This is a genomic window from Acidaminococcus sp. AM33-14BH (assembly GCF_003603525.1).
Classification (GTDB): Bacteria; Bacillota; Negativicutes; order Acidaminococcales; family Acidaminococcaceae; genus Acidaminococcus; species Acidaminococcus intestini.
In genome coordinates this window covers 173,015-230,685 of sequence record NZ_QTNG01000003.1, presented here as the reverse complement: position 1 = coordinate 230,685, position 57,671 = coordinate 173,015, and the positions used below count along the sequence as shown (strand labels likewise).

Below are 57,671 nucleotides of genomic sequence, written 5' to 3'. Positions count from 1 at the left end.
AGGTGATTGCGGCGGTGCTATCAATGGCAGCCGGATTGACCTGTACATGGAAAACTACTCTGACGCAATCAGTTGGGGCAGGCGCGACGTAACCGTGTATTTCCTTGAGTAGAAAAGGGGCTGTTGCCAATTGGCAATGGCCTCTTTCCTTATTTGTGGGGAGAACTTTCTTTTGACATTCTTCCTGCAATCTGTTAGAGTAAAAATCCGGAACGAGAGGTCCAAGAATAGGGAGCGTGACAAGATTGCTTAAGGAAGTCCTTGTCGTAGAAGGAAAAATGGATACAGTGGCGATCAAGAAGGCCCTTGATGCCGATACAATCGAAACAGGCGGCTTTACCTTGTCGCCGTATACCCTTAAAAAGATTGAAGCAGCCTATAAGAAGCGGGGCATCATCATCCTCACCGATCCTGATGGGGCAGGGGAGCGGATCCGCCGTTATTTGACGGAGCGCTTTCCTGAGGCAGGACAGGCCTTTGTGCCAAAGTGTGAAGCCCTGGCCCACCATGATGTGGGCATTGAGCAGGCTCAGCCGGAGGCAATCCTCAAGGCACTTTCCAAGGTGCGCCACACCTCGATGACGCCGCAGGAAGAATTTACGGCCATGGACCTTTACCATAACGGTATGAGCGGGTCCCAGTCTGCGGCGGAAAAACGGGACGCCCTTGGAGCCGAACTGGGTATTGGCTACGGCAATGTGAAGAAAATGGTGGAGCGTCTCAATCATTATGGCGTGACCCGCGACGAATTCAATAAAGCACTTCAGATCATCGGAACACGTCATGCGTGAGAAAGGACTTCAGTATGCTTCATCCTGTGATTGCAAGCCGTGAAGTAACGCGGTATATTCTTGATACCTTTGGCCTTCATACAAAAAAACGCTTTGGACAGAACTTCCTCATCAATGAGTCTGTTGTAAGGGGCATTGCAGAAAAAGCAAAGATTGGTCCTGGGGACCTGGTCCTTGAAGTCGGGCCCGGGATCGGCACATTGACCCAGGCCCTTGCGGAAACCGGAGCCGATGTCAAGAGTGTTGAAATCGATGAGTCGCTTCTTCCGATCCTTCGCAAGACGCTTGAAGGGTATGACAATGTAGAAATCATCCATGGGGATATCCTTAAGGTTGACCTCAAAGACATTACGGGGGGAAAGCCTTTTACAGTGGCGGCGAACCTGCCTTATTACATTACGACGCCCATCATCTTTTCCCTGCTTGAAGCAAACCTTCCCTTAAAGCGTATTGTCGTTATGGTGCAAAAAGAAGTGGCTGAGCGGATGGCCGCTCATCCTGGAACAAAGGCTTATGGGCCCCTTTCCTTGGCGCTGCAGTATTATTCGGAGCCCCAGCTGGCAATTCCCGTTCCGGCTCACGATTTCATGCCGGCCCCAAAGGTTGATTCCATGGTCGTCGTATGTGAAAAAAGGGAGAGCCCCATTGTCAATGTGGATGCGTCTTTATATGTTAAGGTCGTGCGGGCGGCTTTTTCCCAGCGCCGGAAGATGCTCCGCACCTGTCTAAAGTCAATGGTGCGTCCCGGTGATACAGCGGAGGCCTGGATGGCCCGTGCTGGGATTGAGCCGACGCGCAGGGGGGAGTCCCTTACCATAGAAGAGTTTGGCAAACTGGCGGAAAGCTGGGAAGAAAAATGACGAATCACTATAAGTACTTTTCCCATAAGGAATGTGAGTTCTTCCCTTGTCATAAGGAAAGTGACGGAGAGAATTTCAACTGTCTCTTCTGCTTTTGTCCCCTGTATCTGGTGAAAGATTGTGGCGGCGTCTTTGCCTACACGAATCGGGGCATCAAGGATTGCTCCCATTGCCTTTTTCCCCATAAAAAGGAAAACTATGGCAAGATCATGGCGCGGCTCAAAGAAGAAATGGAAATGAAATGAGGAAAGAAAAGCCAGAGTGCATGGATGAAACCATGCACTCTGGCTTTTGCTGTGATGCTGCAGCACTATGATGCTGCTGTCAAAGGCGGCAGGCTGATAAATCAGCTATAAAAGTGTTGCTATGATGATACTCAGCAACGGTTACTTTATATTTGGTAGGACCTGCTATCGTGTTACGCGTTAGAACTCGATTTCTCCGAAATCGATCCGCCTTGCCAAGGCGGGGGAGCGACAAAGGAAAATTTCCACAAGTTCATGATGATAAGGATTAACCGGTTTTGGTGGTGGACGAGGACGCGAAGCTGACGTTTCCTTACAAGCGGCTTGCGAGGCGGATTTGTCTGGGTCCTGAGGCTGCTATGGAGCGGAGCGAAAAGCAGAAGAACATGTTTGAGGGCGAATGCAATTCGGCCCCCACGACTGACAGGGAGATGATTTGGCGCCGCTCGTTATCATCTTTCCCTTCAACGCACTACAGCCTCAAAGCATCAAAGCTCCATAGCATTCCTATATGTCTTTTCAACCTAAAAGACAAAAAGTTTGACTTTTTTAGTAAAACCCCTTGCATTTTTTTTGAAAGATGCTATTATTATAGCTGTGGTTAGCACTCCAATGTAATGAGTGCTAATAAATCAAAAAGTTAAAATTTATCCATAGTGAAAGGGGATTACAAACATGTTAAGACCTTTGGAAGATCATGTCGTCGTAGAACCGGTTGTGCAGGAAGAAAAAACGGAAAGCGGGATCTATCTGCCCGATACGGCTCATAAGGACAAACCCCAGACTGGCAAAGTCGTAGCTGTAGGTACGGGCCGTCTCCTTGATAATGGCACCCGCATTGCTTCTGAAGTCAAGGTTGGCGAAACTGTTGTCTTTGCTAAATACTCCGGCAGCGAAGTCGAACTGGACGGCAAGGATTATATCATCCTCCGTGACAGTGATATCTTGGCTGTCGTTGAGGATAAGTGAATCGCTCCCTTTTTTGTGGAGAACCAATCACCTTATATCATTTGGAACTAAGGAGTAGATAAAAATGGCTAAACTCATTCAATTTGATGAAGAAGCACGTCGTGGTCTGGAACGCGGCGTCAATAAACTGGCTGATGCTGTAAAAGTTACCTTGGGGCCCAAGGGCCGCAACGTTGTCCTTGAAAAGAAATTCGGTTCCCCGACCATCACCAATGATGGTGTAACCATTGCTAAGGACATTGAACTGGAAGATCCGTTTGAAAACATGGGGGCTGCCCTTGTTCGTGAAGTGGCAACCAAGACCAACGATATTGCTGGTGACGGGACCACGACGGCTACCCTTCTTGCTCAGTCCATCGTTCATGAAGGCATGAAGAACGTGGTTGCCGGTGCTAACCCCATGGTCCTCAAGAGAGGCATCAAGAAAGCAACGGATTGCCTCGTCAAGAAGCTCCAGGAAAATGCCAAGACGGTCAGCACCAAGGAAGAAAAAGCACAGGTTGCTTCCATTTCTGCTGGTGACGCGGAAATCGGTGGCCTGATTGCTGATGCGATGGAAAAAGTCGGCAACGATGGCGTCATCACCGTTGAAGAATCCAAGACCATGGAAACCTCCCTTGAAACCGTTGAAGGGATGCAGTTCGACCGCGGCTACATTTCCCCGTATATGGTTACGGATCCGGACAAGATGGAAGCCGTTCTTTCCAATCCGTACGTCTTCATTACGGACCGGAAGATCACTATGATCCAAGACATCATGCCTGTTCTTGAAAAAGTGGTACAACAGGGCCGTGAACTCTTGATCATTGCTGAAGACATCGAAGGTGAAGCCCTGGCTACACTCGTTGTGAACAGACTCCGTGGCACCTTTAAGGCTGTTGCCGTCAAGGCTCCTGGCTTTGGTGACCGTCGCAAGGCTATGCTTCAGGATATTGCAACCCTGACGGGTGCAACGGTTATCAGTGAAGAAGTTGGCCGTAAGCTCGACAGCGCTACAGTTGCTGATCTTGGTTCCTGCAGCCAGGTCCGTGTAACCAAGGACCTTACTACCATTGTTGATGGTGCTGGTGACAAACAGGCCATTGCTGACCGTGTTGCTTCCATCCGTGCCCAGATTCCTGAAACGACTTCCCAGTTCGACAAGGAAAAACTTCAGGAACGTTTGGCTAAACTCTCTGGCGGCGTTGCCGTTATCAAAGTTGGTGCTGCTACGGAAACGGAACTGAAAGATAAGAAACTCCGTATCGAAGACGCCCTGAACGCTACTCGCGCTGCTGTGGCCGAAGGAATCGTTGCCGGTGGCGGTACGGCTCTTCTGCAAGTACAGCCGGCCCTCGATGAACTGGAAAAGGAAACCGAAGGGGATGAGAAGACAGGTATTGATATCGTTAGACGCGCTATCGAAGCTCCTGTCCGTCAAATCGCCAACAACGCCGGTCTTGAAGGTGCCGTTATCGTTGAAGCTGTCAAGAAGGCTAAGAAGGGAATTGGCTTCAATGCCCAGACGGAAGAATATGTCGATATGATCAAGAGCGGTATTGTAGATCCTTGCAAGGTTACGCGCAGTGCCCTGCAGAATGCAGCTTCCATTGCTGCCATGATTCTTACCACGGAAGCCGTTGTTGCGGATAAACCGGCTGAAAATCCGGCTCCGGCAGCTCCTGCCATGGGTGGCATGCCCGGCATGATGTAAGATGAATCGGGAGTTGTGCCGCAGGTAGGCTCCTTTTATCCTTAAAAAATCGCATACGCACCGTGAGGTGCCTGAAACGTCCCTATGGAGTGTTCCATAGGGACGTTTATCTTGCTGTAATTTTTCTGTAAATAGTTAAAATAACTATTTACTAATTATTATTAAAGTGCTATAGTATACGTGTCGTATGAATGAATCATATGGATCATCCATTTTACTATGATATAGGAGGAATGAATTATGGAAAAACGTTCTGGTGCAGTTACTTTTGCTGGAGGCCCTGTAACCCTTGTTGGTCCGGAAGTGAAAGTGGGAGAAAAAGCGCCTGATTTCAAGTTGCTTGATAATAGCCTTGCTGAAAAGACCTTGAAGGACTATGAAGGCAAAATTAAGGTTATTTCCGTTGTACCGTCCCTTGATACGGGTGTCTGTGATGCCCAGACCCGTTGGTTCAATAAGGACGTAACTGGTCTTTCTTCCGATGTCGTGGTCCTCACGGTTTCCATGGATCTGCCTTTTGCTCAGGCTCGTTGGTGCGGGGCTGCCGGGGTCAAGAATGTAGTTACCCTTTCTGATCACCGTGATGCCTCCTTTGGGACGAACTATGGCTTCCTCATGGAAGGACTGCGTCTTGAAGCCCGTGGTGTTGTTGTCATTGATAAAAATGATAAGGTCACCTATGTGGAATACGTTCCGGAAGTCACCCATGCCATTAATTTTGATGGTGTCCTTGCTGCAGTAAAGGCTCTGATTTAATTGTAGGGCTTCCTGCTCGACCTATTCACCTGCACCTGTGAGGGAGACTTTTTGATGACGTATCGAGACCAGGACTTTCAAAAAGAAAACATCATCTATCGGAATGTGGATGGCTTTGCCCATTGGCTTGCCTCTGTCCTTAAGACGTTTGATGGCTCAGCCCAATCTTTGACTGTTTACTTGGGGGACCTTACGGAAGCTTATGCTGTTTCCAATGAGGAATATTTTGAGATCCGCGGATTTTATACAAAAAGCGGAAATTCTGAAGGCTATTCATTCAAGGTCCAGTATCAGCAGGATGAGGACGGCGAAATCATTCAAAATATGATCTTATAACTAGATAAAAAGAAAAATTCCCGGCTGGAAATGATACCAGTCGGGAATTTTTCACGCTTTTTTCTTTATCATGGAAGGCGGGACGGGAACGAGGAAGGCGAAGAGGCAGCCAATGGCGGCGACGATCCAGAGAATCTGCAGGCTAGGACCGACACCCCAGCGGTCGGCAGCCCATCCAACTAGGGGAGAAATCAGGCCGCCTACACTGGCACTGAGACCCAAGGTCACGCCGGAAGCAAAACCAATGTTGCGGGCAAGGTAAGTCTGTCCCAAGATGACCATGGGACTGTAAGGCGCAAAAAGGGAAAGAGCCGTCGGCACCAAGAGCAGGGTTGCTGTCATTTGGCTCGTACTGTTTGTGAGAAAGTAGAGGGCGGGGACCATGACGAGGAAGGATATCCGCATGACCTTGATGTGTCCCACTTTGTCTGCCAGGATACCGCCCAAAAAAGTCATGACAACCCCCATGGAAAAAAGCAGGGAAAGGGCAAGACTGCCGCTGCTTGCTGATGTGCCAAGAACGCTGATCCAGTAAATCGGCATAAAGGAGTTAAGGATGGTAAAGCCAATTGATCGTGCAAAAATAACAAAACTAAGTTTCCCGAAGGCGTTCCAATCATTTTTCGGCTGAGGTTCGTTTGCAGGGCATTCCCTTTTTTCTGTCCCTTGGAGTCTTTTTTTGATTGCAGGAAGTTTCTTCATCAGGAAGAGAGCCGTAAGGAAATTGACCACGGCGTAAATGATGAGACCCTTGATGCCAAACTGATAGGCACTGAACCCTGCTGCCATGGGACCGACGGCAAAGCCCGCATTGCCACCGACAGAAAAAGTCCCCATCGCCTTGCCTTTTTGGGCGCCTGAAATGCCGTTTACAAGACGAGCTGCTTCGGGATGGAAAAGGCTGCTGCCCAATCCGCTCAGCATGGCTAAAAAGAGGATGAACCAATAATTCTGGGTAAAGGCCATGGCTGAAAGACTGAACCCACAGAGAAAGACACCAAGGGGGACCAAATAAGGAAGGGATGCACGGTCCGAATAGTAGCCGATGAGAGGCTGCGTTACAGAGGCGAGGACAATATTTGCAAAGATGATGCCCGCTGCTTCCTGATAGGAAAGATGGCAGGCCGCGATAAAATAGGGGAGAAGGGCTGGAATGCCGCCTTGGGCCCAGTCTGTACCAAAATGGCCCAAGGTAAAGAGCAGCACGTTATTCTGGGAATATTCCATGAAAGCCTTCCTTTCTGCATGGGGAGAAACGTTTTTCTTTCATTGTATTCGACAGCGCTTCATCCTGCAAGGAAAAAGAGGAGGAACCTCGAATAAGACCTTTTGGCGTGGATAAGTTAACTGGCAGTTTGAATCAATGGGCCATTACAAGCCAAATATCGAATCATATTGCTTAGAAATGTAATGAATCCATAAAGACGATATCGAATTTGACCATATCACATGGATGAATCACCATTATTTTTGCAAAATTTTATATTTTCAGAAAATAACTAGCATTCTATCCTGACTTTGGGTATAATAAAGATGCAATCATTTTTCTCAAAGCGCCGTTTTTTCTATCGAAGGGGACAGCAACGGTCAAACCAGCCGCGGCTCGGATAGACGGCTTAAAAATCCGGCAGGCGCTTTTAGCAGGAACGGAACCCAATTAAACAAAAGGAGGCAATAAATCGCATGCAACCATCTGTCAGAAAGAAATCGTGGATGAATCGATTCATCGACACCATTGAGTATTGGGGAAATAAATTGCCCCATCCTTTTATCCTTTTTGGGATGCTCGTCGTCATTACCCTTATTGGGTCCTGGATCTTATCCCAGGCTGGCTGCAGCATAACCTATATGGCAGCTTCACGAACCCCAGGGGAACCGGAAAAGGAAGTGACCATTGCCGTTACCAATCTGCTATCCGGAGAAAACCTGCGTTACCTGATTACGAAATATCCTGATATTTTTATTGGATATCCACCTATGAAACTTGTTCTTGTGATGATGGCGGCAACGGCCTTTATCGAAAAGACCGGTTTCTTTGGGACTTTTATGAAAAAGTATCTGCTCCGCGCGCCTCGGAGCCTCGTGACTTTTGCTGTTGTCTTTGTCGGCGTCAACTCCAATTTGATGAGTGATGCCGGGACCCTTTTTGCCTTGACCATGGGGGGAATTATTTTTGCTGCTTTGGGCCGAAATCCCCTGATTGGTGTTATTCTTGGTTGGGCAAGTTCGAGCGGCGGTTTTACGGCAAATCTCTTCCTTGCTGGGACGGATGCTCTGCTTGCAGGCATAACGGAAGGTGTCGTCAAGGAGATGGGCGTTGCAGTCGATATCAATCCAGCCATGAACTACTTCTTTATGGCTTCAGCGACCTTCTTCCTTTCTGTGACGCTTACCCTTTTTACGGAAAAGGTTGTCTGCCGTATGGTCGGTGATGGGGATGGAAAGGTCAATATGGCTTTACTTGAGGAACATAAACTGACGGCGGATCAGGAAAAAGGACTGCGTTGGGCTTTTTATGGATTTCTCTTCTTCCTTGCTGTTATGGCAGCCCTTACCGTTCCTTCCTGGGCCATCCTGCGCAATGCAAAGGGTGGTTTCCTGCCGAAATCACCGTTCTTTGCTGGCATCATCACACTTATTGCTTTCTTCTTTGTTTCCACGGGCCTGCCTTATGGTGTGGCAACAGGGGAAATCAAGAAGTGGAAGGATATTCCCCGCCTTGTTTCCGCCGGTCTGCGGGAAGCGATTCCCCTTTTGACGACGACCATGATGGCAGCGGTCTTCATCGATATGATGAATAAATCCAATATCTTTAAAATGGTTGCTGTAGCTGGTGCAGAAGCTCTGCGTGGAGCCAATATCGGTCTTTTGCCGCTTTGTTTGATGATCATTGTCGTGACCACCATCATCAACCCGTTCATGACAAGCGGTTCCTCCAAGTGGCTCATCATCGCACCCATGATTGTTCCTATGTTCACCATGCTGAATGTGCATCCTGCTTATGCCCAGCTTGCGTATCGCATTGGTGACTCAGCTACGAATATCTGTTCCCCTCTGCAGGAACTTCTGCCCGTAATCATTGGCATGCTGACACAATACCAGGAAGAAGGGAAAATCCCTCTGCGTCCAGGTGAAACGGAACATCGCAAGATTGGGATTGGTACGATTTTTTCCTTGACTATTCCCTATGCCATGGTCATCCTTCTGACCATGACGGCTATGCTCATTGTTTGGCTCACCTTTGGTCTTCCCATTGGACCTGGCATTCCTATGCATATTCAGTAACGTTCCGGCTTCCTTGATTTTGTCCCCCTAAAGAAGGCATCAGACTAAGATGGAAAATCCCCTGGCAGCTAATCAGCTGCTGGGGGATTTGTAGAATCAGTAGAAATTCATCGCGATGAATATCCTTCTGGAGAGGCTTCTGGTTGAGGCTTCCTTTTTCTAAACGGAGAATAATCCTCATGAAAACAAAGAAAACCTTCCTCAATCGATTTATTGATACCATCGAGTATTGGGGCAACAAATTACCCCATCCTTTTATGCTCTTTGGCGGTATGCTCCTTGTTACTTTATTCATTTCCTGGCTTCTTGCCCGTATGGGTGTCAGTATCTCCTATATGAGTGCATCAAAGATTCCCGGTGAACCGGAAAAGCTTGTGACAGTTGCTGTTGTTAATCTTCTTTCTGGAGATAACCTGCGTTACATCATCATAAAATTCCCGGAAATCTTTGTTTCTTATCCACCGCTTAAATTGGTCCTTGTCATGATGGCTGCCAGTGCCTTCATTGAAAAAACGGGCTTTTTTGAGACCTTCATGAAAAAATATCTGCTCAAGGCACCACGCAGTCTCATTACTTTTGCTGTCGTCTTTGTGGGAATCAATGCCAATCTGATGAGTGACGCGGGGACGATTTTTTCCTTTACCATGGGCGGTGTCATCTTTGCCGCCTTGGGACGCAATCCTCTTATTGGGGTCATCCTTGGCTATGCGAGCGCCAGCGGCGGTTTTACAGCCAACCTCTTTCTTGCCGGGACGGATGCACTGCTCGCGGGGATAACAGAAAGCATTGTCAAGGAAATGGGACTTTCTGTACCCATTAATCCCGCGGTCAACTATTTTTTCATGGCGGCAGCCACTTTTGTTCTTTCCGTGACCATGACCATTTTTACCGAAAAAGTCGTTTGCCGTATGGTGGGCGATGGGGATGGGAACCTTGATGAGAGCCTCATCGCAAAACATCGCCTTACGGAAGATCAGGAAAAAGGACTGCGCTGGGCTTTTTATGGCTTCCTTTTCTTCCTTTTCATTATGGGACTTCTCACGATTCCAGAGGGAGCACTCCTGCGTAATGCCAAAGGGGGATTTCTTCCAAAATCCCCACTCTTTGAGGGCATCATCGTCATTATAGGCTTTGCTTTTGTGGCAACGGGAATTCCTTATGCGGCAGCAACAGGAACAATCAAGGAGATGCGAGATATTCCCCGTCTGGTATCAGCCGGGCTGCAGCAAGCCATTCCTCTTTTGACAACAACCTTGATTGCTTCCCTTTTTATCGATATGATGAATAAGTCCAATATATTCAAGGTTGTCGCCATTGTTGGAGCTGAAATCCTCAAAGGGGCCGATGTGGGGCTTATTCCTTTGTGCCTAATGATTGTTGTTGTGACAGCCATTATCAATCCTTTCATGACCAGCGGATCATCTAAATGGCTCCTTATTGCCCCCATGATTGTGCCCATGTTCACCCTCCTCAATGTCCATCCTGCCTATGCCCAGCTGGCCTTTCGCATTGGGGATTCGTGCACCAATATTTGTTCGCCCCTTCATTCCGCCCTGCCCATCATTATAGGACTCCTCACGGAATATCAAGCCGAAGGGAAGATTCCTTTGCGTCCCGGCGAGACGATGCAGCGGGAACTGGGGATTGGAACCATTTTCTCTCTTACGATTCCATATTCCCTGGTTCTCCTATCAACCATGACGGTCATGCTGGTTCTTTGGCTGCTGCTTGATCTGCCTATCGGGCCAGGGGTTTCCATGTATCTGTGATTTTTGTGCTATACTGAAAGAAAACTCAATGAAGGAGGAACAGCAATGCTGATCAAAAATGTTCATGTACTCAGTCCCCATGTGACAGAGGGGTTCTATGATATTAGGGTCCTTGACGGAAAAATTGCCGAAGTGGGGGAGAGCCTTTCGGCAGAAGGTGAATCCGTTCGGGATGCTGGCGGGGCCTATGTGACGCCTGGATTCATTGATGCCCACACACATCTTGGACTCAAAGCAGATTCGCTGGGTGAATTTTACGCTGATCATAATGAAAAGAAGATGATTCTTTCACCAGAGATGCGTGCCATTGATGCCATCAATCCTCTTGACCGGACCTTTGAGGAGGCGCGAAATGCCGGGATTACGTGCTGCGCAAGCGGCCCTGGTTCGCTTAATGTGATCGGCGGTCAGTATGCTGCCATCAAGACGCGGGGCAAGATCATTGACGAGATGGTCCTTGATCCTTATTTTGCCATGAAATGCGCCCTGGGGGAAAATCCTAAAAAGGGATATGAAACAACTCGTATGGGGATTGCGGCAACACTTCGGGAATTTCTCCTTACTGCCAAAGTTTATGCGGAAACGCCTGTCCGTGATTATGACCGGAAACTGGAACCCATGGTGCCTGTCATGCGTGGCGAAAAACCGCTTAAGATTCATTGCCATGAGGCCCTTGATATTGTGACGGCTATCCGCATTTGTGATGAATTTCATTTACGGTTTACCTTGGACCATGTGACAAGCGGGACGGATATCTTGGAATTTTTGCGCAAACGTCCGGAGATCCCTCTTCTTGTAGGGCCCAGCCTGGGAAGCCGCGGCAAGGTGGAACTTCACGGGAAGGGATTTGACAGTGTAGCTGCGTTAGCAGAAGGCCGTGATATCTGCATCATTACGGATGCTCCCGTGATTCCCCTGCAGTATTTGCCTGTTTGCGTTGGCCTTGCCATCAGCAAGGGCATGGCCTATGAAAAAGCTCTTGCAGCGGTCACCATCAATGCGGCCCGCGTCATGGGCGTTGATCAGCGGGTTGGGAGCCTAGAAAAAGGAAAGGATGCCGATTTGGTCCTTTTCAAGGATAAACCTTTTGTCACGATTCAAGATCCTTTGGCTGTTATGATGGACGGAATTTTTCTTGACGACTCTAATTAAAAAGAAGCAATTTATGAACCTCTCCTATCAACTTTGATAGGGGAGGCTTTCTTTTTACTGAAAAGGATGATTTGTGTACAGATAATAATGATAATGGGAATAAAATCGGACGTGTTTGAACGGATATACAAGATAAATTATACTTACACAAATATGTATCATTTTATGAACAAATTGTAAAATATTTGACGGAGTATTTAGCAACATGTTAAATTAATATTGTGAACAAATATTTTGAATAAATATACTGAAGAAAGGATGGTTTCATGAAAGCATTCAAGTCGATGATCCTTACTGCTTTTCTTGTTTTGCTGGGAATTCTATCAGGGTGTTCCCCTGACGAAAAGCGGCCTGTTGTCTTTGCAGATCCTGGATGGGATAGTGTCCGGTTCCATAACGCTGTGGCTCAGCTCGTTGCTGAAAAGGTCTATGGACTCAAGACGGAAATCCTTTATGGCTCCACGCCCATCACGCAGGCCGCCCTTGTACGCGGCGATGCAGATGTCAATATGGAGCTGTGGACGGATAACGTTCCCACTTATGAAGCAGATAAGGCCGCCGGCGGGATTGTGGATCTGGGCGTCAACTATGATGATAACCGCCAAGGGTTTTATGTCCCGCGCTACGTCATTGAAGGTGATGCCGAACGCGGTATTGCCCCTATGGCGCCGGACCTGAAATCCGTCAAGGATCTGAGCCGCTATGCGGCGCTCTTTAAGGATGAGGAAGATCCCGCGAAAGGACGCTTATATGGTGCCATCCCAGGATGGAATATCGATGCCATCCTCTATAAGAAGTATGAAGTCTATGGGCTTAATCAGAACTATATCTATTTTCGGCCTGGCAGCGAAGCTACGCTTTCTACGGCTTTTTTGACTGCCTACGAGAAAGGGCTTCCTGTTGTTGGGTATCAATGGGAACCTACTTGGCTTTCCGGTAAACTTGACCTTGTATTGCTTGAAGACGCCCCTTATGAGAAGGCCGCCTTTGAAGAGGGCCTTACGGAAGCCCCTGCCGTGAAGGTTGTGATTGCGGCCAATTCTCGTTTCCCCAAACGGGAGCCGGAGTTTTCAAAGTTCCTTAGCCGCTACCATACGTCAAGTACCCTTACGGCAGAAGCCTTGGCTCATATGGCGGATACAAAGGCTTCCTATGAGGAAACGGCCCGCTGGTTCCTCAAAAAACATGGGGAACTTGTTGATGCTTGGCTGACGCCAGAAGACGCAGCCAAACTGAGGGAAGCACTTTAACTGGGAAAGGAGCCCTTATGATCAATTATCTCACAACGTTTCCGAACCTTCGCATCAATGTGGCTGAGCCCGTCGATGCTTTTGTCCGTTATATCAACATTCATTATGGAGAATTCTTCGTCTCCTTCAAGCGTCTCATTGGTATCTTTGTTGGGGCCCTTAACAGCGGACTTGACGCAATTCCTTGGTGGATCTTGATTCTTGCCGTGACCTATGGCGGCGGCAGATTGATGAATAGTTACCGCAAAGGCGCTTTTTTTGGCGGGCTGCTCTTTTTTATCGGTCTTTTGGGTTACTGGCAGATGATGTGTGAAACCCTTTCCATTGTCCTTGCGGCTGTGTTCTTTTCCCTTTTGATTGGTCTTCCCATTGGCGTCCTCCTTGCCTCCATCAAACGGGCCGATCCTTTGATTCGGCCTTTTCTTGATGCCATGCAGACCATGCCGACCTTTGTTTATATGATTCCCGCAGTCATGCTCCTGGGGCCAGGAAAGGTGCCTGCCGTCCTTGCAACCGTTGTATATGCAGTTGTTCCTGTCATTCGGCTGACCAGTCATGGAATCAAGCAAGTCGATCCAGAAGTAGTCGAAGCGTCTCGTTCATTTGGGGCCTCACGCTTCCAGACCCTCGTCAAGGTGCAGATCCCTCAGGCCCTGCCTACGATCATGACGGGTATCAATCAGACCATGATGATGGCGGTTGCTATGGTCGTTACAAGTTCCATGATCGGTGCCAACGGCCTTGGTATGGAAGTCCTCATCGCCATCAACCGTATGGAATCAGGTCGTGGTCTGTCGGCAGGACTCAGTATCGTCATCATTGCGATCCTGCTTGACCGTCTGACCCAAAGCGTGATTCGGAAGGAGGAATCCCAATGACACAAACGCCCATTCTCGAGGTCCGGCACCTCTACAAAATCTTTGCCCCTCTGGATTTTCGCGGTGAAAAGAAAATGGCCTATAAGCTATTGGAACTTGGGGCTACAAGACAGGATGTCCTTGAAGCAACCGGGATGACGGCGGCTGTGACGGACGTGTCCTTTCGGGTGGGAAAAGGAGAAATCTTTGTACTTATAGGGCTGTCTGGCAGCGGCAAATCGACCCTTGTGCGCTGCCTCAATATGCTGCATCGGCCCAGCCGGGGAGAAGTCCTCATTGACGGGGAAGATATCACTGCGTACGATGAAGTAAAACTTCAGAAGCTGCGGCGGACAAAAATTTCCATGGTCTTCCAAAACGGCGGTCTTCTCGCTCATCGGGATGTCATGGGCAATGTGGGCTATGGTCTTGAAATCCGCGGCGTCAAGAAGGCGGAACGGGAGGCCAAGGCTCTTGAAATGATTCGCATGGTGGGTCTTGAAGGGCACGAACGGGAGAGTCTTGATAGTTTGTCCGGCGGGATGCGGCAGCGCGTTGGTATCGCCAGGGCCTTGGCAAGCGACCCGGATATCCTGCTCATGGATGAAGCCTTTTCCGCCCTTGATCCCCTTGTGAAAAATGATCTCCAGTTTGAGCTGCTGCGCATCCAGGAGCAGACGGGAAAGACCATTATCTTCATTACTCATGACATCAATGAGGCATTTAAGTTGGGAAGCCGCGTGGGCATTTTGCGGGACGGACGCATGATCCAGCTTGATACACCGGAAAAAATGCTGAGCGCACCGGCCAATGACTATGTCCGCCGCTTTATTGACAGTGTTGATACAACCAAGGTGCTCACGGTTAAGCACATCATGACCGTTCCCGGTTCGGTCATAAAAAAGACCGACGGCGCCAATGTGGCCCTTAACAGCATGCGCGCGAGCGGCGTTTCAAGTGCCTATGTGGTGAGTGATTATATGCACTTTGACGGAATCATCACCTTGGAAGGAGCCCTTTCCGTGCGGGATGGGAAGAAGACTTTTGAAGAAGCCATCATTCGGGAGGTTCCTTTTGTACGCAATCTTGATGCTCCAGTTTCTTCCATTGTCCCTCTGGCGGCAAAGACGCAGTATCCTCTTGCTGTAGTGGATGAGCATGATGTCTTCCGCGGCATTGTGACAAAGGCCTCCGTCCTGTCTTCCCTTTCCGTCTAAACAAAAACGGGTCTTCCCAAAGGAGGACCCGATTTTTTGTTTTTATTTTTGTTTTAGCCATTTAGTAAAGAGGGGATAGCGTTGGCCCATCTTTTTTGTCATGACAAGAGAGTACTCAATCTGGGCCGATTGGTCCACAATCGGGACAGCCGTCCGATTTTTGAGAGGTTCTTCACTAAGGACACGGTCCGTAATGAAGGAAGGCAGGGAGGAAGCTTTCTCCAGCTCGAAAAAGTCATCTCTCTGTTCTTGGAGCAGGAAACGGGAATGGGGCATTGTTTCCTTGATGAGATCCTTCCAGAACCCGATGTGGGAATAAACAATCATGGCAGTCCCGTCCAAATCGGAAAAAGAAAGGGAGGAGCTTTTTTCCTGGGGATGCCCTTTGGGAAGGTTGAAGTACAGTGATTCCTTGCCGAAGGGGAGAGCGATGAGTGCGCTGTCAGTCGGCTTAAAAGGCAGGATAATGACATTGTATCGCCCATCCCGCAGCCCTTGAAGAAGGGGCTCGGTGCTGCGCAGTTCCGTTGTCAGTGACTGCGATGGATAGAGTTCCGTTGCCAGCCGTACAAAGTCCATGACAGGATAGGGGGCACAGCTTCCCAGTGACAAGGTATGCCTTGAGCGGTCGAGCTGACGGACTTTATCCGTCATGACTTCTATTTCGGAGAGAATCTTTCTTGCTTCCTTTATGGCAAGCAGCCCATTTTCATTGAGGGCAATGTGATTTTTTGACCGCGCAAATAGAATGACACCAAATTCCTTTTCCAAAAGTTTCATGTTCCTTGTCAGTGTCGGCTGTGGGACGTGCAGGATTTCTGCTGTTTTTGAAAGTGTGCCGTACGTTCCAAAGGCAACGAATTGGAAAAGATGCTCAAATTCAATCATACGCACCTCCACTATTTATTTTATAAATACTATTATACTATATTACTAATGTACAAGAAACGGATTTCTCGCTATAGTATAAGAAAGATTGGCATATTCAGCAATCAATTTGAAAAATTATATGATAGAAAATAAGAAAGGTGGAATCCTTATGCAGGAAGTGACCCTTAATCAGGGAATCAAGATGCCCCAACTGGGATTTGGTGTTTTTCAGGTTCCCGACGAAAAAATTTGCAGGGAAAGTGTCCTTATGGCCCTTGAAACTGGGTACCGGCTCATTGATACGGCTGCCGCGTATTTCAACGAAAAAGCTGTTGGAGAGGCAATCAAGGAAAGCGGGATTCCTCGGAATGAGCTCTTTATTACGACGAAACTATGGGTTCAAGATGCTTCTTATGAAAAGGCTAAGGAAGCCCTGAAGGTTTCCCTTGATAAGCTGAACCTTGATTATCTGGATCTTTACTTGATTCATCAGCCCATGGGGGACTATTATGGTGCCTATCGGGCCATGGAAGAGGCGCATGACAAGGGACTTGTTCGAGCTATTGGGGTCTGTAATTTCTATCCTCATATCCTTGCTGATTTTTGTGAGACTGTTCGCGTCATGCCAGCAGTTAACCAAGTCGAGCTGCATCCTTTCTTTCAGCAGGAAAATGCCTTGGCACTTATGAAACACTATGGCGTGAAACCGGAAGCTTGGGGGCCTTTTGCAGAAGGAAAACATGGTCTTTTCACCCATCCGGTCCTAACAGAAATCGGGAAAAAGTATGGCAAGTCCGCCGCCCAGGTGGCTTTGCGCTGGAATCTTGACCGTGGCGTCATCGTCATTCCAAAGTCGACCCATCTGGAACGGATGAAGCAAAATATAGATGTCTTTGATTTTACCCTTTCAGCAGAAGACCGTAGCGCCATTGCAGCCCTTGACCGGGGCCGCAGCGACATTGTGAATCACTTTGATCCCCAATTTGTCCAGGCCCTTCACCAGCTGAAGATCCATGATTGAGTGCCTTACCCACCCTCCCAGATCGATCTTTTTATTTCAACCATTTCATTGCGCGTAAGAAAAGCTCCAGCCCTCTTTAAAGGAGGACTGGAGCTTTTGATGCATCTGAAAGGGGCGCCGTTGGCTTCAAAAATCAATATCCCTATCGTAGTAGCAGGCTTGGAGCAGCTTTTTCAGCTCACTTTCCGTCGGTTTACGGGGATTGGACGAGGTGCAGGCATCTAAAAGGGCGTCTTCGGCAATTTGGGGCAGTCTTTCTTCAAAGACGGCTTCCGGAATGAACCCTTGCTCTGTCGGAAGGGCATCCTTTCCATAGAAACGGATGGCACGGGGAATCCTCAGCTCTTTCTGCGTATTATGAATCCAGTCAATGAGGAGATGGACTTTTTCCTCGTCTGTCGTTCCTCCCAGCTTCATGTAGTCGCAAATGATGGCGTAGCGTTTTTTGGTCGCTTCTTCTTTCGCGTTAAACTGGATAACCTTTGGCAGATACATCGCATTGGCTGCCCCATGGATTAGGTGGGCCCCATAATCAGCAAAGGCTGCTCCTGTTTTATGGGCCATGGAGTGGACAATCCCCAGGAGGGCATTGGAAAAGGCCATCCCAGCAAGGCACTGCGCATCATGCATCTTATCCCTTGCTTCCATGTTGCCTTGGTAAGAGGGAATCAGATATTTTTGAATCATTTCTATGGCATGGATGGCAAGGGCGTCCGTAAATTCACAATGAGCCGTTGACACATAGGCTTCCACGGCGTGAGTAAAGGCATCCATACCAGTATGTGCCACGAGTTTTGGGGGCATGCCATGGGTTAATTCAGGATCGATGATGGCCATGTCCGGTGTAATCTCAAAGTCTGCAATCGGGTACTTGATTCCGCTTTTATAATCGGTGATGATGGAAAAACTGGTCACTTCCGTGGCCGTGCCTGATGTGGACGAAATCGCGATAAAATGGGCTTTGCGCCTTAATTTGGGGAGTCCAAAGACCTTGCGCATTTCATCAAAGGTGATGGATGGGTACTCATATTTGATCCACATGGCTTTTGCGGCATCAATGGGGGAGCCGCCGCCAATGGCGATGATCCAATCAGGACCAAATTCCTGCATGACCTTGGCGCCTTTAAGAACAGTTTCTACTGAAGGATCGGATTCGATACCTTCGTAGATCTTTACTTCCATGCCTGCCTCTTTGAGGTAGGCCTCGGCTTTACCGAGAGAACCGTTCCGACGGCTGGAACCTCCGCCGGTGCAGATTATGGCACGTTTTCCTGTTAAATTTTTAAGGATTTCCATGGAGCCATAGCCATGATAGATATCTCTTGGAAGTGTAAATCGCTGCATAATATGACCTCCTTTTTAGGTTACGGGTTCATCATATCATGGTTCGGATGGATTTCAACTAGTGACACCAAGGGTTCATATTTATGGTGTGAATCTGTAACAAAGTTACCATAAGACCCGCAGTTTTGGCCATGTTCTCAAATCAATTGCCCTTTGCTAAATGGGGTAAGGCTGTCCCATGATGAGGACGTACTTTCGGGCGTGCTTGTTTTTACGAAATTTTTACAGGAAGAAAAGGTCAATCTTTACAGAGGTGGGGTAGGCTATTCATAAAGCAAAACCAATACAGCTCATAAAAAAGATTGGCGTAAGAAAGGATGGATCATTGATGAAAGTAAAAAGCGCGTTAAGAAAAGGATTGCTGATGAGTTTGACAGCTATGATGGTGGTTGGGCTCGCTGGCTGCGGAGGTAAGAAGGCAGCAACGACGGGTGGCGAAAAGGCTCTTTCCGGAAACATTACGGGTTCTGGTTCATCGGCTCTCCTGCCGCTTGTCAAGGATGCAGCAGAAGCCTTCAAGAAGAACCATAAAGATGTATCCATCAGTCTTAATGCTGGGGGAAGCGGCACCGGTCTCAAACAGGTCTCCGAAGGCTCTGTCGATATGGGAAACTCCGATGTTCCGGCTGCATCCAAACTGCCTAAGGATAAAGCAGAAAATCTCCTTGACCACAAGATCTGCGTTATGACCGTTGCGACCATTGTCAATAAGGATGTAGCTGCCACTGTAAAGAACCTGACCAGCCAGCAGCTAAAAGAGATCTTTACGACGAAAATCAAGAATTGGAAAGAAGTCGGCGGTCCGGACGAACCGATTGTCCTGATTACCCGTCCGAAGACTTCCGGTACGCGTGCCCTCTTTACGAAGTATGCATTGGGCGGAGTGGAAGAAGTTTCCAATAAGTCCCTTGAGACGGATAACTCCGGACTCCTGCTCCAGAGTGTTGCCCAGAATAAAGGTGCCATTGGATATGTGGCCCTGCCTTATCTTGTAAAGAATGATACGGTCGCCGCCATAGCTATTGACGGCGTTGCCCCGACCTTGGAAAACACCTACAGCGGTAAGTATAACGTCTTTGGGTTTGAACATATCTACACGGCAAAAGACCCGAAACCGGCGGTCAAAGCTTTCCTCGAATTCATTGGTTCTGCTGATTACGGCAAACGGATTGAAGAACTGGGTTACGGTGTCAGCAGCAAGATAGAGCTGAAGGATCCAGACCACGATTAAGTCCATCTTTCCAGCTTTGAGAAAGGGAGATTTTTCTATGAAGGAAAAAGCGATGCTGCAGCATGCAGCAGCCATCCATCACAGGGAACTCCTTGCAACGACGGGAGTAAAGCTATGCGGGTTTACAGCGGCTTTACTTCCGTTTTGTATAGGCCTGTTCCTTTTTATGCGCGGCAGTGAGACGTTTCTGGTCTTTGGACATTCGTTACAGGAATTTCTTTTCAGTGGGCAGTGGGCCCCTTCTGATACAGCGTCCGGCGGAGGGCAGGTGGGGGCTGCCATGTTTATCTCGGGCTCCCTTGTCATCTGCCTCCTGGCCCTTTTATTTGCCCTTCCAGTCAGTCTTGCGGCGGCCATTTATATGACGGAAATTGCATCCCCTTCGTCACGGCGCCATGTCCAACCTTTTATTGAACTTTTTACGGGGATTCCCTCTGTCATCTATGGCTGGATTGGTCTTACCGTGCTGATTCCTTTTTTACGGAAATTTTTCACGATGCCTTTTGGCTTTTCCGTCCTTTCTGCTTCTTTGGTGCTGGCAACTATGATTTTTCCCGTGATTACTATGATGGCCTCCGATGCCATGATGGCTGTCCCCAAGAGCCTGCGTGATGCAGCCTATGGCCTTGGTGCGACACGTTGGGAGACAATCCGTACCGTTGTTCTTCCTTCTGCCCGAACGGGAATCTTTACAGGGATTGTCCTAGGTCTTGCCCGTGCTTTGGGCGAAGCCCTTGCCGTGGCTATGGTTGTAGGTCAAATGAAGGTTTTCCCAACCTCCCTATTTCTGCCGGCAACGGCCATGACAACGGTCATTGCTTCTGATATGGGAAGTGCCATGGAAGGCGGCGAATATAATGCCGCACTTTGGACGCTGGCGTTGCTGCTCTTTGTCATCTCATTCATCCTGATTTTTATTATCCATCACGTGGGTAAAAAGCGCTTAAAGGGGGCTGACCAATGATTGAAGAAATTCTTTCGCTCCCCCGCCATGATGCGCCCTCTAAGGAAACGGGGCTGAACCGAATCAAGCGAAAAAGAATGATATCGTCCATCATGACCGGCTTTTTTTATGCGGGGGCTTTTGGCGCGGCCTTGCTGCTCACTATCTTTGTTGGTTTTGTTATCGGGCAGGGTTTCTTGTCGGTAAATCCAGATATTCTCGATTCCCTTTCCAGCATCTTTTTCAATACCCTCTATCTTGTGGTCCTGGCCCTGTTTTTCAGCGCCTTATGGGGGATTCCTGCAGGAATCTTTCTTGCAGAATACGCCGGTCATGGTAAATTGACCAAATGGGTCCGGATGGCGATTGAAACCCTCGCGTCCCTTCCATCGATTGTTGTTGGCCTATTTGGTTATCTGGTCTTTATCGTCATGACCGGTTCCCAATGGAACCTGATGGCCGGGGCCCTGTCTGTTTCCATCATGACCTTGCCCATGCTTGCCTCTGTTACGGAGGACGCCCTTGAAGGACTGCCGCCGTTTTATAAATTGGGCAGCCTGGGCCTTGGAGCATCCCGGATGCAGACACTGATCCACGTCGAGCTGCCCGCATGTTTCCCGCGTATCATGACCGGTCTTATCCTCGCTGCTGGCCGTGGTTTTGGGGAAGCGGCCGCCCTGATGTTTACGGCGGGAATGAGCACGGACATCGACTGGTCAAACTGGGATATTTTAAGCCAATCCTGTCCGCTGAACCCGTTTAGGCCGGGTGAAACCTTGGCCCTTCATATTTGGGCACTACGGACGGAAGCGCTTGATCCCAATGCGGCGCAAATCGCAGGGGTCACGAGTGCCATCCTGATGTTGGTCGTTGTTATTTTCAATGCGCTTGCTCGCTATATCAGCTGGCGCATGGAAAAGAAAATGGGAGGAATTTGATCCATGGAAAAACTAGATGCAAGATCGGAGGACCTGACATTTGATATTCAGCACGTGAATCTTTTCTATGGAAAGAATCAAGCTTTGAAGGATATTTCCATGCAGGTCCGCAAAAATGAGATCACTGCTCTTATTGGACCGAGCGGATGCGGGAAATCCACGCTTCTTAAGACACTTAACCGCATGAATGATTTTGTTGAGGGCTGCCGCGTTGAAGGATCCATCAAGTTTGAAGGGCTTGATATCTTTACGGAAATCGATTCCTTGCTCCTGCGTTATCGGGTGGGGATGGTCTTTCAGCAGCCTTCGCCGTTTCCTAAGAGTATATATGATAATGTTGCTTATGGGCCGCGCGTCCAGGGCATTACGAGTCAGTCCGTCCTAGACGGCCTCGTAGAGACAAGTTTAAAGCAAGCTGCCATTTGGGATGAACTCAAGGATCGACTCAACACGAGTGCCTTAGGCCTTTCCGGCGGGCAGCAGCAGCGCCTGTGCATTGCAAGGACACTTGCCGCGCAGCCTTCCGTGATCCTTATGGATGAACCAACAAGTGCCCTAGATCCGATTTCTACCCAGAAAATCGAGGATCTTGCCTTGGAACTTAAGCGACAATATACGATTGTCATCGTGACCCATAATATGCAGCAGGCCAAACGGATTTCCGACCGAACAGCGTTCTTCTACTTGGGTGAATTGGTGGAAATGGACCGAACCGAAAAACTCTTTACCAATCCTGACGAACCTCGTACGGAATCTTACATTACGGGCCGGTTCGGTTGATGCCAAAAGGAGGAATAAACATGCGGGATGCCTATGTAGAGTCCCTTGAAGAAATGCACAAAGATGTGGAAAAGCTCATTTGCGCGCTCAAGGATACAGTCAAAAGGACGGGGCAAGCCATGCTCAGCATGGATGTCGATATGGCACGGGAAATCCGTGATGGTGATGAGGCCTTTGATAACATGATCCGTGATATTATGCACAAAGACCTCAATATCCAGGTCCTGCAGTCACCCGTTGCCGGTGATTGGCGGGGTCTTGTCGGAACCTTCAAGATCCTAGGGGATATGGAACGGATTGCAGATCATTGTTCCGATATCAGCAGCTATGTGCTGCGTATTGCGGGAATGAAAAATCCCCTTCCACTGCCGAAAGGGGTCGATCATCTCTATGAAGATATGGAGGGTCTTGTCACGACGGCCTTTGACTGTTACCTAAGTGGGGATTCCAAGACCGCGGAACTGATCAAGGATAAGGATGATGTTGTCGATGCCCACTTCAACCAATTGCTTTATGATCTTTCCAATAAAATCGAGAACCAGGAAGACCGGTTAAGTACGGGTGCCTATGTGGATTACGTGCTCATCATCAAATATATCGAGCGCATGGCGGACCATGGAACCAATATTGGTGAGTGGGTCGTCTATCAAAAAAATAATGAATTGCCTGGACGGCCGAATCTATAATTTGGAGATCCGGATGTGGAGAAGAAAAGGGCTCGGGTGATGGAGCCCTTTTTTGCTGTCTCTAACAAGTAGGAAAACGTTCTTTGCCTTCGTTCATCCTTTCTAAATCGCGGGACTATTACGATTTCATTGATGTGAGCAAAATCCGTGCAGTGAGCAGATTGTCAGAGCCTAATCAGCACCATGTAACAAACCGTTCCAACGACCATGGAAAGCATCATGCTGCGCTTTTTGAGCTGCAGGAAAACGGTGACGGCTGACGCACATAATTCTGGCAGTCCGTAGGGCGAAACAAGAATGGTGATATGGCGCAGGCAGTAGACGCAAAGCATGGCAAAAATGGCGGGCGGCAGGGCCTTTCCCAGATAAGTCATGAAAGGCGGTGTGGGGCGCCTAGATGAAAAGACAAAGAAAGGAAGAAAGCGGGTCAGGATGGTTGCCGCGGCACAGACGCCAATCGTAATGGCTTCTTCAAAAAAGGTCATGAAGGAAAGCCTCCTTTTTGGGTAATTCGTTTGCGCAGGCCCGTTACGAGAATGAGAATCACGATCATGGTGGGAATCAGGAAGTGGTCGGGACCAAATAGAAGCCTGCAGATTACGGCAGAGCAAAGTCCGATGGATGCGGTGAGCGGCGTTTTTTGCTGGCGAACCTGTTCAACAAAAATGACAATGAACATGCTTGTCATGACAAAGTCAATACCTTTTGTGTCAAAGGGAACGAGGGAACCAAAAATGCCGCCAAGGGCTGCGCTTGTAAACCAGTACGTGTAGTCAAGCAGCGTAACAAAAAGCATGAACCAGCCTGGGTCAACGTCGGGATGGGGCTTTTTGGCAAAGATCAGGGCGAAGGTTTCATCACACATGCCGTAGATCAGAAACGGTTTTTTCCAACCCATTCCTTTATAGCGGTCCAGCATGGCAATGCCATAAAAGAGGTGCCGCGCCTGGATCATGAGAGCCATGAGAAAAGCTTGGAGCGGGGCAAAGGGAGAAAGGAGCATGGTCACTGTAACAAACTCCAAGGAGCCGCCAAAGATGATCATGGCCATCAGCATGGGATACCAAAAGGAAAACCCCATACGCTGCATATAAAATCCATAGGCTGCTCCGATAAAAAGAAATCCGGCCGCAATGGGAAGTGTAGCTGTCAAGGCCTCCCTGAAAGCATTTAAGATGGGTGGACGGGCAGGGGACTTGGGCAGAACCAATGTAATCACTCCTTATTAAAAGGGACTGCCGCCGTTTTGGCGCAGTCCCATTCATGTGCTGTACAATCAATCTTTGCTGGGAACAAGGTCCCCGGCCTTTAATTCACCGCGCTTGGCCCGTTCCGCAAACTCAGCCGTTGCCGTAAATAGGACATCACTGCTGCTGTTAAGGGCTGTTTCACAAGCATCTTCCAAAACGGAGATGATGAATCCAACGCCAACAACCTGCATGGCAAGGTCGTTGGAGATGCCAAAGGAAGCACAGGCGACAGGAATCAGAAGCAGAGAACCGCCAGCTACACCGGAAGCCCCACAGGCACCGACGGTGGAAATGAGGCATAAGAGGAGGGCTGTCAAAAGATCGACTTGGATTCCTAAGGTGTTGGCCGCTGCCAAGGCAAGGACAGAAATTGTAATCGAAGCACCTGCCATATTGATTGTAGCGCCAAGCGGAATGGAAATGGTATAGGTATCCGGATTAAGTCCCAAGCGTTTGCAAAGGGACAGATTGACGGGGATATTCGCAGCTGAACTTCTGGTAAAGAAGGCATAGATGCCTGATTCACGAATCGTGGCAAAGACAAGGGGATAGGGATTGCGGTGGATTTTGGCAAAGACGATGATTGGGTTCATGACAAGGGCTACCAAGGCATACGAGGCAATGAGGACCCCGAGCAGCTTTAAATAAGAAAGAAGGGCGGAAAGTCCGCTTGCAGAAATGGACTGCGTCACAAGACCCATGATGCCGAGCGGGGCAAAACGGATGACCCAGCTGACGACAATGGTGATGCCCTTCGAGAGGTCATCAAAGACTTTTTTCGTTTCTTCTTTAGCGACGCTATGCATGGCAAGGCCAATGATGACGGCCCAGGCGAGGATCCCAATGTAGTTGGCCCGCAGGAGGGCGTTAACAGGGTTATCCACGACGTTCATGATCAGCGTATGAAGGACTTGGGCAATCCCGCTGGGCGGATTGATTTCACTGTTTCCAATCGATAGCTGTAGAGTGACAGGAAAGAGAAAGGACAGCGTTACGCCAACAAGAGAGGCAGCGAAAGTACCTAGGACATAAAGTGTGACGATGGGTTTCATGTTGGTATCGCCATCACTCTTGCGCTGCGTCATGGCGTTCATAACGAGAATAAAGACAAGGACTGGAGCCACGCCTTTAAGGGCACTGACAAATAAATCGCCGAAGATACTGACGAAGGGGACCGCAGAGGGTACAAAGACGGCGAGCATGATGCCAATGACGAGTCCAATGGCAATCTGTTCAATGAGGGGCACTTTCTTTACAAAGGTAACAAGCGGATTCATGTGCAAACTCCCTTTCTTTCATGACTGAAACAAATGAAAATAAGATTCTTCTAGTATACTCGTTTCATGTTGCAAGTACAATAGTTTTCAGCAAAATCATAAAAAAGGATGCACATTACAAATGCTATCTAAACAAGATAATTAAAACAAACATTGTAATCTTTAATTCGCTAATTCTAACATAGTGAGTTTTCTATCTCCCGTACTGAAAAGGGAGAGTTGATTAACTGGCCGTTGATGAGTAGCGCCTGAATGAATCTTCTATTTGAAAAGGCCTGCCACAAGCGTTGGAGTTCGGGCAGGCCTTTATTTGAAATCAGCAGGGCTGTTAGGAGAGAACGCCCGTTGCCTCTTCAATCCGTTCTTCAATTTCTAGGCAAACATCCTCAAAATGATGCATAATATCGTCTCTGGTCAGATGAAGGATCTCATAGCCATATCGCCAAAGCTTTTTCTTGCCTTCGGCTGTATCATCTATGGGGGTTGTCGGATTGTTGGGATTGCCGTCTATGACAATGAGCAGCTTTGCCTTGGCGCAGTAAAAGTCGGCAATGAAGCCAAAGATACATTTCTTGCGGCCGAACCGGAGAGGGTAGGGTCGCATGAAGTCAAACCAAAGATGACATTCGGCTTCATTCATGGACCGTCTCATGGTGGCAGCAAGGCCTCTGTTTTCCCAATCTTCGTGTTGTTGGTAATAGATCATGTGTCGTGTCTCCTTCGTTATGGATTGGCGTGTAATGGGTTCATGTCCTTTATTATGCCCTAAATAGAACGGATATAAAAGGGGGATTGGATAAAAGGGAAGTTTTTGACGTTAAAAGGGATGATTTCGGGGACAAAATGATCCTTTTGGTCATTATCTCAAAAGATTTGCCAGCTATTTGAAAAATAAACAGAATCATAGTATAGTTATACAAAGAAAGAACCGTTCCGGTCTCCTTTTTTAGGGAATGACCGGTCAAAACGAAGGAATATCCTAAGAAGGAGCATCGGTTTATGAAAAAAATTATTTTAACAGGGGATCGTCCTACGGGTCATCTTCATGTCGGTCATTATGTTGGGTCCTTGCAAAATCGCGTAAGACTGCAGAATTCCGGTGATTTCGATGAAATCTATTTTATGATTGCCGATTCCCAGGCACTCACGGATAATGCAGAAAATCCCGAAAAAGTTCGTCAAAATGTACTACAAGTTGCCCTCGATTATCTGGCTGTAGGGATTGACCCTGAAAAGGCCACCATTTTTATCCAGTCCATGGTCCCGGCCCTTTATGAATTGACTGCTTATTATATGGATCTTGTTACTGTTTCACGAGTACAGCGCAACCCGACCGTTAAAGCGGAAATTCAGCAGAAGAACTTTGAAAACAGCGTGCCCCTTGGCTTTTTCTGCTACCCTGTAAGCCAAGCTGCTGATATTACGGCTTTCCATGCCACCCATGTTCCCGTTGGGGAAGATCAGGAACCTATGCTCGAACAATGTCGGGAAATTGTGCGCAAGTTCAATTCCGTTTACGGGGAAACCTTGACGGAACCGGATATTTATCTGCCGCCTAATAAAGCTTGTTATCGGCTGCCAGGGATTGATGGCAAAGCCAAGATGAGCAAATCCTTGGGCAACTGTATCTATCTTTCCGACGATGCTGAAACCGTGAAAAAGAAAATCATGTCCATGTACACGGATCCCACTCACCTCCAGGTTTCCGATCCGGGGCACGTGGAAGGCAATACGGTCTTTACTTATCTTGACGCGTTTTCGAAACCAGAACATTTTGCGCAGTTCCTGCCGGAATATAATAACCTTGATGAACTGAAGGATCACTACCGCCAAGGCGGCTTAGGGGATGTGAAAATCAAGAAGTTCCTCAATAAGGTCATGGAGACCTTCCTTGAACCGATCCGTACCCGCCGCAGATCGTGGGAAGAACACCCGGACGACGTGTATGACATCCTTGAAGCAGGAAGCAAACAAGCTTCCCAAAAGGCTGGAGAGACCCTCGCTGAGGTTCGCCGGTCTATGCGGATCAATTATTTTGAGGACCGCAGTCTCCTGAAATAAGGAAGCGAAGACATTTTTTCTTGTCATTGAACTGAATCATCTGGAAAGGGAAGGGCCCGTGGCGGCGCTTCCTTTTCTTCATGCAAAGGAGCTGAAGCTATGGCCCATTCCTCAACCACTATGGATATGACGAAGGGGAGTATCTGGAAAAGCCTTTTCCTTTTTTCACTGCCGCTTTTGCTGGGTAATCTTTTTCAGCAGCTGTACAGCACCGTTGATAGTCTTGTTGTGGGAAATTTTGTGGGAGCCGACGCCTTGGGCGCGGTTACCAGCATGATGCCTGCCGTCAATACGCTGATTGGCCTTTTTATGGGAATCAGTACGGGGGCCAGTGTCATCATTTCCCAATACTTTGGCGCCCATGACCCGGACATGCTAAAAAAAGCCATCCATACATCCTTGCTGGGGACCTTTATCCTTTCCCTTATTTTTGATGCAATTGGTTATGTGGGAGCTCCCTATATGGTTCGATTCATGCGGACGGCGCCCTCCATTACGCCTCTTGCGACGGTGTATCTCCGGATCCTTTTGACGGGATCCACAAGTACCATGCTTTATAACATGGGCTCTGCCGTCTTACGGGCCGTCGGGGATTCTAAAAGGCCGCTCTATTTCCTTATCTTTACGAGTCTACTTAATGTCGTACTGGATCTTTATTTTGTGGTTTCCCTCAAGATGAGTGTGGCCGGCGCAGCGCTTGCAACCGTCATGAGCCAATATGTTTCGGCGTTCCTTATCCTATTTGTTCTCTATCGCTCCCATGATGTTTATCAGATCCGTTTCAGGAACATGAAGATTCACGCCTTTGTTTTCAAGCAGATCATCGATGTCGGTATGCCGGCAGGATTTCAACAGGCTCTCACCAGTTTTTCCAATGTTTTTGTCCAGGCCTATATCAATTTTTTTGGGGCGGCGAGCACCACGGGGTGGGGTGTCTATTTCCGAATTGATGCTTTTATCCTCATGCCTATGATGACCATTGCCTTAGCTGTTACGACCTTTACTGGTCAAAACGCCGGGGCCCGGAATCTTTCCCGCATCAAGGAGGGTCATAAGGTCGCCTTGAAAATGGCGGAAATCGGGACGCTGATCCTGGCTCTGCCGGCACTCTGCTTTGCCCCGGAGATTGTTCGGATTTTCAATACAGATCCAGACGTTGTTTATTATGGCACCCTTTTCATCCGAACGAACTGTTGGTTCGCTCTCTTTGCCTGCCTGAACCAGGTCTACGCTGGCGTTCTGCGGGGCATTGGCGATGCCCGGGCGCCAATGGTCATCATGCTCTTTTCCTTTGTCTTTTTTAGACAAATCTATCTTTTCATTGTCTCCCATATCCAAAACGAGCCGCATCTCATGGCCTTTGGCTACCCCTTGGGGTGGATGATGTGCAGTTTCCTGCTTTATCTCTATTACCAAAAATCAGGATGGGAAAAACGCTTTGCTTGACTCGTGTATGTATGAGCTGCCTGCGGGCAGCTCTTTTTCTATCTCTTGTGGCCTTATGGCAGAGCAGGAAGCACCCTTGTTAGGGACGAGGAAAGCCTCACTTATGCATGAACAATTTTGTAACATATGAAATAAAAGTTCGAATTAGAATTGACAGCAAGGCTGCAGATTGATAGAATGTAATCAGCATTTATGCATTTGTTCAACTGACCCTAGAGAAGTTTCATGGTAATCGATTCATGGTAGGCTCTGGGTCTTTTTTATTCGGAGGTGCTTAAGATGAAAGTTGCAATGATCATGGGAAGCAATTCTGATTGGCCTAAACTGGAGAGCGCTGAAAAAGTCTTTCAGGAATTTGGCATTGACCTTGAGGTCACGGTTGCTAGCGCCCATCGTACGCCGGAACTCGTCAAGGCCTTTGCCGAAGGGGCTCGGGACCGCGGTGTTGATGTCATTATCTCCGCTGCAGGAGCGGCGGCTCACTTGGGTGGTGTCGTAGCTGCGTATACTACGCTTCCGGTCATTGGGGTGCCAATTAATGCAACGGCTCTTAATGGAATGGATGCCCTTTTGAGTACGGTCCAGATGCCAAGCGGAATTCCTGTGGCAGCCATGGCTATCGACGGGGCCAAGAACGCGGCTATTTTTGCTGTAGAAATCCTTTCCCTTAAGTATCCGGAACTGGTTCAGAAGCTTGCCACTTATCGTGACAAGATGAAAGAAGAAGTCAGAGCCAAAGGGGAGAAGCTGGCAGCTGCCCGTGCTTCTAACTAATTGATTGTCATTTAAGGAGGAACTATGCGGGACCTTTTCTACGAAGCGGATAAGCTGCATGAAGAATGCGGTGTATTCGGTATCTATTCCCACAAAGACGATGTAGCACTTAATACGTACTGGGGGCTTTTTGCACTGCAGCACCGCGGTCAGGAAAGTGCGGGAATTATTGTCAGCGACGGACAGAACGTCCATGTGAAAAAGAATATGGGCCTTGTTTCCGATGTGTTCAAATCAGGACTCGAGGGTCTTGACGGATATATTGGCATTGGTCATGTCCGTTATTCCACGACGGGCAGCAGTATGACTTACAATGTCCAGCCTTTGAAAGTGTTCTATGATGGGGGAAATCTCTGCCTGTCCCATAATGGTAACTTGACAAATGCAGCTAGCCTGCGGCAGGAGCTTGCCAAGGAAGGACACGTATTCCAGACTACGGTTGATAGCGAGGTCGTTCTGTCCCTGATTGCCCGTTCCCGCAAAAAGACCTTGGAAGAGCGCGTAGCGGAGGCTGCCAATGCAATCAAGGGTGCTTTTGCCATCCTCATCATGAGTAATGATAAACTGATTGCGTTCCGTGATCCTTATGGTTTTCGGCCTCTTTGTTTGGGACGTCTTGATCATGGCTGGGTTGTTGCCAGTGAAACCTGTGCCCTTGATTTGGTGGGTGCTCATTATGTCCGTGACATCAAACCAGGCGAGATGATTGTTATCGATGATGCTGATAAAGAGCCGACAAGCCTCATGTATGCCCAGCATCAACCAGAACACCGCGCCCATTGCATCTTTGAGTTTGTCTATTTTGCCCGTCCTGATTCCATCATGGATGGAGAAAGCATTTATTTGGCCCGTGTCAATATGGGACGTATCCTTGCCCGTGAAACTAAGGATATCAAGGCGGATATCGTTATTTCCGTTCCTGATTCAGGGACGCCGGCCGCCATTGGCTATGGCCTTGAAAAGGGAATACCTTTCCTCGAAGGATTGACAAAGAATAAATATATTGGAAGGACTTTTATCCAGCCGACGCAGAAACAGCGCCTCAACGCAGTTCGGCTGAAGCTCAATGCCAACCGCAGTTTGGTGGCGGGCAAGTCTGTCGTCATGGTTGATGATTCGATTGTCCGCGGGACGACAAGCGGCAAAATTGTCCAGCTCCTGCGTGATGCTGGGGCTAAGCAGGTCCATGTCTGTATCAGTTCTCCACCGGTCATGAATTCCTGCTATTATGGCATTGATACGTCAGAACGCAAGGAACTGATTGCTGCGACCAAGACGGAAAAAGAGATCTGTGAATACATTAAAGCTGATAGCTTGCATTATATTTCCATGGAAGGCTTACGGTCATCCCTGTCCGTCCTTGATCCGGATGATATGTGCTATGCCTGCTTCAATGCCAAGTATCCTGATGGGGCAGATGAAGAGATGAAACAAGGTTCCAAGTATCAATTTGAAATGGGCTGCTAAGGAGGTACCAATCGTGAGTGATGAGAAAAAGAGCATTACCTATGCTGATGCCGGGGTAAACATTGATGCCGGCAACAAAGCCGTTGAACTGATGAAAGATAGTGTCCGCGCGACCTATCGTCCGGAGGTCATTGGTGACCTAGGTGGTTTTGGAGGTCTTTTTGCCCTGGGTTCCTACAAGGATCCTGTTCTTGTATCCGGCACTGATGGCGTGGGTACCAAGCTCAAGATTGCCTTCCTCATGGACCGTCATGACACCATCGGCCAGGATGCAGTCGCCATGTGTGTCAATGATATCCTTGTCCAGGGAGCGGAACCACTCTTTTTTCTCGATTACATTGCAACGGCTAAGGTGGATTCCCAAAAGATTGCTGACATCGTTCGCGGTGTGGCCGGCGCCTGCAAAGAATCGGGCTGTGCCCTTATTGGCGGTGAAACCGCTGAAATGGCCGGCTTTTATGCCAAAGATGAATATGACATTGCCGGTTTTTCCGTCGGTGTGGTCGAACGGGACAAGATGATTACTGGTGATAAGGTAAAGGCCGGTGATGTGCTCTTGGGCCTTCCTTCCTCGGGCATCCATTCAAATGGTTATTCCCTTGTTCGTAAGCTTTGCTTTGACGTGATGGGCATGAAGGTTGATACGTATATCCCTGAATTTGGCAAGACTCTCGGTGAAGAACTTCTTACACCGACCCGTCTGTATCCCCGTACGTGCCTGCCGCTCATCAAGAAGTTCGATCTCCACGGCATGGTGCATATCACGGGCGGCGGATTCTATGAAAACATTCCCCGTATTCTTCCGGCTGACTGTGATGCCGAAGTCCATGCCGATGCGTGGGAAATGCCGGCGGTCTTCAAGAAACTCCAGGAATGGGGCAACGTGCCTTGGAAGGAAATGTACCGCACCTTTAATATGGGTGTCGGCATGGTCCTTGTTGTCGGGGCCGATGAAGCAGATGCCGTCCGTGCCCATTTGAAGGAAAATGGGGAAACCTTCTATGAACTTGGTCATGTTGTACCTGGAACAAAGAAGACGGTCATGAAAGGCGGCGTTTTTGGTGAATAAAAGAAAGATCGGTGTCCTTGTTAGCGGTCGAGGAAGCAACTTGCAGGCCATCATTGATAAGATTGCGGCAGAATCCCTTCCAATTGAGATTTGCCTTGTTATCAGCGACAGTCCGGAAGCCTTTGCCCTTGAACGGGCGGCCAAAGCGGGAATCACGGGAAAGACCATTCTCCGTCAGGAGTTTAAGGATAAGGCTTCCTATGAAGCGGCCCTTGATGCCGCCTTGCGGAATGCGGGGGTCGAGCTTGTTGTCCTTGCTGGGTTTATGCGCATCTTAAGCGGTGAATTTGTGACCAAGTGGCCCCACGCCATCATCAATATCCATCCGGCCCTCCTGCCGAGTTTCAAAGGTCTTGACGCACAGGGGCAGGCCCTCCAGTATGGAGTCAAGATTGCTGGCTGTACCGTTCATTTTGTCGATGCCGGCATGGATTCCGGTCCAATTATTCTCCAGAGGGCGGTTCCCGTCTACGATGAGGATACACACGATACCCTTGCCGCGAGGATCCTAGTAGAAGAACATACAATCCTTCCGGAAGCTGTGAAACTATGGTGTGAAGACCGCCTGAGCGTTAAAGGGCGGAGAGTCAAGATCAGAAAGGAATAAGGTGATCGCTATGGCAATCAAAAGAGCCCTCCTCAGTGTGTCTGATAAGCGTGGCATCGTAGAATTAGCCCGCTTCCTTCATGATAAAGGCATCGAAATCATTTCTACGGGCGGAACCATGAAAGCCATCGAGGATGCCGGTATTCCTGTGACCTATGTCAGTGATGTGACGGGCACGCCGGAGATGATGGACGGCCGCGTCAAGACGCTGAATCCAAAGATTCATGGCGGAATCCTTGCGGTGCGCAGCAATCCCAAACACATGGAAGATATGAAAAAGAACGGCATTAAACCGATTGATTTGGTGGTCTGCAACCTGTATCCTTTTGAAGCGACGATTGCTAAACCGAACGTGACAGAAGCGGAAGCCATCGAAAATATCGACATTGGCGGTCCCTGCATGGTTCGGGCTTCGGCAAAGAATTTCCACGATGTGGTGGTCATCACGAATCCGGATCGCTATGCCAGTCTCATGAAGATGCTTGACGAAAAAGGTGACGTGGACCTTAAGACGCGCCGGATGCTGGCCCATGAGGCTTTTGCCCATACGGCGCATTATGATACGGCCATCAGCGCCTATTTCGAGAAACTGCTGTCATAAAGGAGGCCTATTGGTATGAATATACTCGTCATCGGCGGTGGCGGCCGCGAACATACAATTGTTTGGAAACTCGCCCAAAGTCCTAAGGTGAAGAAGCTCTATGCGATTCCTGGCGGCCCGGGGATGATGGGATTGGCAGAATGCGTTCCCATGGATGTGACCAATCTTGAAGGTCTGGCCCAGTGGGCCGAAACGCATGCCATAGACCTGACCGTAGTGGGGCCTGAAGCACCCCTTGTAGCGGGTCTCGTCGATGTCTTTGAAGCTCATGGGCTCAAGGCCTTTGGGCCTAAGGCCAAGGCGGCAGAGATTGAAGGATCCAAGATCTTTTCCAAGGAACTGATGGAAAAGTACCACGTGCCTACGGCATTTTTCAAGGTATGCGATTCCTTGGATGAAGCGAAGGCTTACGTTCGCGAAAAAGGGGCCCCGATTGTCATCAAGGCCGATGGACTTGCTGCCGGTAAAGGTGTCGTTGTCGCGATGACGGAAAAAGAAGCGCTGGAAGCGCTGGAAGAAATGATGGGGCAAGAGCATCGTTTTGGAAGTGCCGGGAGCCGCGTTGTCATCGAGGAATTTATGGAAGGGGAGGAATGTTCCCTTTTGTGCTTTACCGATGGCAAGACCATTGTTCCTATGATTCCAGCCCAAGACCATAAGAGGGTCTTTGATGGGGATAAGGGGCCCAATACGGGTGGCATGGGCGCTTATGCCCCAGCACCCGTGATGACAGAGGCCCTTAAGCAAAAGACTCAGGATACGATTATTCGTCCTGTCATTGATGCTTTGGAAAAGGAAGGACGGCCTTATTCTGGCTGTCTGTATGCAGGTCTCATGATCAGTGGGGATTCCATCAAGGTCGTTGAATTCAACTGCCGCTTTGGCGATCCGGAAACCCAGGCCGTCCTGCCTTTATTCGACGGGGACCTCGCAGAAGTGATGTATGCCTGCGCAACAGGAACCCTTCGTCCTGATATGGTGAAATGGAAATCTGGTGCTGCTGTCTGTGTTGTCATGGCAAGCGGCGGTTATCCTGGTTCCTATCCCAAGGGCATTGCCATTACGGGTCTTGAGGAAGCGTCCAAGCTCGAAGATGTCGTGGTCTTCCATGCAGGAACCAAGGAAGTGGACGGGCAGATTGTCACAAATGGCGGCCGGGTTCTCGGAGTGACGGCTGTCGATGAAACAATCGCAAAAGCAAAGGAACGCGCTTACGGTGCTGTAGAACGCATTCATTTCGAAGGGGCCCAATATCGTAAAGATATTGCCTGGAGAGCGCTGAACCGCTGATTGATCATAGGAACGGCCTTCGGGCCGTTCCTTCCCATATCTCGCCTTTTAAGACGGGAAACAGGGAATTTGTAAAATAACTGTTGCATTTGTGACAGTGTAGTGATAGAATAGGGAAAATATCTTCAAGGAGGAATGAGAATGGCATTCATTTATGATGAACCTGCGCATACTTTTAGTGAATATCTGTTGGTCCCTGGGTACTCTTCCAGCGAATGTATTCCTGCGAACGTAAGTCTCAAGACCCCTCTGGTAAAGTTTAAAAAGGGTGAAAAGCCGGCCCTTAGCCTGAACATTCCCCTTGTTTCCGCTATTATGCAGTCCGTATCCGATGATGGGATGGCGGTGGCCCTTTCCCGTGAAGGGGGCCTGTCCTTCATCTATGGATCTCAATCTGTGGAAAGCGAAGCCGCGATGGTTGCTCGCGTAAAAAGCTATAAAGCGGGATTTGTCGTAAGTGACTCCAATCTTCGCCCGGACAGCACCCTGGCCGATGTTCTTGCCTTAAAGGAAAAAACGGGACACTCTACCGTCGCAGTTACAAGCGATGGTTCCGGCCATGGTCACCTCGAAGGTATCGTAACAAGTCGTGACTATCGTGTCAGCCGCATGCATATGACGGATCTTGTCAAGGACTTTATGACGCCAGTTTCTGAAATGGTGGTTGGCGATGCGGACATAACGCTTAAAGAAGCCAATGATGTCATTTGGGATAACAAACTCAACACCCTTCCCATTATTGATAAAGACGGAAATCTGCTTTATATGGTCTTCCGGAAAGATTACCAGACTCACAAACAGTATCCGTTGGAGCTTCTTGATGGTCAGAAGCGCCATATGGTTGGTGCCGGGATCAACACCCGGGATTATGAACAGCGTGTTCCAGCCCTTGTCGAAGCTGGTGCTGATGTCCTTTGCATCGATTCTTCCGAAGGATTCAGTGAATGGCAGGCACGGACCCTCAAGTGGATCCGTGACAAGTATGGCGACAAGGTGAAGGTTGGTGCCGGCAACGTTGTTGATAAGGAAGGGTTCCGCTTCCTGGCTGAAGCGGGTGCCGATTTCATCAAGATTGGTATTGGCGGCGGCTCCATCTGCATTACCCGTGAACAAAAGGGGATTGGCCGCGGTCAGGCAACGGCTGTCATCGAAGTAGCCAAAGCCCGTGATGAATACTTTGAAGAAACAGGAATCTATGTGCCAATCTGCTCGGACGGCGGGATTGTCTATGACTATCACATGACCCTCGCCCTTGCCATGGGGGCTGATTTCATTATGCTGGGACGCTATTTTGCCCGCTTTGATGAATCCCCTACCAAGCGTGTCAATATCAACGGCACGTATATGAAGGAATATTGGGGTGAGGGTTCTGCCCGTGCCCGCAATTGGCAGCGGTATGACCTGGGCGGAGATAAGAAACTCTCCTTTGTTGAAGGCGTAGACTCTTATGTTCCTTATGCAGGGCCGCTAAAAGAAAACGTCGGTGTCACTCTTGCCAAGATTTCCTCTACCATGTGCAACTGTGGGGCGCTTACGATTCCTGAGCTGCAGAAAAAAGCAAAATTGACCCTTGTTTCTGCAACCAGCCTTGTCGAAGGTGGAGCCCATGACGTCGTTCTTAAGGACAGTACGTCCAATAATTATCCTAAATAAGTGTACAACTGGCTGTGAAGAATGCGTGTCGTCTTTCTTCACAGTTTTTTTTATGGGTAGAATAACTCTCCCTTATCCTCTTTTTTTAGGGCATATTTCTGTTATAATAAGAGAAAGGAGGGAAGGCCGATGAAAAAACGCATACTGTCTGCTTTTTGCCTGTTACTGTTCGTCTTTGCCCTGCCGCTTACCGGATGGACTTCTGGTGTATCCAGGGATGGGTATTTTGGAAAGATTCGTCTCAGTGGGAAGGTACGCATTGTTGAATATAATGCCGATATCAAGGTCAAGGTCGTCAATGCTTTCCCTGACCTTAAAGTGAAAGTGGTTGACTATTTCCCGGATGAAATTGGAGAGTGGCAGTTTGTTGAATATGGTGAGGACTTTACGGTCCAATTCGTCAATAGTTTCCCTGATATTACCATTCAGTATGTATCTGCCTTTCCGGGCGTAAATTAAAAAGGGGGAGGGCGCATCCATGGGTCGATTGCTGATTACCATTGGCATCCTATTTGTCGTGATAGGTCTTTTTGTGGAGTTTGGCCCCCATTTCCTCCCATTGGGGCATTTGCCGGGGGACATTTCGATTACGGGAAAGCATGGCAGTTTCTATTTTCCTGTTGTCAGCTGTATTGTTGTTAGTATTGTGCTCAACGTGATCCTGTGTCTTTTTCATTGACAGGGGATCAATCGGGGGAAAGGGGGTAAGGGAACAGGTTTCCCTTATCCCTTTTCTTCACTGTGCTCATTTTGTTTCAGATTATTTCCTTTTTGGGACTACCTGCTATGATACAATAAAGAAAGAACCGTAAAAGGAGGTCCATGCCACTATGACACAACAAAATCCATCCTATGCCGATTGGCAGCCGACCCTGCAGCGCGTCATGACCTATCTTGTTGGAAAAATTGAAGACTATAGCCGTGTCTGCAAGGAAAGAACAGGGGAGCCAGCCTATGAGCATTTGATTTACCGTGTCAAAAGCATTGACAGCATGAACGAAAAGTGTGTGAGAAAGGGGCTTCCCGTATCGGCTCGCTCCGCTCTGCGGGAACTAAATGATGCCATTGGTATTCGGATTGTCTGTCGTTTTATCGATGATATCTATACCAACCTTGAGGCCATCCGCAGCTTTCCTTTCTGCCGGATCATCAAGGAAAAAGACTATATCAGTCACGTAAAACCGAATGGATACCGCAGTTACCACATCATTATTGAAGTGACGGCCCCTTTTGAAGACATCGATGGAAAGAATCCAGGCCGTTTTTTTGCGGAGCTGCAGCTGCGGACCATTGCCATGGATTCCTGGGCAAGTTTGGAACATGAAGTGAAATACAAACAGGATATTGAAGATCCTGCCCTTATCATCGAAGAATTGAAACGCTGTGCTGATGAGCTTGCGGCCTGTGATCTTTCCATGCAGACCATTTCCCACCTCATCCGCAAAAATCATAAAAAGGAGTCTTAAGGGATGAATATCTTGCTTGCTGAAGATGAAAAAGCCATGAGCATGGCCATTTCTGCTGTCCTTACCCATTCAGGCTATACGGTGGATACTGTGCAAAATGGGGCGGAAGCTGTCGAAGCGGCTGCGCAAAAGCCCTATGACTGTCTCATCTTTGATATTATGATGCCCATTAAAGATGGCGTAACGGCTCTTTCCGAAATCCGGCAAAGCGGCAATGAAACGCCGGCAATCTTTCTTACGGCAAAATCAGAAGTCGATGACCGTATCATGGGACTAGATGCTGGCGCTGATGATTACTTGACGAAACCCTTTGCCATGGGGGAACTGCTTGCCCGCATCCGTTCCATGACGCGGCGCCGTCAGAAGGACAGGGAAGATCTCACAACGGGTACGCTCACCCTTAAGGTCGGTGAAGGGGAACTTTCATGTACCAGCAGTGTTCGCTTATCGGCTAAGGAAACAGCCCTGATGAAACTACTCATGCTCAATGAAGGAAAAACTCTTTCAACGGAGCTGCTCCTTTCCCATGTCTGGCAGGATGAGGAAGAAAAAGGTCCTGGCGTGGTCTGGATATATATTTCTTATCTACGGGAGAAACTTCGGGCCATCGGCAGCCATTGCACCATAGAAGGTGAGGAAAATGGCAGTTTCCGCCTTGTTTCCCAGGAGGCCGCAAATGGCTGAAATCCAGCGTCTGCGGCGCAAATTTATTCTCGTAGGCACTCTTGCCGTTATCATCATTGTGGTTGGCGCGTTGGGGCTCATCAATACCATTTCCTATATGCGTATGCAGCACTCCGTTTTTTCGCTCCTCACAAGTATCTCCGAAAATGGAGGGCAGCTGCCGCGGCGGGAAGGAGAACGGCCCTCTTCCTGGATTGAGGATCCGGACTGGTACAATGATTCCCCGGAATCGATCTATCAGATCCGTTATTTTAGTATTGTTCTCGACCGCCTCGGCAATGTAGAAGATGTCAACCTTTCCCGTATTGCTTCCTTTAGTGAAAGTGAGGCGGTCCAAGTTGTCCGGAGCGTCATCGAATCACAGAGGGATCGGGGAATCTTTCGCAAGAACCGGGCAAGTTACAGCTATATGGTGACGCCCCTTGACAATCATCAATACCGTATTGTCATTATGGATTCTACAAAGGACGTGGCAGCTGTGGAAAGCTTTGTCCGGTATTCCCTGCGCTTTGGTATTGGCTGCATTCTGGTTTATGTCCTTGTCCTGACCGGGCTTTGCAACCTTATCATCCGGCCCTTCGTCGATAATATGGAAAACCAGAAGCGTTTCATTACCAATGCTGGCCATGAACTCAAGACCCCGATTGCCATCATTTCTGCCAATACGGAAGCCTTGGAACTCATTCAGGGAAAGAGTGAGTGGACGGCCAATATCCTGACGCAGGTCAAGCGCCTTTCCCGCCTCATCTCGAGCCTCATCACCCTTTCGAAGATGGGCGAAAAACGTAAGGAAGACCTGCAGAAAGAGGAGCTGGATTTGACGCCTCTTTTCAAGGATACGGTGGAGCAGTTCAGGCCTCTTGTCAAAGCGGATGATAAGACCCTATCCCTAACCGCACCGGATACCCTTCCTGTTATGACGGACCAGCGTTCCCTTGTGGAGCTGATCAATATCCTCATGGATAATGCGGTCAAATACTGTGACGCCAAAGGAACCATTGCAGCGTCGCTGACCCGAAGGGGCAAACAAGGTTTTGTCATTGCTATTTCCAATGCTTATGCCAAAGGGGAAGGAGAGGACTATTCTCATTATTTTGAGCGGTTTTATCGCGGTGACAGTTCCCATGACAGCACCATTCCTGGCTACGGGATTGGCTTATCCATGGCAAAGGAGATGGTCGCCCTCCTGGATGGACAGATTTCTGTATCCTATAAGGATCATATCATTACCTATGCGCTAACCTTTGATCAATAAAGTAACGAAAGACCCGATGCGGCCGTGTCAAACGGTTTCATTGGGCCTTTTTTGCAGGACGTCAACTAAGTATAGGCATCATCTTTTCGGTTCGTGAAGTCCTCTTGATAACGCCATGCCTGCTTCTTATCCGTTTCGGGAATATCGATGCCTACGATCCTTGAGGATCTCGGGTTTTATCCCATCATTGGGAGTAGGCAATCCTCATATGTGCCTCCTTCGTCCAGCCATGCAGTGATGGAACCGCCCTAAAGGCCATGCAAATATAACGGCTGTTGACGTCCCAGGTTTCACGGCAAAACTGACCATTCAAGAGGTGAGAGAAGTCATCCTGCCTGAGGGCCCATTTCTGGAGATATGGATCATCTTTTTTTTAGAGGGGCACGGGTTAGAAGCGGTTCCGTCACATCGTTTTGATTTCGAGAAAAACATTCGCCTCAAGGACGATCATTCAGCATTCGTGCTGCATCGAGGGCACCTCTATTACATTGGTGCTGCCAGTAGATCGGGGTATTGCCTGCATTTTATTCCCAACTATCCTAAAAGAACAAGGGCTTCAGTAAAAAAGCGGCACCCTTCTTCAATTTTTCCTACTTCTTGTCATAAAATGAGAAAGTTTCTTGAATTCTGAAAAATAGAGGACTACAATGGTTTTAGTAAAGCGTTTCTAGAAGATAGGAGGAGTGACTATGAAACGAAACTGGATGGCTTTTTGTCTCGTTGCAGCGCTCATGACGGCTGGTACGGTTTATGCAAAACCAGCACCGTCCCAGCTGGTACCGGAAAAACATGGCCAGTGCTATGTGGAAGACAACCTTTTTGTGAAGGACGTCAATGGAGCTGGCGGCGGACAAGGCGTGCTCCATGGTGATTTTGCATTCCGCAGGGAACAGGCCCTGAAAACGGACGCCATCAAGGAAATCGGCTGGATGACGCTGAAACCTGGATCCTATATTGGCAGTCACACGCACAAGGATAATGAAGACGCATATCTCATCATTTCAGGCAAAGGCATTTTTACGGATGGCAATGGCCATGCCTGGGTGGTCGGTGCCGGCGATATGACCATTGCCCGTCCTGGTCAGACTCATGGGCTAGCCAACCTTGGCAAGGAGGATTTGGTTTTCCTTGATATCATTGCTAAAAATGACAGTGCCGATCTTTCTAAGATGGCTAAAGAGGGAACCACCCAATACTTCCCTGTTTCCGCACAGTTTGAGAAGAATGTAGAAAAAGCGGGCGCGGGTAAAGGAACGGGCATTTTGTTCGGTCGTTTTGCTTTCCGTCGGGAAGCTGCGACACAGGATCAGGCCATCAAGGAGATTGGCCGGATGACGCTGAAAAAGGGCGCTTCCATTGGCATGCACAAACATGTGGATAATGATGATACCTACATTATCCTATCTGGTGAAGGCGTATTCACGGATGGAGCGGGAAAGGAAACGGTTGTCGGTCCTCGTTCCGTCACAATTGCTGGTCCCGGTGAAAGCCACGCCCTCAGAAACGATAAAGATGAAGACCTCATTTTTATTGATCTCATTGCTAAGAATACGCCCGTTAAGGGACAGACGAAATAAGAAAGCTCAGATTACGTGTGAGGAAACGCCCATGGCAGCCATGGGCGTTTTTCTGATTTTTTTTTGGGGGGGGGAAAAAAGACAGTTTGCTGGTTCAAAGGTATTTACCGGCCTTCAATCATCCGTTGTGACAATATACCCCTTTTTCAAAAATTCCTAGTTGCCTATACAGTGTAAATTATTTTCTCAATGATGAATTTAATAAATGTATGATTATCTGATTATATATAAAATACTCTGAATTTTGCTTGTACTCAAAAAGTCTAATTGTTATAATAGGTTCTGTAGGAAAGGAGATGGAATGCTGGAATCCGTTTCCACAATAATTTGAGGGGGTTTTATTCATGGGTGGTCTAGCAATTAAGCTTGACATGTTCCAATCGTTGGCCCTTGCCGTCATTGCCATTTGGCTCGGTAACTGGTGCCGTCAAAAATTTCCATTCTTAAGAAAGTACTGCCTGCCGGGTGCTGTCGTCGGCGGCACAATTATTTCCCTGATTTCCCTGGTGCTTTATGAAACCGGGGTGGCAGAGCTGAGTTTCGACTACAAAGTCGCAAACAGCCTCTTTTACTGTATTTTCTTTGCTGCAAGCGGCGCCGCAGCCAGTCTTTCCCTTTTGAAAAAGGGTGGGAAACTTGTCATCATCTTTACGATTTCTGCTGCCGTCCTTGCCATTTTGCAGAATGTCCTTTCCGTGGGGATTGGTGTCGCCATGGGTGTTGATCCCTTGATTGCCCTGATGACGGGTTCCACGCCGATGACGGGCGGTCATGGCAACGCAGCCGCATTTGCCCCTCTGGCCGTTGCTCAAGGTGCTTCTGCTGCAATGGAAGTTGCAATTGCTTCCGCAACTTTCGGTTTGATTGCAGGCTGCATGATTGGCGGTCCTTTTGGCCGTTGGATCATTAGACGTCATCATCTGGAAGATCCTGCTCTTGACGGACAGGCTGAAAAAGCACAGGAAACGGGGAAAGAAGTTGGGACCCCGATGTTCAAGGGTGATATCGTAAAAGCCATGTTCCTGATGTGTTTCTGCTTGGGCTTAGGCGCTGTCTTCATGGCAATCTTGAAATCCCTGAAGATCAGCTTCCCAATCCATGTCTGCACCATGCTGGCTGGTATCCTTGTTCGTCTGTATCTGGACAGCAAGAAAGATACACCGGAATCTTTGTATGAAGGCATCGATACGGTCGGTGAATTCTCCCTGGGACTATTCGTTTCCTTGTCCATCATCTCCATGAAGCTGTGGCAACTTGCTGGTCTTGCTGGCCCGATGGTTGTCATGCTCCTTGCCCAGGTGGTCATGATCCTTATCTACTGCTATGTTGTCGACTTCTATGCTTGCGGTAAGAACTACGATGCCGCTATCATCGCTGTTGGCCATACGGGATTTGGTACAGGGGCTGTGCCTGTATCCATGACGACCATGAAGACTGTCTGCGACAAGTACAGATATTCCAAACTGGCCTTCTTTGTTGTACCAGTTATTGGTGGGTTCCTTAGCAACATTACGAATGCCATCATCATTACCTGGTTCATCAACTTCTGTGCCGGGATTCGCTAAATTTAACATAAAAAGTACGGATCAGCTCCAGGTGGTCCGTGCTTTTTTTTATGGGCAAAAGGGCTGATTTCAGCTTGAAAGGAGAAAGCAGCGAACACTTTTTCATGGCGTAAAATCCCCCTCTAGGTCATTGGAAAGATAAGCCGCCTGTGTTATAATTATTTGATACCAACATGGTTTCACGTATATTCTTTCATCTGAGGTGAAATTGATGAGCGATAACAAGGAACTTGAAATGCTGCAGGATGGAACAAAAGTTTCCCCTGAGACGGATGACATGGGTTCCATCCATGTCGATGATGAGGTCCTGTCCATTGTCGCAGGACTTGCGGCTTCCGAAGTACCCGGTGTGTACGGCATGAGTGGCGGGATCCGCGGCGGAATCAATGAAATGCTGGGAAAACAGAACTTTTCCAAAGGCATCAAGGTGTTTACAGAAGGCCGAACGGTCCGTGTTGAGGTCCATGTCATCATCACTTATGGTTATAATATTCCCGATGTGGCCATCAAACTTCAGGAAAAAGTCAAGGACGCAGTGGAAAATATGGCAGGCTATGAAGTGACGGCCGTGGATATCCATGTGGAAGGCGTCAGAAAGGACAAAATGGAAGGCCTCTCAGGAAAAGGTGATATAGATACCCTGGAAGAACGCTATAAGGAAGCAGCAAGGGAAGAAGCCTCCTTGAAGCAGGAAATGAAGGACCCTGAGGGTAAGGGTGCGGATTCCTCTGCCAAGGAACAAAATGAAGAAACAGTAAGCCAAGAGGCTTCGGGAGTAAACGCATGAGTATCATTGACCGCATCATTTTGACGCTTTATACCTGCAGCTTAGGCGTAGCCGCTGTCCTCATTATGATTGTCAGTTTGAATCTGGTGCCGCTTGATGAGTTTGTTGCCTTTGCCAGCCGGATTCCAGGCCGTTGGGAATACACGGTGGGCGGGGCTGTCCTCTTTATGATGAGCCTCCGTCTTCTTGTTGCGGGCTGGAGTCGTGGATCCAGCAGCAGTTTGACTATTGATACGGAGCACGAAGGCCAGATCCACGTGAGTCAGCGCGCCATGGAAGATTATATTGCCAGTTTCACAAATGACGTTTATGGTGTCCATGGTGCCAAGGCCAAGGTCAAGATGAATGGCCAGCAGATTGAAGTCCGCATCAACGCTTCCATTGAACCGGGCATCAATATTCCGGATACGACGGAAGAAGTTCGCCGCACGGTGAAGAAAAATATCTTGACCGTCATCGGTGTGGAAGTCAGCGATGTGGAACTTTATTTCAAACACATCAAGGCAAAAGAGTAGGGGGCCTGAACCATGTGGCAAGAAATCTTTAGAAATATCATGGAAACCAGCCGGTGGCGTGTCATTGGTGCTGGGGTAGGTCTATTTGTGGGAATCCTCTTCATTTTGCTAGGGTTCTTTAGGGCCGTATTCCTGTTGATCTGCATAGGTCTTGGCTTTTATATCGGCAACCGGATGGACGAAGGAGAGGACTTTGTCGATCTTCTTGATAATTTGCTGCCGCCTTACCGTAGATGATTGAATGGTACCGCGCCCTTTGACGCGGAAATCTAACTAGATGGAAATGAGGATATTATGAGTAGAAGAGAAGCACGTACACTTGCAATGAAGAGCTTGTTTTCCCTTGATTTCACGACGGATGTATCTCCCCTTGATACCGTGAAAGCCCTGCTTGAAGATGAGGATACGCCAGCACTTCCCAAAGATGATGAAAACTATGCGGCAGCCTTGGTTACGGGGACTCGCGAGCATCTTGAGGCCATTGACAGTGTCCTTGATACCCTTTCAGATGAATGGAAAGTCAAGCGCATGGCCGGAGTTGACCGAAATTTGCTCCGCATGGCTGCTTTTGAAATGTATTTCAGTCCTCAAAAGATTGCTCCTGCCATTGCCATCAGTGAGGCGGTGGAGATTGCCAAAATCTATGGCGGAGATGACTCTCCCCATTTCATCAATGGCCTCTTGGGGACACTAGTGAGAAATCATGGAAAAGACTGACCTTGTCCTTGGCATTGATACGAGCTGCTATACGACAAGTGCAGCCCTTATGGATGGAACGGGTGCGCTGCTTTTTGATGAGCGGCGCCTTCTTCGTGTAAAAGAGGGCCGCCGTGGGCTGTCCCAATCAGAAATGGTTTTTCAGCATATGCGGGCCCTGCCAGATCTTTTGGAACGCATCGATCTCACACAGGGACGGCTTTCTGCCATTGTCGCTTCCGAGCGGCCAAGACCACTCAAGGAATCCTATATGCCTGCCTTTTTGGTGGGCTGGGGCATGGCACGCAGTTTAAGTCACTTCATGGACGTGCCTCTTATTGCGGCTACTCATCAACATAACCATATGTTTGCTGGTCTCTGGGGACTTCGCCGCCGGCCGCCGGCGCGCTGTCTTTTGGTTCATGTTTCCGGAGGAACGACGGACCTTCTCCTTGCTGAAAGGAGCGCAAACGGTGAGATCATCCTTACGCCTTGCGGGACCAGCATCGATCTTCATGCCGGACAAATGATTGATCGCGTGGGAGTCGCTTTGGGCCTTCCTTTCCCATGTGGTCCCCAACTGGAAAAATTGGCACAGGAAGCAGTCCGTCCTTATCCTCTCAAAGTCTGGTTCGAAGAAGGATGCATGAGCCTTTCGGGTCCTGCCACAGCTGCCCTGCGAGCGATTGAAAAAGGGGAAAAGGGTAGCGAAATTGCCTTGGGTACGCTTCATGCCATTGCCAAAGGTCTTTATCATACAATCAGTCATCTTTGTGCAGTGCACAAACTTACGGAAGTGCTTTTTGTTGGCGGCGTCAGCGCCAATCTCTATATTCGAAAAGAACTGAGGACTCATCTGTCGGGAAAGGGCATTGCTCTTCTTACGGCTGACCCTATCTGCAGCACTGATGGTGCAATCGGCAATGCATGGCTTGGAGTCCTCAAGGAAAGAGGGAACGCCCATGATCTTCGGTAAGGTGTTTACTGTTTCTGAAGTTAATCTCTCCTTAAAGGAACTGATACATAAGAATCCTACCTTCGCCAATCTCCAGATCCAAGGCGAAGTTTCCAATTTCAGGCGGTATGCGTCGGGTCACTGCTATTTTAATCTCAAGGATAGTAAAGGGCTCATCAAGTGCGTTATGTTCAAAGGGGCCGCTCAACGCCTTAAGAAGCTTCCCCGCGATGGGGACCAGGTTGTGGGTATCGGCCGTATTGATGTCTATGAGCGGGATGGGGTCTATCAATTTTATGTTGATATGCTTATGCCTGTAGGGACAGGAGACCTTATGGCGGCTTATGAAGCCCTGAAGCAGAAGCTGTCTGCAGAAGGCCTTTTCGACGAAACCAGGAAGCAACCCATCCCGGTTTCACCACGCATCGTCGGCGTTGTGACAAGTGCCGATGGTGCGGCCATCCGCGATATCATCAAAGTTGCCGGTCGGCGTGATTCTTCGGTTAAGATCCGACTCTATCCTGTCAAGGTCCAGGGCAAGGAAGCACCGCCCGAAATTGCAGCAGGCATCCATTTCATGAATCGGCACAATCTTTGTGACGTCCTGATTGTCGGCCGCGGCGGTGGGTCCATGGAAGACCTCTGGGCCTTTAATGATGAAAAGGTGGTCCGGGCCATTGCGGCTTCAAGGATTCCCATCATTTCTGCCGTTGGTCATGAAATCGATTTTACTCTCTCTGATTTTGCGGCCGATAAAAGGGCTGCAACGCCGTCCCAGGCGGCTGAATTTGCCGTGCCTGACCGCAGTAAGGACATTGCGTCCTACGAAAAATTGAACCTGCGTCTCAAAAAGGCAGTTGCGGACCGCTTGGCGATGGAACGCCAGTGCCTTGACGGCGTTTTGCAGCGACCAGTCTTTCGCTATCCCGAGCGGCTTACAGAAGGACAGTCCCAGCGGCTTGATCAGTTGGGGCAGTCCCTTTCCACAAGTTTCAGCCGCCGCTTGGAACGGGAGACCATGCGCCTTATGAAACTGCGGGACCACTGGTTCTTCCGTCATCCCGAGGTTTTTGTTGCAAGACATCAAGACCATTTGACCCGTCTTACGAAGGATCTTGACCTTTACTTCCGTTATACCCTGTCTGAAACGCAGCAGCGCCTCAAGGAAGTGAGCGTTAAGTTCCAGCTCCTTGATCCACAAAAAGTTTTAGAACGAGGCTATACTATGACGGAAGGGCCAGGGGGCAAGATCCTGTCCTCTATGGGAACCCTTAAGGAAGGGGACACCATTAAGACCTATTTCAAGGATGGGGTCCTGAGGAGTATTGTGAGTAAAAAGGAGGAATCCTGATATGGCTGCCAAAAAGGCAACGTTTGAAGACAATATGAAACGGCTGGAGGAGATTGTAGAAGCGCTCGAAAGCGGCAATCTTCCCCTTGAAGATACGGTGAAGCTCTACAAGGAAGGCATGACCCTTTCTGCTCAATGCGGGGCAGCACTCAAGAAAGTCGAACAGGAAGTGCAGAAAGTGACGGAAACGACTTCAGGAGACGTAAAACTGGAACTCTTCCCAGAGGAGGATGCATGATGGATCTTTCAACCTATCTAAAGGAACGGTCCGAACTTGTTGATGGGTTCCTTAAAACCCGGATTGGCGTGGGCGCCATCAGCCGCGTCGATGAAGCCATGGCTTACAGTGCCCTTGCCGGCGGAAAGCGGCTCCGTCCGATTCTTCTCATGGCGGCTGCCGATGCTGTCGGTGGAAAAGGCACTGATTTTCTGCCCCTTGCGTCCGCCCTTGAAATGATTCACACCTATTCCCTGATTCATGACGACCTCCCGGAAATGGACAATGATGATTACCGGCGGGGGCGCCTTACAAACCACAAGGTTTTTGGTCAGGCCATGGCTGTTCTTGCTGGTGATGGTCTTTTGACCCAGGCTTTTGAGGTTATGACAGAGCAAAAGGGTGTCGATCCGGCCCTTATGGTGGAAATCATCCACCTCATCGCACGCTGTGCTGGTCCGGAAGGCATGGTCGGCGGGCAGGCTCTTGATATTAATGCTGAGGAAAAGCACCTCGAGCCTGCTGAGATGAAACAGCTCCATGAAGCCAAAACGGGAGCGCTCTTTATTGCGGCTATCCGCAGCGGGGCCCTTTTGGGCGGCGGCAGCAAGGATGAAGTCAATGCCCTTACGAAATTTGCCACCTTTTTCGGACTTGCCTTCCAAATTACGGATGATATCCTCGACGTGGAAGGGGACAGCAAAATCATGGGGAAAATGGCTGGAATGGATGAAAAGATGCACAAATCCACTTACGTCAGTCTTTTTACCTTGGAAGGAGCCAAAGCCATGGCCCTTGATACCCTAAAGAAAGCAGAACTTACCCTGGAACCTTTTGGCGAAAGGGCGGAACCGCTCCTTGCGATTGCACGGCATCTGTACAATCGCAAGAAATAGATCCTTATAGAACTTTCGTGCCTGCGAAAGGAGGCGTTTCATGTCACTCATTTCAGAAATCCATTCGCCGGAAGATTTAAAAAAAATCGATCCTTCCATGCTTCCTCAGCTATGTGCTGAAATCCGCAGCCTCATTATTGACGTTGTTTCAAAAAACGGTGGACATCTGGCGCCTAACCTGGGTGTTGTTGAACTGACCATTGCCCTGCACCGTGTCTTTTCTGTTCCCCGTGACAAAATTGTCTGGGATGTAGGCCATCAGTCCTATATACACAAGATCCTGACGGGGCGTCTCCGGGATTTCCCTTCCCTGCGCACCTATGGCGGCCTCTGTGGTTTTCCAAAACGCAGCGAAAATCCTTGTGATGCGTTTGGAACGGGGCATGCCAGCACCTCCATTTCAGCAGCCCTTGGCATGGCCTGTGCCCGTGATCTATCTGGTGATGATTACAATGTCATTGCTGTCATCGGGGATGGGGCCCTAACGGGCGGGGAAGCCATGGAAGGGCTTAATCATGCGGGGGACCTCAAGAAAAAACTCATTGTCATATTAAATGACAATGAAATGTCCATTTCCCGCAACGTGGGAGCCTTGTCCTCCTACTTGACGGAACTGCGCACAGACCCGGCCTACTCCCGAGTCAAGGCCGATGTAGAAGGCGTGCTTAAAGCCATTCCTTCCATTGGCACCCACGTAGCCAAGACCGTTGGTCGACTCAAGGATTCCCTGAAGTACTTCTTTGTGCCAGGGATGTTTTTTGAGGACCTGGGTTTTAAATATTTGGGACCTGTGGACGGACATGATATCCCTTCTCTTGTAGAGACTTTGCAAAAAGCCAAGAATCTGACTGAACCAGTGCTCATCCATGTCCTTACAAAAAAGGGAAAGGGCTATGCCCCTGCCGAAAAAAGCCCAAATAAATTCCATGGTACAGGACCTTTTGTTGTGGCAACAGGGGAAAAAATCACGAAAAAAGACTCCCCGCCAACTTATACCAGTGTTTTTAGCAAGACGCTCATCCAGCTGGCCGATAAAAACCGCAACCTTGTCGCAATCACGGCGGCCATGCCGGAAGGGACGGGACTTGACGCTTTTCAAAGAGTTCATCCTGACCGCTACTTTGATGTAGGCATCGCTGAACAGCATGCTGTTACGATGGGGGCAGGCCTTGCGGCAAATGGATACCATCCCGTGGTTGCCATATATTCGACTTTTGCGCAGCGTGCTTTTGATCAGCTTCTTCATGATGTTGCCATCCAGGAGCTTCCTTTTACGCTCTGTCTGGATCGCGCCGGTATTGTAGGGGATGATGGGGCCACGCACCATGGGAATTTTGACTGCTCCTATCTCAGGCTCATGCCTCATTTTGTTATCATGGCACCGAAAGATGAAAATGAGCTCCGCCATATGCTCTATACCGCGACTGAGTATAAAGGTCCCTGTGCTATTCGTTATCCCCGCGGCAGCGGTGTCGGCGTGCCCGTGACTGAATCCCTTCATACGCTCCCCATTGGCCGGAGTGAACGCCTTCAGGAAGGGTCCCAGATCGATCTCTGGGCTGTGGGAACCATGGTCGAAGCTGCGAAGCTGACAGCCAAACGCCTGCGTGCCAAGGGGCTTTCTGTGGGGGTCGTCAATGGACGCTTTATCAAACCGTTGGATCAAGAGGCGCTCCTGGAAGCCTCCAGAAAGGTCAAGCTTATTGTGACGCTCGAAGAAAATGCGCTCTGCGGCGGTTATGGTGAAGGCATCATTTCCTATCTGAATCAAGAAAATCGCTTAGGGGATTGCCGCGTCCTTACTCTCGGGATTCCTGACGAATTTGTTTCCCATGGGAAACGAGAGTTTCTTCTGCGGGATGTCCGGCTAGATGAGGACAACCTTGTGGAACGAATCTTAACCGCCTATCAAGAAATCGAAAGGGAGGCTCTTGAACAATGAAAAAAGAACGGCTCGATCTTTTCCTTGTGGAACAGGGCTTATTTGAATCAAGAAGTAAAGCCCAAGCGGTTATTATGGCTGGGGAAGTCCTTGTCGATGATCAAAAAATCGACAAACCGGGAACCATGGTCAAGCCGGATGCCAAAATTACCCTTTTAGGAAAGAAGTTGCCTTTTGTCAGCCGTGGGGGATATAAGCTCAACAAGGCTCTTGAAGTCTTTCCTATTTCCTTGGAAGGAAAAACCATGGCCGATCTGGGAGCCTCAACAGGGGGCTTTACGGACTGTGCATTGCAGCACGGGGCCAAAAAGGTCTTTGCTATCGATGTCGGTTATGGACAGCTGGCCTGGAAACTTAGAAACGATTCGCGCGTTGTCAATATGGAGCGCACCAATGTCCGCTTCCTGGAAGCGGATTCCTTGGGAGAACAAGTCGATGCCGTCAGTATTGACGTGGCCTTCATCTCTTTAGATAAGGTGCTTCCGGCAGCCTATAAGATCATGAAAAACGACGCGTTTCTCATTGCCCTCATCAAACCTCAGTTTGAAGCTGGTCGAGAACATGTGGGGAAGAAAGGCGTTGTGAGGGATCAAAAAGTTCATTTGGAAGTGATTCAAAAGGTACTCGGTTTTGCCCGGGAAATCGGTTTTGTTCCCAAAGGCCTTTCCTATTCTCCCATCAAGGGACCGGAAGGCAATATTGAATATCTATTATATCTAGGAAAAGAGGGCAGCGATGCTGTCTCTGATTCAGATCCCCAAAAAGTGGTGACTGAATCCCATCTTTTTCTTCTATAAGAGGGGGGATTGACGTGAGAGAATGGATGGTTGGCATTTTCCCGAACCTCAATAAGGAAAACGTTCGAAATGCCCTGCCGGCTGTAGTCAAGGCGGCAGAACATGCCAAAATCAAGGTTGCTTTTCCTTTGGAAATTGCAGAGGAGTTCGGCGTGCCAGGGTACGACCAAGAAGATCCGGCAAGTCTCAGCCGCCTTGATTTTGCTATGACACTGGGCGGGGATGGAACCATTTTACGGGCCGCCCGTTATGTGACACCCCTGCAAGTGCCGCTCATTGGGGTCAATATGGGTAAGGTTGGATTCCTGACGGAAGCCTGTTTCCCTGATCTGGAAAAGGTGCTCAAAAAATTGGCTGATGGGGCGTACACCATCGAAAAACGCAGCATGCTCCAGCTTTCCATTTGGGAAGCTGGCAAGATTATCAAAAAAGGTCATGCCCTTAATGATATGGTCCTTGAAAGTGCCGATCGTTCCCGACTGACCCGGCTTCGTATGCGCATTGCCGGTCAGCCTTCAGCGAATTTTCCTTCTGATGGTATCATCATTGCTTCGGCGACAGGGTCGACGGCGTATTCCCTTTCTGCAGGAGGACCTGTCGTCCATCCCAGTCTATCCGTCATGCTCATTACCCCCATTTGTCCTCATGCCCTTCATGCGCGTCCGCTCGTCATTCCCATGAAGGATACGATTGAAATCGAACCTTATCCACCTTTTGAGGAAATCCTTGTATCTGCCGATGGAATGACGATTGCAAGCCTTGAAAAGACCCAGAAAGTGATTGTTGAGCGCTGCCCCTTTGATGCGAAGTTTGCCCGCTTAAGTCCTCTGCGCTATTACGAAACTTGGCAGGATCGGCTCCTTCGCAACGAAGGACAGACCATTGTATAGGAAGTGAAATCATGAAATTATCCAGACAGGAAGCAATCAAACAGATTATCAAGACCCAAGTCATCGAGACCCAGAGCGATCTAGCAGAAGCCTTGAAAAAAGCGGGATTCAATGTGACGCAGGCCACTGTGTCCAGGGATATCAAGGATATGGTCTTGATTAAGGTTCCCGATGAAGATGGACGGTATAAGTATAGTTTTCCTTCGGAACATAACCAAATCATTACGACAGACCGTTTGGAAGATATGCTTCGCAGTTATATCCTGACCGTTGTTTCTTCGGAAGTCATTATTGTGGTCCATACCCTTCCCGGTACGGCACAGGCAGTTGCCTATGCCATCGACCATCTCAATTGGAGCGAGGTCCTTGGTACCGTGGGCGGTGATGATACGGTCATGCTCATTATTGATTCGCGGGACCATGTGGAAACTGTCAAAACCCGCATCATGCAGAAAAAGAGCTAAGGAGGCTCAGCGATGCTGACATTCCTTGAAGTGCAGCAATTTGCCCTGATTGATAAGGTACGGATTGGGTTTGCCCCTGGATTCAACGTTTTTACGGGAGAAACCGGTGCCGGTAAATCCATCCTGATAGATGCATTAGGCATTGTCCTTGGAGGACGTGCGCCTTCGGATGCGGTTCGAACGGGCGCCGATGCCTATCAGATCCAAGCTGTTTTTGATGTGACAGGAAATCATTCCGTGGAAGCCCTCTTGTCTGAGTTGGGGCTCAGTGCAGAAGATGGTACCCTATTTTTACGCCGCCGCGTTTCCGCACAGGGAAAAAGCCAGGCCTTTGTCAATGATACGCAAGTTCCTGTAAAGACGCTCGCTCGTTTGGGGGCCCTTCTTGTGGACATTCATGGGCAGCACGAAAATCAGACCCTGCTTCGACCCGGTGCTGTCCTTGCTATCCTTCATCACTACGATCCAGAACTGGCACCAACCCTGAAGGCCTATCAAGAGGCCTTTGACGCCGCTCAAAAAGGGCGGGAAACCTTGTCTTATTGGGAAGGCAAGAATGAACATCGGGAAGAGGAGCTGGCACGCCTCGAAGACGAGCTCAAAGAGATTGATGCCGCACAGATTAAATTGGGCGAAGATGATGAGCTACGTGAAACTGTGCGTCGACTTTCCAACCAGGATAAAGTCAGGGGAGACCTTAGCCGTGCCCACGAACTCCTCTCCGGGGTTGAAGGGACTCAGGGCGTCCTTGACGCCTTGACAGATGCGAAGACCGCGCTTTCCAGTGCAGCGGTCTATGATCCTTCGGTGGAGGATCTTGCCCAAACACTTGATTCGTCCTGGGAGACGCTTGAAGATGTAAGACAGACCCTTTCGGACCGCCTTTCCGGGGATGAAGATTACCGGGAAACCTTAGAAGAGGCCCAGACCCGATTGGACCTGCTCTATCATTTGAAGAAAAAATATGGGGGATCTTTGGAAGAAATCCTGTCCTATGCAGATAGAGGAAGGAAAGACTATGAAAAGCTCCAATCACTGCAGGATGAGATTGACCGTCTCATAAAACTTCAAAAAAAATTGGATGGGGTTCTTCAGGAAAAAGCAGATGAACTGACAAAAAAGAGAACAACGGCGGCTGAACGGTTCTGTGCGGACATCCTGCCGCATCTCCATGATCTTGCGATGCCCCATGCCGCGCTGTCCATCTGCTTCACCAAATTGGATCACTGCGGAAAAAATGGCCAAGATGAAGCCACCTTCCTTTTTTCGGCCAATGCTGGCATGAAACCGGCTCCGCTGATTAAAATTGCGTCCGGTGGTGAGCTTTCACGGTTTGCTTTGGCCGCCAAAACAGTCCTGCTTCGCAAATTTGGTGTCCCAACCATGATCTTTGATGAGATTGATACGGGAGTTGGCGGTGTCACGGCCCAGAAGATGGCTGAAAAAATGGCTCTCATTGCCAAACAGCGGCAGGTCTTATGCATTACCCACTTGGCCCAGATTGCCTGCTTTGCCGATCAGCATCTGTATATTGCCAAAAACAGTGATCAAGGAATGACTGCCAGCGAAGTGACAATCCTTTCACGGGCGGGCCGTATTGAAGAAATCATGCGCATGACGAGTGGAACCCAACAGACAGAATCTGCACGGGAAAATGCCAAGGAATTGCTTGCTATGGCGGAAAAGGAAAAGCAGCATTTTGGAAATTGATGCATGCGATGATAGTGGATAGGAGCTGAATAGAATTGTCTATGGACGATGAAAAATTAAGGGAAAGTACCCTTGAAAGCGAATTCATATTTAATGGGAGATTACTGAAAGTCTATCGGGATCGGGTCCAACTCCCTAATGGACATGAATCCCAGCGGGAATTCATCCGCCACCAAGGTGCCGTAGGCATTCTTCCGATTTTGGATGATGGCAGCATGATCTTTGTTCGCCAGTTCCGTTATCCTGTCAAAAAGGTGCTTTATGAAATTCCGGCGGGAAAGATTGAAGGGGACGAAGCTCCTTTATCCTGCGCCAAACGGGAGCTTTCCGAGGAATCAGGGTATACGGCGAAGGACTTCAAGAAATTAACAAGCATCCTCACGACACCGGGTTTTACGGATGAACAGATTCATCTGTATGCGGCAACGGGTCTCACGTCGGGAAAACAGCATCCTGACGAGGATGAGTTCCTCAATGTTGTCATTCTGACCCCTGAAGAGGTCAAGGAAAGAGTATTTTCGGGGGAGATCTGCGACGCAAAGAGTCTTTGCAGTCTCTATCTCTATGATCTTATGAAGCGGGCATGAAACACCGTTTCTATCCAGTCAAGGGATGATTTTACATAAATATTTTGTTTATTTCTTAATCATTTTATAAATTTGTACACGTTTTAGGGACTTCTAAGTAAAATTTTTGCTATCCATTCAAACATTTGCACAATCTTTACTAGCCAAATTCAAAATTTGTGTTATAATACACTTAAATTGTAGTGATCGAATGTTGTTCACACAGTAATATACTCAATGGGGGGTCTCAAAATGGATGTACTAAAGGTTTCTACAAAATCCAATCCAAACTCTGTAGCAGGAGCATTAGCAGGTGTATTGAGAGAAAATGGCAAGGCGGAAATCCAAGCCATTGGTGCAGGTGCCCTGAACCAAGCCGTGAAGGCGATAGCGATTGCCCGTGGTTTTGTTGCACCGCATGGGATGGACCTCATCTGTGTTCCTGCCTTCATCGATATTACTATCGATGGGGAAGAACGCACGGCAATCAAACTGCTCATTGAGCCGCGCTGATGTAGAAGGGACGGTGGGGCCATGGAAACCGTCCTTTTAACCTTGAAAACGCCTTTTCCTAAGGGAAGAGGCGTTTTCTTTTGTTGTTTTAACAACAGAGATAAGATAACAGTCATGATAAACTGCTAGTAAAGTAGAAAAATAGTGATTGTAGGAGGTTTATTATGGACTCTCAAAAAATAAAATCCCTTCAGTCTTATTTGGTCCGTCTTCACCAAGGTGAAGACCTTGCTTCGGTTCGTCGGGAATTTGAAAAGGATTTTGCCTCGGTTTCAACTGAAGACATCATGGAAGCTGAACAAGCCTTGCTTCAAGCAGGGAAACTCAGTGAGAACATGGGACATCTTTGCGATCTGCATTCCTGCCTTCTTCATGGCAAGATGGAAACCATGGGGGAACAGTTTCCGGAAGGTCATCCCCTACAGCTCTTTTTGAAAGAAAATGAGGCCATTGAAAGTCATCTTGATCGGCTTTCAGCCGTGATGAATGGTCCATTTTTAGCAGCAGATGTTCTATCAGTCCTCGAAGGGCTGCTTCCGGTCAAAGCCCATTACGACAAAAAAGACGAAGTTCTTCTGCCCATCTTGAGTCGCAAAGGCATGCCGGGACCAAGCCGCGTCATGTGGAATGCGGATGGGGAGATTCGTAACAATCTCCAGGAGCTGATTAAGATGCTAAAAAAAGAGGATCCTCATGCCGAAAAAAGTGATGACGAAACACTGCATCAGGCACTTTCTGGACTCCTCAACAGGATGCGGGAGATGATTTTCAAGGAAACGGAAATCCTTGTTCCTATGGTACAGAAACTTGTTGATCAAAATGAGTGGCCTCTTATTGCAGGAGATTTTCCTCGATTTGGATGGGCTTATTTAACCGATGTGCCGACATGGAATTCTGAGTCCCTTACTAAAAGCACGCTGAATCAAGGTCTGAAAGATCGGTGTAGGACCATTTCCCTTCCCAGTGGGGAACTGACAGTAACCCAGCTTGAGGGTATCCTTAGGACCTTGCCTTTTGAACTGACTTTTGTTGATGCAGCCGATACGAATCGTTTTTTTTCGGAATCCACACCGCTTTTTCCTCGGCCCTTGACCGCCCTAGGGCATTCTGTCTATGACTGTCATCCGCCGAAAGTTGTCCCCATGGTGAAAGGGCTCATAGAGAAGCTGCGCAGCGGGGAAAAAGATTCGCTTGGATTTGAAACCGTCAAAAAAGGGAAAAAAGCCCGTGTCCGCTATCTTGCTGTACGGGACCGCGAAGGGGCCTATTTGGGAACACTTGAAGTCGTGGAAGAACTTTCCTGATGGCACAAAAAAGACGGGTGTCCTTATGGGCACCCGCCTTTATTACGTGCAGTTATTTGACAAAAAGGTCATCAACATCGACTTTCTTATCCATAAGCTTGGAGCTGACAAGAAAATCCTGCGTCTTTTTCAGGGACTCAATGGCTTCCGGCGTAATTTCCATGCTGAAATCATAGAGACCGTACATGGAGTCAACGGCTTTTTCATCAAGTCCGGTCGCTTTGACGGCAGCTGCCAAGGCTTCTTTTTGATGATCTTTCATGTAGGTCAAGGTCTCCTTTTGGACGGATAGGAAGAGATCCACCAACTCTTTGTGTTCTTTATAGAACTTCCCGCTCGTTGCCGTGACTGTAAGACCTGAAACAAGGCCGTCACCAGTTGTAACAACATGCATGCCTTTCTGTTCTTCCTGATAAGCCAGGGGGCCGGCCAGAAGGGCACAGTCGGCACTGCCGTTTTCAAGGGCCGCACGGGCTTGCGGAAGCCCCATGGAAACGAATTTTACGTCTTCTATGCTAAGGCCGCCCTGTTTGAGATAAGCTGCAAGGAGCTCATGGAGGATGGTCCCTTTGGGACCCGCGATGGTTTTCCCTTTCAGTGACTGAGGTGAGGTGATGGCAGCATCTTTGGAAAAGAGTTTGAAGGCTTTAGGGGCTTGGGAGTACAGGCTAATGATCTTGATATCAGCCCCATTGGCTGCAGAAAGAAGGACGGAAGAGCCTCCAACACAGTTGAGGAACTGGATATCGCCAGACGCAAGGGCAGCTGTTTGGTCAGCTCCGCTCGTAATCGTGGAATAGGTCACGGGGATGTCTTTTTCCTTGAATTTTTTTTCAAAGGATTGATTGGCCTTTTCAACGATAGATGGCACATTGAGGGGCGCCTGGACGTAGGTTATACTGACTTTTTCAGGTTTTTTCGGTGTGGCTTTTTTGGTATCCTTATTGGTAGAGCAAGCGGTCAGGGTAAGCCCGAGAGCCAGCATGCCTAAAAAAACTGCTATCTGTTTGATCTTTTTGTTCATTGGTCATTG

59 protein-coding genes and 2 pseudogenes (1 of these 61 cut by a window edge) are annotated in these 57,671 nt (G+C 48.7%); 53 read left to right on the top strand and 8 right to left on the bottom strand.

The genetic code is table 11. From position 1 onward, the window contains the following. The 8 genes from DW817_RS03760 to DW817_RS03725 all read left to right on the top strand — a co-directional run. Positions 1-112, top strand: partial view of a G5 domain-containing protein gene (locus DW817_RS03760; RefSeq protein WP_009015685.1) — the 3' end only. It extends 872 nt beyond the left edge of the window; only the last 112 of its 984 coding nucleotides appear in the window; the start codon falls outside the window, past its left edge; the stop codon is at positions 110-112. 133 nt (positions 113-245) lie between these two features. Further along, a complete protein-coding gene (rnmV, locus tag DW817_RS03755) occupies positions 246-791 on the top strand; it encodes a ribonuclease M5 (RefSeq protein WP_021736681.1) in 546 nt (181 codons plus the stop codon). A gap of 14 nt (positions 792-805) precedes the next feature. Continuing rightward, positions 806-1,651 carry a 16S rRNA (adenine(1518)-N(6)/adenine(1519)-N(6))-dimethyltransferase RsmA gene (rsmA, locus tag DW817_RS03750; protein ID WP_021736698.1) on the top strand — a complete coding sequence of 282 codons (846 nt, stop codon included), beginning with the start codon at positions 806-808 and terminating at the stop codon, positions 1,649-1,651. After that, positions 1,648-1,896, top strand: coding sequence for a cysteine-rich small domain-containing protein (locus DW817_RS03745; RefSeq protein ID WP_021736683.1), 249 nt, complete (start codon positions 1,648-1,650; stop codon positions 1,894-1,896). The genes rsmA and DW817_RS03745 overlap by 4 nt, the downstream gene beginning before the upstream one ends. A gap of 675 nt (positions 1,897-2,571) precedes the next feature. Beyond that, a complete protein-coding gene (groES, locus tag DW817_RS03740) occupies positions 2,572-2,865 on the top strand; it encodes a co-chaperone GroES (protein ID WP_009015681.1) in 294 nt (97 codons plus the stop codon). Positions 2,866-2,929: 64 nt separating this feature from the next. After that, the gene (gene groL, locus DW817_RS03735; protein WP_021736687.1) at positions 2,930-4,558 is read left to right on the top strand and encodes a chaperonin GroEL; all 1,629 of its coding nucleotides are present in this window, start codon (positions 2,930-2,932) and stop codon (positions 4,556-4,558) included. Positions 4,559-4,798: 240 nt separating this feature from the next. After that, on the top strand, positions 4,799-5,314 hold the full coding sequence (tpx, locus tag DW817_RS03730; RefSeq protein WP_009015679.1) for a thiol peroxidase: 516 nt from the start codon (positions 4,799-4,801) through the stop codon (positions 5,312-5,314). A 54-nt stretch (positions 5,315-5,368) separates the two neighbouring features. Beyond that, positions 5,369-5,650 (top strand): hypothetical protein, encoded by a 282-nt coding sequence (locus tag DW817_RS03725; RefSeq protein WP_021736679.1) that lies wholly within the window; start codon positions 5,369-5,371, stop codon positions 5,648-5,650. 51 nt (positions 5,651-5,701) lie between these two features. Here DW817_RS03725 and DW817_RS03720 read toward each other — a convergent pair whose 3' ends face one another. Continuing rightward, positions 5,702-6,877: an MFS transporter gene (locus tag DW817_RS03720; RefSeq protein ID WP_021736682.1), complete on the bottom strand. Its 1,176-nt coding sequence runs from the start codon at positions 6,875-6,877 to the stop codon at positions 5,702-5,704. A gap of 456 nt (positions 6,878-7,333) precedes the next feature. Between DW817_RS03720 and DW817_RS03715 the strand changes: the two genes are divergently transcribed. The 6 genes from DW817_RS03715 (at position 7,334) to DW817_RS03685 (ending at position 15,180) form a co-directional block, all read left to right on the top strand. Then, complete coding sequence (locus DW817_RS03715; protein WP_243634061.1) at positions 7,334-8,935, top strand: AbgT family transporter; 1,602 nt, start codon at positions 7,334-7,336, stop codon at positions 8,933-8,935. 179 nt (positions 8,936-9,114) lie between these two features. Next, positions 9,115-10,704, top strand: coding sequence for an AbgT family transporter (locus DW817_RS03705; RefSeq protein ID WP_021736699.1), 1,590 nt, complete (start codon positions 9,115-9,117; stop codon positions 10,702-10,704). Positions 10,705-10,749: 45 nt separating this feature from the next. After that, positions 10,750-11,856, top strand: a complete 1,107-nt coding sequence (locus tag DW817_RS03700; RefSeq protein ID WP_207802099.1) for an amidohydrolase family protein — start codon at positions 10,750-10,752, stop codon at positions 11,854-11,856. A 266-nt stretch (positions 11,857-12,122) separates the two neighbouring features. Then, positions 12,123-13,106 (top strand): ABC transporter substrate-binding protein, encoded by a 984-nt coding sequence (locus DW817_RS03695; RefSeq protein WP_021736690.1) that lies wholly within the window; start codon positions 12,123-12,125, stop codon positions 13,104-13,106. 17 nt (positions 13,107-13,123) lie between these two features. Continuing rightward, positions 13,124-13,984: a proline/glycine betaine ABC transporter permease gene (locus tag DW817_RS03690; protein WP_021736685.1), complete on the top strand. Its 861-nt coding sequence runs from the start codon at positions 13,124-13,126 to the stop codon at positions 13,982-13,984. Then, entirely contained in the window at positions 13,981-15,180 is a 1,200-nt protein-coding gene (locus DW817_RS03685; RefSeq protein ID WP_021736692.1) for a glycine betaine/L-proline ABC transporter ATP-binding protein, read from the top strand. The genes DW817_RS03690 and DW817_RS03685 overlap by 4 nt, the downstream gene beginning before the upstream one ends. A gap of 42 nt (positions 15,181-15,222) precedes the next feature. Here DW817_RS03685 and DW817_RS03680 read toward each other — a convergent pair whose 3' ends face one another. Beyond that, positions 15,223-16,068: a LysR family transcriptional regulator gene (locus DW817_RS03680; RefSeq protein WP_120111125.1), complete on the bottom strand. Its 846-nt coding sequence runs from the start codon at positions 16,066-16,068 to the stop codon at positions 15,223-15,225. A gap of 151 nt (positions 16,069-16,219) precedes the next feature. On the opposite strand from DW817_RS03680, the gene DW817_RS03675 reads away from it, so the two are divergent. Continuing rightward, the gene (locus DW817_RS03675; protein ID WP_016459535.1) at positions 16,220-17,071 is read left to right on the top strand and encodes an aldo/keto reductase; all 852 of its coding nucleotides are present in this window, start codon (positions 16,220-16,222) and stop codon (positions 17,069-17,071) included. A 126-nt stretch (positions 17,072-17,197) separates the two neighbouring features. On the opposite strand, the gene DW817_RS03670 is transcribed toward DW817_RS03675, so the two are convergent. After that, on the bottom strand, positions 17,198-18,415 hold the full coding sequence (locus tag DW817_RS03670) for an iron-containing alcohol dehydrogenase (protein WP_021736693.1): 1,218 nt from the start codon (positions 18,413-18,415) through the stop codon (positions 17,198-17,200). A gap of 328 nt (positions 18,416-18,743) precedes the next feature. On the opposite strand from DW817_RS03670, the gene DW817_RS03665 reads away from it, so the two are divergent. From DW817_RS03665 to phoU, 5 genes are read left to right on the top strand one after another with little or no spacing between them, the layout of a single operon-like run. Further along, on the top strand, positions 18,744-19,646 hold the full coding sequence (locus tag DW817_RS03665; protein WP_009016106.1) for a phosphate ABC transporter substrate-binding protein: 903 nt from the start codon (positions 18,744-18,746) through the stop codon (positions 19,644-19,646). 37 nt (positions 19,647-19,683) lie between these two features. Next, positions 19,684-20,610, top strand: a complete 927-nt coding sequence (gene pstC, locus DW817_RS03660; RefSeq protein WP_009016105.1) for a phosphate ABC transporter permease subunit PstC — start codon at positions 19,684-19,686, stop codon at positions 20,608-20,610. Next, positions 20,607-21,527, top strand: a complete 921-nt coding sequence (locus tag DW817_RS03655; RefSeq protein ID WP_120111122.1) for a PstA family ABC transporter permease — start codon at positions 20,607-20,609, stop codon at positions 21,525-21,527. Before pstC ends, DW817_RS03655 begins: the two co-directional genes overlap by 4 nt. Positions 21,528-21,530: 3 nt before the next feature. Further along, a complete protein-coding gene (pstB, locus tag DW817_RS03650) occupies positions 21,531-22,307 on the top strand; it encodes a phosphate ABC transporter ATP-binding protein PstB (protein WP_009016103.1) in 777 nt (258 codons plus the stop codon). 20 nt (positions 22,308-22,327) lie between these two features. Beyond that, positions 22,328-22,993 (top strand): phosphate signaling complex protein PhoU, encoded by a 666-nt coding sequence (gene phoU, locus DW817_RS03645; protein ID WP_014128421.1) that lies wholly within the window; start codon positions 22,328-22,330, stop codon positions 22,991-22,993. A 164-nt stretch (positions 22,994-23,157) separates the two neighbouring features. On the opposite strand, the gene DW817_RS03640 is transcribed toward phoU, so the two are convergent. The 4 genes from DW817_RS03640 to DW817_RS03625 all read right to left on the bottom strand — a co-directional run bounded on the left by DW817_RS03640 (position 23,158) and on the right by DW817_RS03625 (position 26,226). Beyond that, positions 23,158-23,478: a branched-chain amino acid transporter permease gene (locus DW817_RS03640; protein WP_120111119.1), complete on the bottom strand. Its 321-nt coding sequence runs from the start codon at positions 23,476-23,478 to the stop codon at positions 23,158-23,160. Continuing rightward, entirely contained in the window at positions 23,475-24,203 is a 729-nt protein-coding gene (locus DW817_RS03635) for an AzlC family ABC transporter permease (protein ID WP_009016100.1), read from the bottom strand. Before DW817_RS03635 ends, DW817_RS03640 begins: the two co-directional genes overlap by 4 nt. 66 nt (positions 24,204-24,269) lie before the next feature. Then, a complete protein-coding gene (gene sstT / locus DW817_RS03630; protein ID WP_009016099.1) occupies positions 24,270-25,520 on the bottom strand; it encodes a serine/threonine transporter SstT in 1,251 nt (416 codons plus the stop codon). Between the two features lie 328 nt (positions 25,521-25,848). Continuing rightward, positions 25,849-26,226, bottom strand: coding sequence for an endonuclease domain-containing protein (locus DW817_RS03625; RefSeq protein ID WP_009016098.1), 378 nt, complete (start codon positions 26,224-26,226; stop codon positions 25,849-25,851). 293 nt (positions 26,227-26,519) lie between these two features. On the opposite strand from DW817_RS03625, the gene trpS reads away from it, so the two are divergent. The 33 genes and pseudogenes from trpS to DW817_RS03465 all read left to right on the top strand — a co-directional run bounded on the left by trpS (position 26,520) and on the right by DW817_RS03465 (position 56,638). Next, positions 26,520-27,581 carry a tryptophan--tRNA ligase gene (gene trpS, locus DW817_RS03620; protein ID WP_009016097.1) on the top strand — a complete coding sequence of 354 codons (1,062 nt, stop codon included), beginning with the start codon at positions 26,520-26,522 and terminating at the stop codon, positions 27,579-27,581. A gap of 99 nt (positions 27,582-27,680) precedes the next feature. Then, complete coding sequence (locus DW817_RS03615) at positions 27,681-29,027, top strand: MATE family efflux transporter (RefSeq protein WP_009016096.1); 1,347 nt, start codon at positions 27,681-27,683, stop codon at positions 29,025-29,027. A 279-nt stretch (positions 29,028-29,306) separates the two neighbouring features. Further along, the gene (purE, locus tag DW817_RS03610) at positions 29,307-29,801 is read left to right on the top strand and encodes a 5-(carboxyamino)imidazole ribonucleotide mutase (protein WP_120111115.1); all 495 of its coding nucleotides are present in this window, start codon (positions 29,307-29,309) and stop codon (positions 29,799-29,801) included. A gap of 24 nt (positions 29,802-29,825) precedes the next feature. Beyond that, entirely contained in the window at positions 29,826-31,268 is a 1,443-nt protein-coding gene (gene purF / locus DW817_RS03605; protein WP_009016094.1) for an amidophosphoribosyltransferase, read from the top strand. Between the two features lie 13 nt (positions 31,269-31,281). Then, positions 31,282-32,337, top strand: coding sequence for a phosphoribosylformylglycinamidine cyclo-ligase (gene purM, locus DW817_RS03600; RefSeq protein ID WP_120111111.1), 1,056 nt, complete (start codon positions 31,282-31,284; stop codon positions 32,335-32,337). Next, positions 32,330-32,944, top strand: coding sequence for a phosphoribosylglycinamide formyltransferase (purN, locus tag DW817_RS03595; RefSeq protein ID WP_009016092.1), 615 nt, complete (start codon positions 32,330-32,332; stop codon positions 32,942-32,944). The genes purM and purN overlap by 8 nt, the downstream gene beginning before the upstream one ends. 10 nt (positions 32,945-32,954) lie before the next feature. Next, on the top strand, positions 32,955-33,545 hold the full coding sequence (locus tag DW817_RS03590) for an IMP cyclohydrolase (RefSeq protein ID WP_014128428.1): 591 nt from the start codon (positions 32,955-32,957) through the stop codon (positions 33,543-33,545). Positions 33,546-33,560: 15 nt separating this feature from the next. Then, positions 33,561-34,835: a phosphoribosylamine--glycine ligase gene (purD, locus tag DW817_RS03585; protein ID WP_120111107.1), complete on the top strand. Its 1,275-nt coding sequence runs from the start codon at positions 33,561-33,563 to the stop codon at positions 34,833-34,835. Between the two features lie 141 nt (positions 34,836-34,976). Beyond that, positions 34,977-36,488 carry an IMP dehydrogenase gene (locus DW817_RS03580; RefSeq protein WP_009016089.1) on the top strand — a complete coding sequence of 504 codons (1,512 nt, stop codon included), beginning with the start codon at positions 34,977-34,979 and terminating at the stop codon, positions 36,486-36,488. Positions 36,489-36,617: 129 nt separating this feature from the next. Continuing rightward, entirely contained in the window at positions 36,618-36,947 is a 330-nt protein-coding gene (locus tag DW817_RS03575) for a hypothetical protein (protein ID WP_009016088.1), read from the top strand. Positions 36,948-36,966: 19 nt separating this feature from the next. Next, entirely contained in the window at positions 36,967-37,167 is a 201-nt protein-coding gene (locus tag DW817_RS03570) for a DUF2905 domain-containing protein (protein WP_016459533.1), read from the top strand. A gap of 151 nt (positions 37,168-37,318) precedes the next feature. Then, a complete protein-coding gene (locus DW817_RS03565) occupies positions 37,319-37,954 on the top strand; it encodes a GTP pyrophosphokinase family protein (RefSeq protein WP_009016087.1) in 636 nt (211 codons plus the stop codon). 3 nt (positions 37,955-37,957) lie between these two features. Continuing rightward, positions 37,958-38,638: a response regulator transcription factor gene (locus DW817_RS03560; protein WP_009016086.1), complete on the top strand. Its 681-nt coding sequence runs from the start codon at positions 37,958-37,960 to the stop codon at positions 38,636-38,638. Beyond that, complete coding sequence (locus DW817_RS03555) at positions 38,631-39,893, top strand: cell wall metabolism sensor histidine kinase WalK (protein WP_120111103.1); 1,263 nt, start codon at positions 38,631-38,633, stop codon at positions 39,891-39,893. Before DW817_RS03560 ends, DW817_RS03555 begins: the two co-directional genes overlap by 8 nt. A gap of 689 nt (positions 39,894-40,582) precedes the next feature. After that, positions 40,583-41,017 (top strand): annotated as a pseudogene (locus DW817_RS11025) (cupin domain-containing protein); the annotation flags it as partial. A gap of 126 nt (positions 41,018-41,143) precedes the next feature. Then, positions 41,144-41,470 (top strand): annotated as a pseudogene (locus DW817_RS11020) (cupin domain-containing protein); the annotation flags it as partial. A gap of 344 nt (positions 41,471-41,814) precedes the next feature. Next, entirely contained in the window at positions 41,815-43,035 is a 1,221-nt protein-coding gene (locus tag DW817_RS03545; RefSeq protein WP_009015284.1) for a sodium/glutamate symporter, read from the top strand. A 211-nt stretch (positions 43,036-43,246) separates the two neighbouring features. Then, complete coding sequence (locus tag DW817_RS03540; RefSeq protein ID WP_014128444.1) at positions 43,247-43,822, top strand: Asp23/Gls24 family envelope stress response protein; 576 nt, start codon at positions 43,247-43,249, stop codon at positions 43,820-43,822. Next, positions 43,819-44,337, top strand: coding sequence for an alkaline shock response membrane anchor protein AmaP (gene amaP, locus DW817_RS03535; RefSeq protein WP_009015282.1), 519 nt, complete (start codon positions 43,819-43,821; stop codon positions 44,335-44,337). The genes DW817_RS03540 and amaP overlap by 4 nt, the downstream gene beginning before the upstream one ends. A 12-nt stretch (positions 44,338-44,349) precedes the next feature. After that, entirely contained in the window at positions 44,350-44,574 is a 225-nt protein-coding gene (locus tag DW817_RS03530; protein WP_014128445.1) for a DUF2273 domain-containing protein, read from the top strand. 57 nt (positions 44,575-44,631) lie between these two features. Beyond that, positions 44,632-45,054, top strand: a complete 423-nt coding sequence (gene nusB, locus DW817_RS03525; RefSeq protein WP_009015280.1) for a transcription antitermination factor NusB — start codon at positions 44,632-44,634, stop codon at positions 45,052-45,054. Continuing rightward, positions 45,041-46,009 carry an O-sialoglycoprotein endopeptidase gene (locus tag DW817_RS03520; RefSeq protein ID WP_009015279.1) on the top strand — a complete coding sequence of 323 codons (969 nt, stop codon included), beginning with the start codon at positions 45,041-45,043 and terminating at the stop codon, positions 46,007-46,009. Before nusB ends, DW817_RS03520 begins: the two co-directional genes overlap by 14 nt. Further along, on the top strand, positions 45,996-47,339 hold the full coding sequence (xseA, locus tag DW817_RS03515) for an exodeoxyribonuclease VII large subunit (protein WP_120111095.1): 1,344 nt from the start codon (positions 45,996-45,998) through the stop codon (positions 47,337-47,339). Before DW817_RS03520 ends, xseA begins: the two co-directional genes overlap by 14 nt. Position 47,340: 1 nt before the next feature. Next, positions 47,341-47,577, top strand: coding sequence for an exodeoxyribonuclease VII small subunit (gene xseB / locus DW817_RS03510; protein WP_009015277.1), 237 nt, complete (start codon positions 47,341-47,343; stop codon positions 47,575-47,577). Continuing rightward, complete coding sequence (locus DW817_RS03505; protein ID WP_120111092.1) at positions 47,574-48,452, top strand: polyprenyl synthetase family protein; 879 nt, start codon at positions 47,574-47,576, stop codon at positions 48,450-48,452. Before xseB ends, DW817_RS03505 begins: the two co-directional genes overlap by 4 nt. A gap of 40 nt (positions 48,453-48,492) precedes the next feature. Continuing rightward, on the top strand, positions 48,493-50,394 hold the full coding sequence (dxs, locus tag DW817_RS03500; RefSeq protein WP_120111088.1) for a 1-deoxy-D-xylulose-5-phosphate synthase: 1,902 nt from the start codon (positions 48,493-48,495) through the stop codon (positions 50,392-50,394). Then, on the top strand, positions 50,391-51,191 hold the full coding sequence (locus DW817_RS03495; RefSeq protein WP_009015274.1) for a TlyA family RNA methyltransferase: 801 nt from the start codon (positions 50,391-50,393) through the stop codon (positions 51,189-51,191). Before dxs ends, DW817_RS03495 begins: the two co-directional genes overlap by 4 nt. Positions 51,192-51,205: 14 nt before the next feature. Beyond that, positions 51,206-52,081, top strand: coding sequence for an NAD(+)/NADH kinase (locus tag DW817_RS03490; protein ID WP_009015273.1), 876 nt, complete (start codon positions 51,206-51,208; stop codon positions 52,079-52,081). Positions 52,082-52,092: 11 nt separating this feature from the next. Further along, entirely contained in the window at positions 52,093-52,545 is a 453-nt protein-coding gene (gene argR / locus DW817_RS03485) for an arginine repressor (RefSeq protein WP_009015272.1), read from the top strand. Positions 52,546-52,557: 12 nt separating this feature from the next. Beyond that, a complete protein-coding gene (gene recN, locus DW817_RS03480) occupies positions 52,558-54,255 on the top strand; it encodes a DNA repair protein RecN (protein WP_009015271.1) in 1,698 nt (565 codons plus the stop codon). Between the two features lie 41 nt (positions 54,256-54,296). Further along, the gene (locus DW817_RS03475; RefSeq protein ID WP_207802100.1) at positions 54,297-54,842 is read left to right on the top strand and encodes an NUDIX domain-containing protein; all 546 of its coding nucleotides are present in this window, start codon (positions 54,297-54,299) and stop codon (positions 54,840-54,842) included. Positions 54,843-55,073: 231 nt separating this feature from the next. Beyond that, positions 55,074-55,334, top strand: coding sequence for a stage V sporulation protein S (locus tag DW817_RS03470; protein ID WP_016459530.1), 261 nt, complete (start codon positions 55,074-55,076; stop codon positions 55,332-55,334). Between the two features lie 164 nt (positions 55,335-55,498). Next, positions 55,499-56,638, top strand: a complete 1,140-nt coding sequence (locus DW817_RS03465) for a DUF438 domain-containing protein (protein WP_120111080.1) — start codon at positions 55,499-55,501, stop codon at positions 56,636-56,638. A gap of 52 nt (positions 56,639-56,690) precedes the next feature. On the opposite strand, the gene DW817_RS03460 is transcribed toward DW817_RS03465, so the two are convergent. After that, positions 56,691-57,662, bottom strand: coding sequence for an ABC transporter substrate-binding protein (locus DW817_RS03460; RefSeq protein ID WP_014128451.1), 972 nt, complete (start codon positions 57,660-57,662; stop codon positions 56,691-56,693). Positions 57,663-57,671 lie beyond the last annotated feature (9 nt).

Coding starts and splice junctions, on each gene's coding strand:
- nusB (WP_009015280.1), top strand. CDS start 44,632: ATGAGTAGAAGAGAAGCACGTACACTTGCAATGAAGAGCTTGTTTTCC.
- DW817_RS03745 (WP_021736683.1), top strand. CDS start 1,648: ATGACGAATCACTATAAGTACTTTTCCCATAAGGAATGTGAGTTCTTC.
- DW817_RS03505 (WP_120111092.1), top strand. CDS start 47,574: ATGATGGATCTTTCAACCTATCTAAAGGAACGGTCCGAACTTGTTGAT.
- DW817_RS03540 (WP_014128444.1), top strand. CDS start 43,247: ATGAGCGATAACAAGGAACTTGAAATGCTGCAGGATGGAACAAAAGTT.
- groES (WP_009015681.1), top strand. CDS start 2,572: ATGTTAAGACCTTTGGAAGATCATGTCGTCGTAGAACCGGTTGTGCAG.
- DW817_RS03565 (WP_009016087.1), top strand. CDS start 37,319: ATGACACAACAAAATCCATCCTATGCCGATTGGCAGCCGACCCTGCAG.
- phoU (WP_014128421.1), top strand. CDS start 22,328: ATGCGGGATGCCTATGTAGAGTCCCTTGAAGAAATGCACAAAGATGTG.
- DW817_RS03680 (WP_120111125.1), bottom strand. CDS start 16,068: ATGATTGAATTTGAGCATCTTTTCCAATTCGTTGCCTTTGGAACGTAC.
- sstT (WP_009016099.1), bottom strand. CDS start 25,520: ATGAATCCGCTTGTTACCTTTGTAAAGAAAGTGCCCCTCATTGAACAG.
- DW817_RS03520 (WP_009015279.1), top strand. CDS start 45,041: ATGGAAAAGACTGACCTTGTCCTTGGCATTGATACGAGCTGCTATACG.
- pstB (WP_009016103.1), top strand. CDS start 21,531: ATGGAAAAACTAGATGCAAGATCGGAGGACCTGACATTTGATATTCAG.
- DW817_RS03475 (WP_207802100.1), top strand. CDS start 54,297: ATGGACGATGAAAAATTAAGGGAAAGTACCCTTGAAAGCGAATTCATA.
- DW817_RS03545 (WP_009015284.1), top strand. CDS start 41,815: ATGGGTGGTCTAGCAATTAAGCTTGACATGTTCCAATCGTTGGCCCTT.
- DW817_RS03700 (WP_207802099.1), top strand. CDS start 10,750: ATGCTGATCAAAAATGTTCATGTACTCAGTCCCCATGTGACAGAGGGG.
- DW817_RS03555 (WP_120111103.1), top strand. CDS start 38,631: ATGGCTGAAATCCAGCGTCTGCGGCGCAAATTTATTCTCGTAGGCACT.
- DW817_RS03725 (WP_021736679.1), top strand. CDS start 5,369: ATGACGTATCGAGACCAGGACTTTCAAAAAGAAAACATCATCTATCGG.
- tpx (WP_009015679.1), top strand. CDS start 4,799: ATGGAAAAACGTTCTGGTGCAGTTACTTTTGCTGGAGGCCCTGTAACC.
- DW817_RS03685 (WP_021736692.1), top strand. CDS start 13,981: ATGACACAAACGCCCATTCTCGAGGTCCGGCACCTCTACAAAATCTTT.
- purE (WP_120111115.1), top strand. CDS start 29,307: ATGAAAGTTGCAATGATCATGGGAAGCAATTCTGATTGGCCTAAACTG.
- argR (WP_009015272.1), top strand. CDS start 52,093: ATGAAATTATCCAGACAGGAAGCAATCAAACAGATTATCAAGACCCAA.
- trpS (WP_009016097.1), top strand. CDS start 26,520: ATGAAAAAAATTATTTTAACAGGGGATCGTCCTACGGGTCATCTTCAT.
- DW817_RS03560 (WP_009016086.1), top strand. CDS start 37,958: ATGAATATCTTGCTTGCTGAAGATGAAAAAGCCATGAGCATGGCCATT.
- DW817_RS03460 (WP_014128451.1), bottom strand. CDS start 57,662: ATGAACAAAAAGATCAAACAGATAGCAGTTTTTTTAGGCATGCTGGCT.
- amaP (WP_009015282.1), top strand. CDS start 43,819: ATGAGTATCATTGACCGCATCATTTTGACGCTTTATACCTGCAGCTTA.
- DW817_RS03705 (WP_021736699.1), top strand. CDS start 9,115: ATGAAAACAAAGAAAACCTTCCTCAATCGATTTATTGATACCATCGAG.
- DW817_RS03530 (WP_014128445.1), top strand. CDS start 44,350: ATGTGGCAAGAAATCTTTAGAAATATCATGGAAACCAGCCGGTGGCGT.
- DW817_RS03655 (WP_120111122.1), top strand. CDS start 20,607: ATGATTGAAGAAATTCTTTCGCTCCCCCGCCATGATGCGCCCTCTAAG.
- DW817_RS03665 (WP_009016106.1), top strand. CDS start 18,744: ATGAAAGTAAAAAGCGCGTTAAGAAAAGGATTGCTGATGAGTTTGACA.
- xseA (WP_120111095.1), top strand. CDS start 45,996: ATGATCTTCGGTAAGGTGTTTACTGTTTCTGAAGTTAATCTCTCCTTA.
- DW817_RS03675 (WP_016459535.1), top strand. CDS start 16,220: ATGCAGGAAGTGACCCTTAATCAGGGAATCAAGATGCCCCAACTGGGA.
- DW817_RS03615 (WP_009016096.1), top strand. CDS start 27,681: ATGGCCCATTCCTCAACCACTATGGATATGACGAAGGGGAGTATCTGG.
- DW817_RS03715 (WP_243634061.1), top strand. CDS start 7,334: ATGCAACCATCTGTCAGAAAGAAATCGTGGATGAATCGATTCATCGAC.
- purD (WP_120111107.1), top strand. CDS start 33,561: ATGAATATACTCGTCATCGGCGGTGGCGGCCGCGAACATACAATTGTT.
- DW817_RS03465 (WP_120111080.1), top strand. CDS start 55,499: ATGGACTCTCAAAAAATAAAATCCCTTCAGTCTTATTTGGTCCGTCTT.
- recN (WP_009015271.1), top strand. CDS start 52,558: ATGCTGACATTCCTTGAAGTGCAGCAATTTGCCCTGATTGATAAGGTA.
- DW817_RS03695 (WP_021736690.1), top strand. CDS start 12,123: ATGAAAGCATTCAAGTCGATGATCCTTACTGCTTTTCTTGTTTTGCTG.
- DW817_RS03470 (WP_016459530.1), top strand. CDS start 55,074: ATGGATGTACTAAAGGTTTCTACAAAATCCAATCCAAACTCTGTAGCA.
- DW817_RS03690 (WP_021736685.1), top strand. CDS start 13,124: ATGATCAATTATCTCACAACGTTTCCGAACCTTCGCATCAATGTGGCT.
- DW817_RS03720 (WP_021736682.1), bottom strand. CDS start 6,877: ATGGAATATTCCCAGAATAACGTGCTGCTCTTTACCTTGGGCCATTTT.
- pstC (WP_009016105.1), top strand. CDS start 19,684: ATGAAGGAAAAAGCGATGCTGCAGCATGCAGCAGCCATCCATCACAGG.
- DW817_RS03580 (WP_009016089.1), top strand. CDS start 34,977: ATGGCATTCATTTATGATGAACCTGCGCATACTTTTAGTGAATATCTG.
- DW817_RS03625 (WP_009016098.1), bottom strand. CDS start 26,226: ATGATCTATTACCAACAACACGAAGATTGGGAAAACAGAGGCCTTGCT.
- dxs (WP_120111088.1), top strand. CDS start 48,493: ATGTCACTCATTTCAGAAATCCATTCGCCGGAAGATTTAAAAAAAATC.
- DW817_RS03570 (WP_016459533.1), top strand. CDS start 36,967: ATGGGTCGATTGCTGATTACCATTGGCATCCTATTTGTCGTGATAGGT.
- DW817_RS03590 (WP_014128428.1), top strand. CDS start 32,955: ATGGCAATCAAAAGAGCCCTCCTCAGTGTGTCTGATAAGCGTGGCATC.
- DW817_RS03575 (WP_009016088.1), top strand. CDS start 36,618: ATGAAAAAACGCATACTGTCTGCTTTTTGCCTGTTACTGTTCGTCTTT.
- purF (WP_009016094.1), top strand. CDS start 29,826: ATGCGGGACCTTTTCTACGAAGCGGATAAGCTGCATGAAGAATGCGGT.
- xseB (WP_009015277.1), top strand. CDS start 47,341: ATGGCTGCCAAAAAGGCAACGTTTGAAGACAATATGAAACGGCTGGAG.
- DW817_RS03640 (WP_120111119.1), bottom strand. CDS start 23,478: ATGACCTTTTTTGAAGAAGCCATTACGATTGGCGTCTGTGCCGCGGCA.
- DW817_RS03670 (WP_021736693.1), bottom strand. CDS start 18,415: ATGCAGCGATTTACACTTCCAAGAGATATCTATCATGGCTATGGCTCC.
- rsmA (WP_021736698.1), top strand. CDS start 806: ATGCTTCATCCTGTGATTGCAAGCCGTGAAGTAACGCGGTATATTCTT.
- DW817_RS03495 (WP_009015274.1), top strand. CDS start 50,391: ATGAAAAAAGAACGGCTCGATCTTTTCCTTGTGGAACAGGGCTTATTT.
- groL (WP_021736687.1), top strand. CDS start 2,930: ATGGCTAAACTCATTCAATTTGATGAAGAAGCACGTCGTGGTCTGGAA.